We start from the raw sequence: 55,008 nt of genomic DNA on the forward strand, positions 1-55,008 counted from the left end.
TGTGGCAGATGATGCTGCTGACCGCCCTGTGCGGCACCGGCACCGCCTTCTTCAACCCCGCGGCCGAGGGCATGCTGCTGTCCACGGTCTCCGGGGAGAACTCCAACCGGGCCTTCGCGCTCTTCCGCATGGCGATGAACGGCGCGGGCATCGGCGGCGCCGCCCTGGGCGGGGCGATGATCGCCGCGATGGGCCCGGGCTGGGTCCTGGCCGTGGACGCGGCCGCCTTCGCCGTCGCGGGCCTGCTGCGCGCGTTCCTCGACGTGAGCCACGTTCCCGGCCGGGCCCCCGGCGGCGGCCTGCTGGCCGACCTGCGCGAGGGCTGGACGGAGGTCCGGACCCGCCCCTGGCTGTGGAGCATCGTGCTCCAGTTCTCCGTCGTCGTCGCCGTCGTGGGAGCCGCGGAGGCGGTCTACGGTCCGCTGGTCGCCCGGGACGAACTGGGCGGGGCGGCTCCCTGGGGCGTGGCCCTCGCCTTCTTCGGGGTCGGCACCATCGCCGGGGCCGTCCTGATGATGGTGTGGAAGCCGCGCCGGCTGCTGCTGATCGGCACGCTGTGCGTGTTCCCGCTGGCGCTGCCGTCGGCGGGCCTCGCCGTGCCGCTGCCCGTGTGGGGGCTGTGCTCGGTGATGTTCGTCAGCGGAGCCGCGATCGAGGTCTTCGGGGTGAGCTGGATGACCACGATGCACCAGGAGATCCCGGAGGAGAAGTTCTCCCGGGTCTCCGCCTACGACTGGTTCGGCTCCCTGTCGATGCTCCCGCTGGCCACCGCCCTGGCCGGCCCGGCCGAATCGGCCTTCGGCCGCACCCAGGCCCTGTGGGGCTGCGCGGCCCTGGTCGTCCTGGCCACGGCCCTGGTCCTCCTGATCCCGGACGTCCGCCACATGACCCGCAAAACCAAACCCACCCCCCTCCCCAATCCCCCAACCCCCCACTCCACCCCAGCCACCCCTTCCACCCCAGCCACCCCCTCCAACCCCGCCGCACCCTCCAGCCCCGCCGGCGTTTGAGGCGCGGGGCCGGGGGCGGAGCCCCGATCTTTCACCGCGCCGCACCATCCAGCCCGGCCGGCACAATCCAGCCCCGCCGGCGTTTGAGGCGCGCGGTCCGGGGCGGAGCCCCGATCTTTGAGCCCCGCCGGCGATTGAGGCGCGGGGCGCGCGGCCGAGCCCCGGCACGGCGGCGGCACACGGCTAGCCCAGCGAGAACGCCCCCTCCGGCGGAGCCGGAGACGGAGCCGCGTCCGCGTCAGCCACCGGTGCCGCGCCCTTCATGAACCGGACCAGCCCGTCCCCGTACTCCACCCGCGCCGGAAACACGTCACCCGCACACCGCCGCGCCAGCTCCGCCACCGGAACCCCCGCATCGGAGGCCAGGAGCAGCGCGTTCCCGAACCGCCGCCCCCGCAGCACCCCCGGCTCCGCGACCAGCGCCAACTCCCCGAACGCCTCCGCGAAGTTCGCCAGTTGTGCCCGCAGGAAGTCGAACGGCGCCCCGTCGGCCAGGTTCGCCGCGTACAGCCCGCCGGGCCGCAGCACCCGCGCCGCCGCCCGCGCGTACTCCACCGAGGTCAGCTGCGCCGGCACCCGCGAGCCGCCGAAGACGTCGGCCACCACCACGTCCGCGCTCGCGGCCGGCGCCGCCTCCAGCCAGGCCCGGGCATCGGCGGTGTGCACGGTGATTCCGGACCCCTCCGGCAGCGGCAGGTGTTCGGCGACCAGCTCGACCAGGCCCGCGTCGAACTCGACGACCGCCTGCCGGGACCCCGCCCGGGTCGCGGCCGCGTAGCGGGGCAGGGTGAGCGCACCGCCGCCCAGGTGCAGGAGGTCCAGTGCGCGCCCGGGCTCCGCCGCGCAGTCCAGGACGTGCGCGAGGCGGCGTACGTACTCGAATTCCAGGTGTTCCGGATCGTCCAGGTCCACATACGACTGCGGGGACCCGTCGACGGTCAGCAGCCAGGCCCGCTCCGCGTCCACGTCCGGCATCAGCTTGGCAGTGCCCTGGCCCACGTCCCGGACGACCGGGATCCGTTCATCGCTCACCCCACCATTGTCGGGCGGTCCGCAACGGCGCGGTCCGCCAGGGGGGCGCGATCGGGCCGGATCCGGCTCAGGCGGACCAGACCGCGGCCGCCTCCTCGGCGTGCCCGGCCGCCTGTGCCAGACCGGCCCGCGCCGCGGGGTCCCGGCGGGCGGGGTCGAGCACGTTGCGCCCGAAGGCCTTGCGGGCCTCCGCCGACGGGCTGATCACCATGACCCGCGCCCCCGCTTCCCGCAGCCGTGCGGCCTGCGCGGCCGGCGAGGGGACGAGCCCGGAGCCGAGCGAGATCGGCGCGATGATCACGACGCGGGCGTACCCGGCGGCGAGGTCGGCGTTGGTGGCGGAGCGGACGCCTCCGTCGATGAACCGCCGTCCGCCGACCGTCACCGGCGGCCACACCCCCGGCACGGCGCAGCTCGCCGAGACCGCGTCCACGAGCCCCGCGCCGCTCTCCCGGTCGAAGTCGGCCGGTTCGCCGGTGAGCGCGTCCACGGCGGTGACGACGAGCCGCCGCTCGGGCCATTCGTGCGAGACCAGCCGGGCCGCGAGCACCGCGCGCCGATCGGCCTCCGCCCCCGTGTCGGCGGCCAGGGCCATGGCGCCGACCCGCTGCCGGTAGACCGTCGCATTGCGGGAGCGGACCATCGCGACGGCGTACCGCGCGATCACCCCGGCCCCCAGCTTCGCGGCGATCTCCCCGGTGGCGTCGCCGAGCTGGCGCTCGTACAGCTCCTGCACGGACAGCTGCCCGCAGGTGAGCTGGGCGCCGACCACCGAGCCCGCCGACGTGCCGACGACGAGGTCGGCGGTGGTGAGGTCGACGCCTGCGCGGGCGAGCCCGTACAGGATTCCGCACTCCCAGCCCACGCCCGTCAGTCCCCCGCCGCCCAGCACGAGTGCCGTGTCGCCGCCCATTTCCGCCCGCCCCTCTGCTTCGCGCATGCCTGTGGTGACGGCAGTCTGGCGCAGCGGCACCGCCGTCACCACAGAGGGGTCCGTCTCAGGCCGGCCGGGTCACCCCAGCACGGCCGTCACGGTTCCCGCGCCGACCGTCCGCCCGCCCTCGCGGATCGCGAAGCCGAGCCCCGACTCCAGCGGGACGTCCCGTCCGAGCTCGACGGTCATGGTGACCGTCTGCCCCGGCCGGGCCACGCCGGCCTCGCCCAGGTCCACGTCGCCCACCACGTCGGCGGTGCGGATGTAGAACTGCGGCCGGTAGCCGGTGGCGACCGGAGTCGTACGGCCGCCCTCGCGCCCGGAGAGCACGTACACCTGCGCGGTGAAGCGCCGCTTGGGCGTCACGCTGCCGGGCGCGGCCACCACGTGCCCGCGGCGCACGCCGTCGCGCGGGATCCCGCGCAACAGCAGGGCGACGTTGTCCCCGGCCTCGGCGGACTCCATCGGCTTCCCGAAGGTCTCCAGTCCGGTGACGACCGTCTCGGCCGGCTCGCCGTCGCCGCCGAGCACCGCGACGCGGTCGCCGAGGCGGACGCTGCCGCGCTCGACGGCCCCGGTCACGACGGTCCCGCGCCCGGTGATGGTCAGCACGTTCTCCACCGGCAGCAGGAACGGCGCGTCCGTGTACCGCACCGGAGTCGGCACGTACGTGTCCACCGCGTCCAGCAGCGCCTCGATCGCCCCGGTCCACCGTGGGTCGCCCTCCAGCGCCCCGAGCCCGGAGACCCGTACGACCGGCGCGGCGTCCCCGCCGTAGCCGTGCGCGGTGAGCAGCTCGCGGACCTCCAGCTCGTCCAGGTCGGTCAGCTCGGGGTCCCCGGCGTCGGCCTTGTTCAGCGCGACGACGATGTGGTCGACGCCGACCTGCCGGGCGAGCAGCACGTGCTCGGCCGTTTGTGGCATGACCCCGTCGAGCGCGGAGACGACGAGGATCGCCCCGTCGAGCTGCGCCGCCCCGGTGACCATGTTCTTGATGTAGTCCGCGTGACCGGGCATGTCCACGTGGGCGTAGTGCCGGGTGTCGGTCTCGTACTCGACGTGCGTGAGGTTGATGGTGATGCCGCGCCGGGCCTCCTCGGGGGCCCGGTCGATGCGGTCGAAGGGCACGAAGGAGGCACCGCCGCGCTCGGCGAGGACCTTGGTGATGGCGGCGGTGAGGGTGGTCTTGCCGTGGTCGACGTGACCCATGGTGCCGATGTTGAGGTGCGGCTTGGTCCGCACGAAGGCCGTCTTGGCCATGATGTCTTTTCCCGTTGCTCGAAGCCTGGTCGGGACCCCTGAACCGAGCCGACCCTCCCCCTGCGGGGTCCGCCGGACGATCCGGGAAGGGTCAGCTTCGTGCGCCGTCGAATGCGGCGAAGGCCTCTGCGGGAAACGCGAATGCGGCAGCCTTCGGCGCGTCCGCGACTGCGGACGGCGCTGCGGGGAAGGCGAACCGGGACATGCCCCCGATCCTGCCGGACCGCCCCGGGCCCGTCGAATGATTTACCTGGTGAACCGGGCGAACCGGCGGGCCCTCAGAGGTTCTTGAGCGCCTCGCGCACGGACAGCGGGGCCAGGGAGCCGCGTTCGGCCTCGACGAAGGCGCGTACCGCGCCGGGGTCGGTCTTCGCGTACTCCCGCAGGGACCAGCCGATGGCCTTGCGCAGGAAGAAGTCCGGGTGGCCGGCCCGGCGGCGGCAGTAGGCGAAGAGGCGCCCGGTGTCGGTGGCGGCCTTGTAGCGGAGCTGGTGCAGCAGGGCGGCGCGGGCGAGCCAGAGGTCCTCGTCCTCGATCCACTCGTCCATCACCTCCGCCAGCTCCGGGTCCGCGGCCACCAGCGGGCCGACCGTGTGCGCGGCCAGCAGGTCGACGGTGTCCCACCAGGGGACGGTGACGATCAGGTGCCGGACCACCGGCAGGAAGCCGGAGGAGCACCGGGAGACGTGGCGGCGCAGGTAGTCCACCGCGAAGTAGTGGTACTCGCGCTCGGGGAGCCGCCAGCAGCGCAGCGCGAGCGCCGCGCAGTCCGCCTCCGACGGCGCGGGGGTGTCCCGGGTCACGGCCTTCGACAGTTCCCTGCGCAGCGGCGTCGGGATGCCGAGGAAGGGTGCGACGTCCTTCATGTACGCGGTCATCGCCGCGGCCCGCCCGGGGTCGGCGGCCGGGGCGTATGTGCTGGTCAGGCGGGACAGGAGGGTGTCCGCGAGGGGGCTGCGGGGAACCCTCGGGGGTCGTCGGCCGTTCGACAGCATGAGGCCCAGATTACGGCGCGACGCCGCATACGTCGGCTAGTCTCCCGGGATGTCCCTCCTCCTCGCGCCGTGGACCCGGCTGTCGCTGCTCGTCGTGCTGCTCGTCGCGGCCGGCGTGTGCGTGCTGCTGTTCGAGCCCCAGCGCCTGCTCTCGGAGGGCTGGCCCCCGGGCCTCCCGGTGGGCACGGCGGTCCTGCTGTTCGCAGCCGCGTACGGTGTGTGCGCGGCGGCCTTCGTGCCGCGCCCCCTGCTGAACCTGGCCGCGGGAGCCGTCTTCGGCACCCAGTTCGGCCTCGTCGCAGCGGTCGGCGGCACCGTCCTCGGCGCCGGGATCGCCTTCGGCCTCGGCCGGATCATGGGCCAGGAGGCTTTGCGCCCGTATCTGCGCGGCCGCTGGATCGAGGCGGCCGACGGCCAGCTCAGCCGGCACGGCTTCCGCTCGATGCTCGCCGTCCGGCTCTTTCCCGGCGTGCCCTTCGTGGTGGCCAACTACTGCGCGGCGGTGTCCCGCTGCGGCTGGGGCCCCTTCCTCCTCGCGACGGCGCTCGGCGTCGTGCCGAACACCACCGCGTACGTGATCGCCGGGGCCAGCGCCTCCTCCCCCGGTTCGCCCGCGTTCCTGGTCTCCTTCGGCTTCATCGTGGTCTCGGTGGTGGCGGCCGGAGCCGTCGCGTGGCGCAAGCGGCACCGTCTGGCACCCCCGCGTTCCCGGGATTCTGCGTATGAACTGACGCCCCAGCACCCCCCAGTGGTCAGTGGCACTTCGCACGGGCCCTAGCATCGGACCCGAACTGCCCGACGATCACAAGGACGAGCGCACCCCGACATGAGCTGGTTCGAATCCCTAATCCTCGGTCTCGTCCAGGGGCTTACGGAGTTCCTCCCGATCTCCTCCAGCGCCCACCTGCGGCTGACCGCGGCGTTCGCCGGCTGGCACGACCCAGGAGCGGCCTTCACCGCGATCACGCAGATCGGCACCGAGGCCGCCGTCCTGATCTATTTCCGCAAGGACATCGCGCGGATCATCTCCACCTGGTTCCGGTCCCTGTACACGAAGGCCCTGCGCTCCGAGCAGGACGCCAAGATGGGCTGGCTGGTGATCGTCGGCTCGATTCCGATCGGCGTCCTCGGTCTGGTCTTCAAGGACGCGATCGTGGGCCCGGCCCGCGACCTGCGGCTGACGGCGACCACCCTGATCGTGATGGGCATCGTGCTCGGCGTCGCCGACCGGCTGGCCGCACGCGACGAGGAGGGCGGCCGGCACCGCGCCATCCGCGAGCGCAAGACGCTCAAGGAGCTCGGCGTCAAGGACGGCCTGATCTTCGGTGCCTGCCAGGCGATGGCCCTGATCCCGGGCGTCTCCCGGTCCGGCGCGACGATCTCCGGCGGTCTGCTGCTGGGCTTCACCCGCGAGGCCGCGGCGCGGTACTCCTTCCTCCTCGCCATCCCTGCCGTACTGGCCTCGGGAGCGTTCGAGATCAAGGACGTGGTGGAGAACCCGGGCCACATCTCCTGGGGTCCGACGATCTTCGCGACGGTCATCGCCTTCTTCGTGGGCTACGCCGTGATCGCGTGGTTCATGAAGTTCATCTCGACCAAGAGCTTCATGCCCTTCGTGATCTACCGGATCCTCCTGGGCATCCTCCTGTTCGTGCTGATCGGCACGGACGTGCTGAGCCCGCACGCGGGTGAGTCCGGCTCCTAGCAGGACCCGCTCCACCACGTTCGCGTGAACCGGAAGCCGCTCGGGAACGTTCCCGGGCGGCTTCCGCGTCGTTGTGCCTGAAGAGACCTGAAGAGACCGGAAGGCAAGCAAGCAGGGGGTGTCCCATGGGTCGAGTGGTGCTGGAGCGTTTTCCGGCCGGAAGTCCGCGGGGGAGCTGGCCCGCCGAGGAGTACGCGGCGCAGCGCATGCGGGAGGGGGTGCCGGCCGAGGTGGTCATGGACCTGGACAGCGACGCGTTCCTCGTCGTGGTCCGCCAGCGGGAGGCCCGTTCCGGTCACTGAGCGCCCGCCGGACGATCAGGTCCGCGCACGCCCCTTGGCCTCGCGCCCGCGCAGCCCCACACTGACCCGATGACTCAGCGTGTGGATCTCGCGACGGTAATGGACCGGCTGGCGATCGACGAAGTGGTCACGGGCTACGCGGTGGCCGTCGACGACGGCGACTGGGCCGCCTACCGCGCCCTCTTCACCGCCTCCGGGCGCGTCGACTACAGCTCGGCGGGCGGGATCGAGGGTTCGGTGGGCGAGGTCGCGGACTGGCTCGCGGAGACCATGAAGCTCTTCCCCGTACGCCAGCACCTGATCGTCAACCGGCTGGTCCGGCTGGAGGACCTGGGCGGTTCGCCCGGCGACAGCGCCGAGGTGCGGGCGGACTTCCTCAACCCGATGCGGCTGGCGGGGCCGGAGTCCGATCCGGCGGTCACCGCTCCCAACTTCGTCGCCGCCGGACGCTACGCCTTCGTGCTGGCCCGCACCCGTGACGGCTGGCGGCTCACCCGCGTCACCGTGCACGAGACGTGGCGGCACATGTCCGCCTGAGCCTGCCCGGCCCTGGACTGACAGACTGGAAGCGGAGGCGCGCCATGGTCGCGATGCGGTACGAGTGGATGCGTCGATGGCGCGCGCCCGCCGCGGTCGCCGCCGGAGCGCTGCCCGCCCTCGCCTTCCCCGCGCCCGCGCTCTGGTGGTTCGCCTACGTCGCCCTCGTGCCCTGGATGCTGCTGCTGAGGTCGGCCCCCACCGGCCGGCGGGCAGCCCTGGAGGGCTGGCTCGGCGGCGCGGGATTCATCGTGGCCGTCCACCACTGGCTGCTGCCCAGCCTGCACGTCTTCCTGATTCCGGTGGCCGCGCTGCTGGGATTGCTCTGGATCCCGTGGGCCCTCCTGGTGCGGGAGCTGCTCGGCGGGGTCCCCTCGGCCGTCCGGGCGCTGTCCGCGCTGGTCCTCGTACCGGCGGGATGGCTGCTGTCGGAGCTGGTCCGGTCCTGGCAGGGGCTGGGCGGGCCGTGGGGGCTGCTGGGGGCGAGTCAGTGGCAGGTGCCGCCCGCGCTGCGGCTGGCCTCCGTGGGCGGGGTGTGGCTGGTCAGTCTGCTGGTGGTGGCGGTGAACTGCGCCCTGGTGCTGCTGCTGGCGGTGCCGGGTGCGCGGATCCCGGCGGTGGCGGGGGTGACGGGGTGCGCGGTGCTGACGGCGGTGGTGTGGGTGTGGGCGGCGGGCCCCACGGAGTCCGGGCGGCTGCGCGTGGCCGTCGTACAGCCGGGCCCGGTGCCGGACGGCCCGGACAGCGTGGAGCGGCGGTTCGCGGCCGGTGAGCGGCTGACCCGGCCGCTGGCCGGGCAGCGCGTCGACCTCGTGGTGTGGGGCGAGAGCAGCGTCGGCGAGGACCTGACGGCCCGCCCGGACCTGGCCCGGCGGCTGGCCTCGCTGTCGGCGGAGGTCGGGGCCCCGCTGCTGGTGAACGTGGACGCGCGGCGGGCGGACCGGCCGGGCATCCACAAGAGCGCGGTCCTCGTGGGCCCCGGGGGGCCCACCGGCGACCGGTACGACAAGATGCGGCTCGTCCCCTTCGGGGAGTACGTACCGGCCCGGGCGCTGCTCGGCTGGGCCACCTCGGTCGGAAAGGCGGCCGGTGAGGACCGGGTGCCCGGCGCGGCCCCGGTGGTCATGGACCTGCCCGCGCGGCCGGACGGGGCCGGCGCCCCCACCGGTGTCCGTCTCGGCCCGCTGGTCTGCTTCGAGTCGGCCTTCCCCGACATGAGCCGGCGCCTGACCCTCGACGGGGCCTCGCTGCTCATCGCCCAGTCGGCGACCTCCACCTTCCAGGAAAGCTGGGCCCCGGCCCAGCACGCCTCGCTGGCGGCCCTGCGCGCCGCCGAGAACGGCCGCCCGATGGTGCACGCCACCCTCACGGGCATCAGCGTCGTGTACGGCCCCTCCGGCGAGCGGATCGGCGCGGCGCTGCCGACCTCCGCGCGCACGGCGGCGGTGTACGAGGTCCCGCTCGCCCGGGGCACGACCCTCTACGGCCGCTTCGGGGACTGGCCGGTGGGGGCGGCCCTCGCCGTGCTCGCGGTGTACTGCGCGACGGCGGGCGTCCGTTCCCTCAGGAGGCCTGCTCCAGAGCCGACTCCACCACCTGCTCGCACAACCGGTGGGTGAGCAGCGCGTCCCGCGCGCTGAGGGTCTTGCCGGCCTCGACGGCCTCCAGGAAGTGGTCCACGACCTGCTCGATGCCGCGCTGGCGGGCGACGGACACCCAGTCTCCGCGGCGCCGGACGGTCGGCTGGCCCTTGTGGTCGATGACCTCGGCGAGGTTGACGACCTGCCGCTTGGTGTCCCGGCCGGAGACCTCCAGGATCTCCTCGGTGGAGCCGGACAGCCGGTTCATGATGCCGAGCGCGGTGAAGCCGTCGCCGGACAGCTGGAGCACCACCTGGTGCATCAGCCCCTCGCGCACCACGGCCCGCACGTCTACGCGATCGGTCTCGCCGGGCAGCAGGAAGCGCAGGGTGTCGACGACGTGGATGAAGTCGTCCAGGACCAGCGTGCGCGGGTCCTCGGGCAGCCCGACCCGGTTCTTCTGCATGATGATCAGCTCGCGCGGGTGGTCGGCGCACTGCGCGTAGCCGGGCGCGTAACGACGGTTGAAGCCGACGGCGAGCGAGACGCCCTGCTCCTCGGCCAGTTCCACCAGCCGCACCGAGTCCGCGAGCTCGTAGGCGAGCGGCTTGTCCACGTACGTCGGAACGCCGGCCCGCAGCAGCCGCGTGACGATCTCGAGGTGGGCCGTGGTCGAGGCGTGCACGAAGGCCGCGTCGAGCCCCTCGGCGAGCAGCGCGTCGAGGTCGGCGTGCCGGCGCGCGGCGGGGACGCGGTGGATCTCGCCGACCCGTTCCAGCGTGGCGGGGGTACGGGTCTGCAGGTGCAGCTCGAGGCCCGGGCGCGTGGTGAGGACGGGCAGGTACGCCTTCTGCGCGATGTCGCCGAGTCCGATGCAGCCGACCTTCACCAGGAGACCTCCAGGTTGATCCTTGTGGGACTCCAGCAGCTTAATCCCTGGTGGCAGGGGGCCGGTTCGCCGAGGATGTCCCTCATGACCACCAGTTCCGGATCACATCGCACCGAGCCCGCGACCACCGCCGACGAGCGGGACATGCTGGACGGCTGGCTCGACTACCACCGCGCGACCCTCGCCTGGAAGTGCGAGGGGCTCCAGGACGAGCAGCTGCGCCGCACCCCGCTCGCGCCCTCCGAGTTGAGCCTCCTGGGCCTCGTGCGGCACATGGCGGAGGTGGAGCGGTACTGGTTCCGGGAGATCATGCTCGGCGAGGACCTTCCCGAGCTGCACTGCACCGAGGACGATCCGGACGGCGATTTCCACTTCACCGACGACGCCACCTGGGCGGAGAACGAGCAGGTGTGGCAGACCGAGGTCGAACTGGCGCGCCAGGCCGCCTCGGGCCGCTCGCTGGACCTGCTGTCGCGGGCCGAGAGCCACCACCGCGGCGAGGTCTTCAGCCTGCGCTGGGTCTACACCCACATGATCGAGGAGTACGCGCGCCACAACGGCCACGCGGATCTGCTGCGCGAGCGGATAGACGGCGCCACGGGCGACTAGTACCTCGTTTCCGGATCGGGCCGGCCCGGCCCGGATCCGCCGGACACCCCGTACGCCGTCACCCGTGCGGGGTGAATATCCGCTCCGGGTTTTCGCAACGGGGTCCTCGCACAGCAGAGTTGCGCGGGTGCATCCAACCCGAACCACGACAACCCTGCTGCTCGGAGTCGCCTGTGCCGTCTCGGCCGCCTCCGGCTGTGTGAACGTGAGCCCCGGCCCCGTGCAGCCGGCGGCGGTCCCCGCCACCGGCAAGCCTTCCCGCCACGAGCCGCGCGGCGGGCCCGGGGCCGCCCACGTGGTCGTCCAGGCGCCCGCGCTGGAGGCGCTGGAGGCGGTCCCGGAGCGGCCCGCGCACCCGGTGGCCTCCGCGCCCGCCCGGCCGGCCGCCCGGCAGCCCGGTCAGGGCGCCTCCGGAGGGCCCGCACCGGACGTGCCGCCGGTCCCCGACATCCCCGAGCCCCGGAAGCCCTCCGAGCCCGTGTCGGGGCGTCCGGGCGGCCGTCCCGAGCATTCCCGGCGCGATGCCGAGGTGGAGCGGGAGCTGGTGCGGAAGCTGCCGGTGCGGCCGGCCGACGTGTGCGCGCTGGGCCGCCGGCACGGCCGCTGGCACCCGGACAGCCCGGAGGCCCGCATCTGCGCGGGCGTCCGCGAGGGCTGACCGCCGGAGCCCGTCCTCCGGGATCGGGCCGGGACGCGGCGCCCCTACGGGGACTGCTCGGGGAACGGCCGGGGGCCGGCCCCCGGTTCCGTGGCCAGGCGCCGCTCCAGCCGTGCGATGGCCTCCCGCACGCCGTTCCCGTACCCGTCGTCCGGGAGGGCGCCGGTGGCCGCCCTGGCCCGTGCCAGGTGGATCCGGGCGGCGTCCGGACGCTGCAGCTTCACGTAGTCGGCGGCCAGGCTGAGGTGCAGGGACGGGTAGAAGACCCGCATCGCGAGATGCGGCTCCCGCGGCGCCGTCCCCCCGTCCCCCGCCCCGGCGACGGGCCACTCGGCCAGGGCTTCGGCGGCGGTCAGGGCCCGCAGGTCCCAGGCCAGTTCGTCGGCGGGATCGTCCTGGGCGTCGGCCATGTAGTGGGCGAGGGTGCAGCGGTGGAGGTCGTCCCCCTCCTCGCCGATCTCCGACCAGATCGCGCCGAGCCGGTTGCGGGCCTCCTCGCGGTCCCCGGCGTGCAGCAGGATGACCGCCTGGCCGATCCTGGTCATGACGGCGTCCTCCGACGCCTCCTGCTGCTCCGTCACCGCGGCCTCCGGCTTGCTCCGCCAGACCTGCTCCGGGTCTGATCATCACGAAGCTAGCCGGAGGTGGCGGCAATGGCGCCGAGGCGCGGTGGGGCGTCAGCCGAGGTCCGGGATCCGCCAGTCGATCGGCTCATGGCCCTGGGCGGCGATGGCCTCGTTGATCTGCGTGAAGGGCCGGGACCCGAAGAACTTCTTGGCCGACAGCGGCGAGGGGTGGGCCCCCTTGACCACGACGTGCCGCTCCTCGTCGATCAGCGGGATCTTCTTCTGGGCGTAGGCGCCCCACAGGACGAAGACGGCCGGGTCGGGCCGCTCGGACACCGCGCGGATCACGGCGTCGGTGAACTTCTCCCAGCCCTTGCCCTTGTGCGAATTGGGCTCGGCCTCCCGGACGGTGAGGACCGCGTTGAGCAGCAGGACGCCCTGCTGGGCCCACGGCATCAGGTACCCGTTGTCCGGGACCGGCAGGCCGAGCTCCTCCTTCATCTCCTTGTAGATGTTGCGCAGCGACGGCGGGGTCTTGACCCCGGGCTGCACGGAGAAGCACAGGCCGTGACCCTGGCCGGCGCCGTGGTACGGGTCCTGGCCCAGGACGAGCACCTTCACCTGGTCGAAGGGAGTGGCCTCCAGGGCCGCGAACACCTGCTCGCGGGGCGGGTAGACCGGCCCGTTCGCCCGCTCCTTCTCGACGAACTCGGTGAGTTCCTTGAAGTAGGGCTGGTCCAGCTCCCCTCCGAGGACGGGGAGCCAGGACTCGGGCAGCATCTGGGTCACGGCGAAAACCTCCGGTACAAGTTCGTGCAACTGCTCCAGAACCTACCGGGGACCACTGACAACGCGTCGGCCGCCCGGGGCGGATGCCCCGGGCGGGGCCGCTACCAGCTGGTCTTGCGGTACAGCTCCCACATCTGCATGGCGGTCTGCGGGTCCAGCGCCCGCTCGGCGCCCGCGATGTCCTCCTGCGCGGCGACGTACAGCTTGCCCTGCCACAGGGGCAGCAGCCGGACGTCCTCGGCGAAGATCTGCTGTGCCTTCTCGAACTGCGCCACCCCGGCGGAGCGGTCGCCGTCGCGGCGGGACTTGGGCAGCAGGTCGGTCAGGATCTCCGTGGGCACGTACGGGGTACCGACCGCGTTCTCCTGGCCGACGAACGGCGCGATGAAGTTGTCCGGGTCCGGGAAGTCGGGGAACCAGCCTCGGCCGAAGACCGGGTACTCCTGGCCCTTGTAGCCCTCCTGGAAGGTCTTCCAGGGCTGGCTGCGCAGGGTGATCCGGAAGAGCTGGCTCTCGTCCAGCTGCCGCTTGAGCTCGGTGAACTCCTCGGCGGTGGAGGAGCCGTACCGGTCGGTGGTGTACCAGAAGGTCAGGTCGACCGGAGTCGGAACCCCGGCGTCCTTGAGGAGCTTCTTGGCCTTGGCGACGTCCGCGGCACCGTACTTGTCGTAGAACGGCGTCTTGTGGCCGACGACCCCCTTGGGAACCATCGAGTACAGCGGCTCCGCGGTGCCCTGGTAGACCTTGGAGACGAGCGTCCCGCGGTCGACGGTCTGGGCGATCGCCTGGCGGACCGCGAGCTTGTTGACGGCCGGGTCCTTGGGGTTGAAGACCAGGTAGCGGATCTCGGCGCCGACGTTCTCGACGACCTGGACGCCCTGGGCGTGCGCCGCGGGGGTCTGCAGGTCCGTGATCTCCGTGGCCGACAGGCCTCGGTAGGTGGCGTCGATCTCCTTGGCCTTCAGGGCCGAGACCATCTTCTGGGAGTCCTGGAAGTAGCGGATCGTCACCGCCTTGTTACGGCGGTTGGCGAAGCCCGCGTAGGTCCCGTTGTTGCCGAGGACGGCCTCGCTGCCCTCCTTGTACGACTCGAGCACGTACGGGCCGGAGCCGGTGATCTTGCCGTCCTGGCGCACCTTGTCGGCGGGGTAGTCCTTGGGCGCGACCAGCGAGGCGGCCGGCGAGCCGAGGACGTACGGGAAGGTGGCGTCCGAGGTGTTCAGGTGGAAGACGACCGTCAGGGCGTCCGGGGTCTCGATCTTGTCGAGGCTGCCGAAGAGGTCCTTCGGGCCGACCTTCGAGCCGATCGTCTTGATGCGGTCCAGGGAGTGCTTGACGGCCTTGGCGTCGAGCGGCTCGCCGTTGGAGAACTTCAGGCCCTTGCGCAGGGTGCACCGGTAGGCCTGGCTCGCGCCGTCCGTGAACTCGCAGTTCTGGGCGGCGTCGGGCTGGGGCTTGGTGGAGCCCGTGGGGAACGCCAGCAGCGTCTGGTAGACGTTCCGGTACAGCTCCCAGGAGCCGTCCCACGCCGCGGCGGGATCGAGGGTGCTCGGTGCGCTCGTGGTGCCGACGACGATCCGCTTGGCGTCGTCGTCGTGGTCCTCCGACAGCAGGCCGCATCCGGCGAGCAGGGATATGGACGCAAGGGCCGCAGTGATCTGCAGGCATCTGGTCCGGTTGAACACGTGCACGCTCCTCGATCAGCCAGGGGTGCGGCAGACCCTACCGCAGTGCCCCACGAATCCAATGGGGTGGTTTCGTGGGGCACTTGACCGGTTCCGTGCACATTCGATACACATTTGCCTCCCTTTCGGAGGCAAAAACGTCCGATTATCGGTTAGTGCACTCCAGCATTGAGGAACATCCCACCGTCGACGACCAGAGTTTGGCCCGTGATCCATTCCGCTTGTGCAGATGTAAGAAACGCGGCGGCCCCTCCGATGTCCTCCGGGTGCCCCAGCCGGCCGAGCGGATAAGCGGCCGCGGCCTCCTGCTCCCGGCCCTCGTAGAGCGCCTGCGCGAACTTGGTCTTGACCACCGCGGGGGCGATCGCGTTGACCCGGACACCCGGTGCCATCTCGTGGGCGAGCTGGAGGGTGAGGTTGACCATGGCGGCCTTGCTCATCCCGTACGCCCCGATGAAGGGCGAGGCGGAGACGCCGGCGATGGAGGCGATGTTCACGATCGCTCCGCCGTTGTCCTTCTGCCAGGCGTGCCAGGTCCGCTGGGCGAAGCCGAGCGCCGAGATCACATTGGTCTCGAAGACCTTGCGGGCGACCCCGAGGTCCAGGTCCGCGATCGGCCCGAAGACCGGATTGGTGCCGGCGTTGTTCACCAGGAAGTCGACGCGGCCGAAGGCCTCCATCGTGCGCTCGACGGCGACGGCCTGGTGGGCCTCGTCGTGCGCCTTGCCGGCGACCCCGATCACCCGGTCCGCACCGAGCCGCTCGACGGCCTCCTTGAGGGCATCCTCATTGCGCCCGGTGATGCAGATCCGGTCGCCGCGGGCGACCAGCGCCTCGGCGATGCCGTAACCGATGCCCCGGCTCGCCCCGGTGATCAGTGCGACCTTGCCGCTGTCGATACCGTCGTACGTCATGACGTGCGCCTGCCTCTCGTGATCTCTTCGCTCGTCAGTTGAGCGGGCCGCCGGCGACGTACATGACCTGGCCGGAGACGAAGCCGGCCGCCTCGCCGGTGAAGAACGCGATGGCGTTGGCGATGTCGTCCGGGCGGCCGACGCGCTGGACGGGGATCTGGGTGGCGGCCGCCGCCTGGAAGTCCTCGAAGCCCATGCCGACGCGGGCGGCCGTCTGGGCGGTCATCTCGGTGACGATGAAACCGGGGGCGACGGCGTTGGCGGTGACGCCGAACTTGCCGAGCTCGATGGCCAGGGTCTTGGTGAAGCCCTGCAGGCCGGCCTTGGCGGCGGAGTAGTTGACCTGGCCGCGGTTGCCGAGCGCCGAGCTGCTGGAAAGGTTCACGATGCGGCCGAACTTGGCGTCCACCATGTACTTCTGACAGGCCTTGGACATCAGGAAGGCACCGCGCAGGTGCACGTTCATGACGGTGTCCCAGTCGGTCTCGCTCATCTTGAACAGCAGGTTGTCGCGCAGCACGCCGGCGTTGTTGACCAGGATGGTCGGGGCGCCGAGCTCGCTCGCGACGCGCGCGACGGCGGCCTCCACCTGCGCGCCGTCGGAGACGTCGCAGCCGACCGCCAGGGCCTTGCCGCCGGCCGCCCTGATCGCCTCCACGGTGTCCTTGCAGGCCGCCTCGTCGAGGTCGAGTACGGCGACGGCCCGGCCCTCGGCGGCCAGGCGTACGGCGGTGGCCGCGCCGATGCCCCGGGCCGCCCCGGTCACGATCGCGACGCGCTGCTCGGTGGTGGACATGCTGGATCTCCTCGCCCTTGAGAGACGGCCGCCCAGAGGTGAGCAACCGCTTAGTAGCTTCAGCAGAGGAGACGCTAGGAGCCCTGGCACCCGGTGTCAACGGCGGCACCTCGAGACGCGCCACCGCTCAAGGCGCCGGGTGGCACATCCGGCAACTCCAGCCCCGCCGCACCACCCAGCCCCACCGCACCATCCAGCCTCGCCGCATCATCCAGCCCCGCCGGCGTTTGAGGCGCGGGGTCGGGGGCGGCGCCCCGATCTTCCAGCCTCGCCGGCGTTTGAGGCGTGGGGGTCCCCCCGGACGGAGTCTGGGGGAGGGTCCGGGGCAGCGCCCCGGCGACGGCGCCGCACCGCCCCACCGGCGGGACCAGCGACCAGCGGTCAGCGGACCAGCAGGTCGAGCAGCCTCTCCACCTCCACCGCCGGGTCGGCCGTCAGGCCGGTGTGCACCGGCCCCGGCTGCACCACCGTGCTCCGCGGCGCGATCAGCCACCGGAACCGCCGCCCGGCGTCGTCGCCCGCCGCCTGCCCGGCGGACTCCCCGCCCTCGCACACGCCCTCGACCCCGCGCAACGCGGCCCGCACCCCGGCCACATCGGCCTGGGGATCCAGCGCGAGCAGCTTCGCCTCGTCGAGGTGGGTGCGCGCGGCGACGTACGCGTGCGCCCGGCAGTAGACGATCACTCCGGCGTTGAAGCACTCACCGCGTTCCATCCGGGGCACCACACGCACCAGCGCGTACTCGAACACGTCCCGCTTGGTCACTCGTCGTCGCTCTTCTTCTTGTGGGGCAGGGGGGCGAGGCGTTCGGCCAGCCAGCCCGGCGGACCGGACCGCCGCTTGACCTCGGCCTCCATGGTGATCCTCTCGTGGATCGTGGCTGCGCGCGGCAGCAGCGCCTCCACGTAGGCGCGGCGCAGCGCGTCGGTGGAGTCGAAGCCCGGCTCGTCGACCAGCCACTCGTCGGGGACGTCGGCCGCGACCTCCGTCAGCAGTTCCTCGGTGACCAGCGGCGCGAGGGCGGCGGCCGCGGCCTCGATGTCCGGGCCCACGGGGGCCAGTACGTGGTCGGAGGCGTTGTAGGGCTTGGCGGCCGCGGCCTCGGCGGTGGGCCAGTTGTGGTGCCAGATCATGGTGGCGCCGTGGTCGATGAGCCACAGATCCCCGTGCCAGACCAGCATGTTCGGGTTGCGCCAGGACCGGTCGACGTTGTTGATGAGGGCGTCGAACCAGACCACGCGTCCCGCTTCGGCCGGGTCCACCTGGTAGGCGAGCGGGTCGAAGCCGATCGAGCCGGGCAGGTAGTCCATGCCGAGGTTGAGCCCGCCGCTGGCCTTGAGCAGCTCCTGGACCTCCTGGTCGGGCTCGCCGAGCCCGATGACGGGGTCGAGCTGCATCTGGACCAGGGTCGGAACGCGCAGCCCCAGCCGCTGGGCCAGGCGGCCGCAGATGACCTCGGCGACCAGGGTCTTGCGGCCCTGGCCGGCTCCGGTGAATTTCATGACGTATATGCCGAGGTCGTCGGCCTCGACGACACCGGGAAGCGAGCCCCCCTCGCGCAAGGGCGTGACATAGCGGGTCGCGGTGACTTCTGTCAACATCATCCAAGGCTACATGTCCCGCATTCCTGCACATCCATGGCGCCCCCAGGGAACCAGCTCATCCTGCGAGTTGGTTGGCCGTAATGCGGTGTGTGGCGGGCAGCGAAAGACCGGCGCCCACGGTCTGGCCGGTGCCGCTGATGACGAGCTTGCGGTCCGTCTCCTGTACCGAGGCGGCGCCGGGCAGTTCCGCAAGCTCCCGCTCGGCGGTCGACTGCGATGGCCTGAACGAGATGACGGTCGAACTCGCGGCCCGGCCGATCAGGCCAGGTGTCACGACGGGCCCGCGGGTCGGGCCCGTCGGTGAGCTCGTCGAGGACGACCACCTTGGGATTGCTCCAGCGCCTCCTGCACGGTGAGTTTGGCCTGACCTTCCCCCAAGAGTCGAGCAGCTTCTTCTACGAGGGCGAACGCTCGCTCACGGCTGAGGAGTTCGACGCCCCTTTCCGTCAGGGCTTGCCGACCCTCGCCCGCGCCGCCAGCCGCACCCTGGACTGGAGCTCCGGCAGCATCGAGGGCGCCGTCAACCGCATCAAGAAGATCAAGAGACAGCTCTACGGCCGAGCCGGCCGGGCATCACCCAGCACGGCGCGCCTGCCCGCGACGACCTCCGCAACGGACCGGCGGAGCGGGGGCGGGAGCGGTGGCGGGGGCGGACGGGCCGGCCCGATGGCCGGCCTCGGCCCGTGATCCATCCGGAGCTGCGGCGGCCTTGCCGGAGCATCACGCGAACCCGTCCCCTCACGGTCGAACACGGATGCCACCCCTGCCGTCATCGCTAACAGTCCTCGGTGGGCCCGGACCGGCCAGGAGTCTCGGGACTTCCAAGGGATCGGCACCACGGACATTCGTGGAGGTCGCTCGCCGAGCCCGCTGGAGGAGGCAGCGACAGGGAGAAACCCGACCTGTATTCGTCCTGAAGTGCCGGTATCGAGCTCATTTGCGTGCGGGGCGGGGTCGTTTCGCCGGCCGTGCCTGCTCCAGCCAGGCGGCGGATCGCCTGTATCAGCGCCGCCCGTACCGTGCACGCCCCCCGTTGGGCCGCTGCCCATAAAACACGAGCCGCTGGGTCACCGCAGGGTGGCATCCTCACGCAACCCTTCTCGCGGACTGTGTCCGGATGCTCCGGAGGCTCTCACAATGACAGGTCGATGATAGTTCTTTCAGTTCAGACACATCTCGACTTTCCCACGACGGCCAGGACGGAGTGCATCGAGCCGGAATGAGACCAGCCGCCACCGTTTCGACATAACCCATTTGGCGGCGAGGAGCAGCAATGTGCGAATTGCCAGGGTTTTCGCCCGCCCGCCAATGTGCGAATTGCCGGGGTTTCCACCCCACTCCGACGATGTACGAATTGCCGGGGTTTTTCAGTGATACCGGCCACCCTTTCCACTGGGTGTTCTTGATCAGGAGGGCGTGCCGAGTGGCCTGCCCGCGTGTGACATTGGATAGTGTTCCGACACGACTCGTCCGAGCTCTCCGGGCCACGGTTCGCGAGGGCACTGCAGCGGGGGCTGCAGGGCACTGGATGCACTCTCGCCGAGGCCTGTTCGGCGGCCTACCGCGGCCCAGAGCCTCACGTCCGGGGTGCCGGCATCACGCGCCTCGCCGGAACCCGGGACGCGACGAAGTCCGAGTCAACGCGACCACCCTTCGTCAGAACTGCAGCCGTTCAGCGGGTGGAGTCGGCCGCCAGCATGGGGCCGTTTGGCCGTAGGAAGGGTGGCCGACATGGCTCATGAACGACCCGGATACGGAGACGCCGACAGGCTCCTCCCCCGGCCACACCGCCACCGCGGCTTCCCGACAAGACAGCCGGGTGGCGTCTACGTGCAGGGATAGAACCTGCTTGAAGCGTCGTCGGCGCCTCAGCTCAAGGGCGTCCACGGCCCAGAGGCGGCCGATCCCCGAGGAGTTCAACGCGGTGAAAACTGTGCCCAGTGCGGTGGAAATCAGCACGATCCACAGGAGGATGCCTCCCACGGCTGGTCCTTTCGAAGGTTGAGGTTGCAAGGACCGCCCGGACCTGAGCCCCGGCGATCGACCGGCATAACGCACGGGCATATGCCTGGTTGCGCCCTGTCCTCCGATTGCAGCCATGCGCAGCAATCCACGTCCTTGGCATCTCGATCTATTTACCGATGATCAGTCGACTGCTGCGAGCGGCCGGCCCTCCCGGCCCCAAGTCAGGGGTCAAGGCGCTTCTTTGGGTCACGTGGCCGTCCGCGCAGCCACAAGCGCAGACGCATGCCTCCGTGCACGGGGGACTCCGCCGGGTGGGGCTCGGCACGCAGCAGGGCGGTCGTATGTGACGTACACGCGTTGCCGTCAGGCACCCCGGCAGAGAGGCGGAGCCGAAGCTCACCGTTTACCCGAGTCGAGGCGAGCCAAGGCGCGGCGCGGCGTGACGCGCGGCGGCGAGAGCAACGTTCCTGCTGTCCACGTGGTCCGCCTGTCGAACCGATAAGACAGGCCCACCACTTACTCATCGGCCACCATCACCCGGATGGCGCATACCCTGACCAACATCGACAGCGTTTATGGAATATGACAACAGCAAAGCTCCCCGTCTTCTTCCGCAGGACTGCGGAAGAAGACGGACAGGGAGGCAGTTTTCACTCCGGGGCGATCCGGATCGGTAAGTGGCTTTTCATTCCGGGTTCAGCCGACCGTGGCGTGACCCGGAACGCAACGCTGGAACACGAGAGTCTGGAAATCGATCTGAGCTACTCGTCCTCGATCTTTGAGGACTTCCTCCATACGATGAGCGTGATCCAGGTCGACTTCGGCAGGCGGTTGGGGAACACGGCAGCGTCCGCAACAGCTGCCGGCGAGTGCTCGGGTGGCAGCTCCCGTGCATGAGCCGTACGGGTACCCGGACATCCACGGCGTCCGCCCCCAGCAGGAGACCTCGGCTTTCTGGGGCGAGCCGGAGCACGTACAACACCCCTATCCCGGGCAACCTCCCGGCGGGCCGGGCGAGGCGCATCGGGCATGGGATCCGGTGGAGGAACTCGCCTGCCTTCTCCAGGAGAACGCCGTACCCGGGCAGCGGGAGCCCCTCACCCGAGGCGGCTTCGACGGCACCGGTGACACGGCCAGCACCATCGGCCTCATGGCAGGGCTGAAGCCCACCCCTCCCGGGCGTCCGCCCGCACGAGCCTCCAGGGGGCACCGCCGGAACCTGCCGAAATCGCCAGTCGTGACCCTGCTGCAAACGGGCAGTGTGTTCACCGCCGCGCTGGTGGGCGCCATCGCCGCTGTGGTGAGCATCCTCAGCGGCTTGGCCATCTGCGACACCCTGCGCCACAGCGCCGGACCCCACACGGCCCGCGACGTGGTCAGCTGGTGGCCCCTGCTGATCTACGGCCCCTGGATGGTCGCCTCCCTGTCCATCCTCAGATCGGCCTTGCACCAGCGCCGCGCGCTTCATTCCTGGTCCATCGTCTTGCTGTTCTCCACGCTGGCCACGCTTCTGTGCGTGGCCCAGGCACCCAGAACGATCGCCGCCGGGGCGGCGTCTGCCCTTCCTGCGGTCGCGGCGCTGTCCTGCTTCCAACAGCTGGTCCGCCAGATCACGCTCACGCGACCGCCTCGCCAGGCCGCTCCGCGGCACCGAAATCCGGCAGCCTCCGTGTCCGTTCCGCTCAGGCAGACGGCCACGGCCCGACGTGGCCCGGACGGTGTCCCTCCCGGCTTCCCCGTGGCAGACAGCAGGGAAGCCGGCTCTCCGTCCCACCGCCACGGATTCGGGTACGGCGCATGACGGTCGTACGCGTGCGACAGCGCCACGTGCGCAAGTCAGCGCGACGGCCCTCGCCTCGGGCGATGGAGTACAGCTGGGCGACAGTCTTGCCGTCGGCCAGAGCGATTCGCCGTCCAAGCGCGGGAGTGGGAATCCTGGGTGAGCGTCCCAGCGGGAACGGCGCTGTCGGACGACGACGCAAGAGGGCCGAGCAACCCATGGACGGCGACCGCGAAGGGCAAAGGCGGTAGCAGCCGCTAACTCCTCCCTGGCCAACCCGGTCCTTCCCACACGACAAAGGGGTGCTCGCCTGCACCTTTGAAACGAAGATCCAAACCGATAGTCACGGGCCGTGCACAGACTCAGCCCGTCGGTCTACCCACTCTTGCCGCGATGCGGCCTGCTCCGCACCCCGCAGCCCAGGTGCGTCCAGTCACTGCGGCACACCGAGCGACGTGCCGTAGGAAAAGGCCATGCCCAGGGGCGGCGCCGTCGGCATCCGCGGCCGGCCTGCTGCTCAGGTGATCAGCGGTGCGGCGGCCACGGGATGCGTGCGCAGGGCCGGCGCGCCGGCAGAGGACCACCCCCCGCTGAACCGCATGCACAACGCGCTCCGGCGCCTCACCTCCAGACCCACAGGAGAGCTCAGCAACATGTACGAATTGACCTACACGGAACGAGTCCAATACAAGCGGCGCCAGGACACCGCTTACCAGGCCGGCGAAGATGCTGTGACCAACCTTCAGGCGGCGCTCGCGCTCGCCAACCTGACGCTTCCCTCCCTGAGCAACGACGGGCCGGTGGCCGGCCACGGTTTCGTCCGGCTCGGAGGATGCAACGCGGCCTTCGCCAACCGGCTCGCCGAAGTCATCGCCGCAGGTGCCGACGCCCTGCAGTACCAACGGAAAGCCGGCAAGGTGGAACAGCATCAGGAAGGGCTGAAGCACCAGCGCACCGTCTACGGCGTCGAAGCCGACGGCTACCGGATCATGCGCGCCGAAGCCCAGGCCGCGCCGGACCACATCGCCACATTCCTCCTGGCCCTGCGCGACACCGGGCATCCAGCCCGCGTGGACCGAAGGTCGACGCGGGCGCACTGAGGCCCTACGAGCTGACGGGCACGGCGAGGCCTACCCGGTCGGCGGGCAGGACCAGTTCGGCGGCGGCCGGTTCGGCCCGGCCGGCCGCCTCCGGGAAGTCGGCGGCGCGCTCCTCGCGCCGCAAGCGAGTCCGGCGCACCGACTCACCTGGGCGTGTGCCCGGAATCCGGGGATCGAGGACCGGGCCGCCGCTCCCGTTCGTTTCGTTCAGCGCAGGGACACGAACTTGGCCGTGCTCGGTACCCCCTTCTCGTCCAGCAGGAAGAGCATGTAGTGCCCGGGCGGGGCGTCGTTGGCGGAGGGCGGGGCCTGAAGCCCGAGCGTGTTGCCCTGACGGTGGACGATCCGCAGTTCCAGGTGGCGCTGGCTGGTATTGACCGCGTGGGTCGCGGTGGTCGGCGCCAGCAGGACGGCCTTCTTGACCTTGCCGGGGGTCGAAGTCGTCGCCCTGAAGCGGGAGTCGTAGCCGACAGGGCCGCTCGGCACGTGGTCGAGCTTGGGCCGGGAGCCCTGGTGGAGGTAGGCGGGCTCGAAGATCTCGATGCTGCCGTTCATGTCGTCATCGATCTTCGGGTCGTTGGCGAGCTGCTGGAGTTCGTCGCCGGTGACCATGATCCGGCCGTCGGGAAGGACGACCGCGTTGGAGTGGTAACCGCGCGGCAGCCGCTGCACGGGGCCGAGCCGCCAGTCCCCGAGCGCGTTGCGGGTCTCGATCTGGCGGTACTTGAGCTCGGACTTGGGGTTGTAGTCGCCGTTTCCGTAGTCCCGGATGCCGTAGGCGCCGTTGACCGTCAGCAGGCTGGCGTCCGGGAGGAGGAGGGTGTTGTCCTGGGTCCGGCCGAAGGCGCGCGGCTGCTTCTTCTCCCACACCCCGTCCGCGAGCTGGTAGGTGTTGGGGTCGTCGCGGTCACCGCCGAGGATCAGTACGGAGTTCGGACCGCGGAATCCGGCGGGCAGCGCCACCGCCGAGCCGTAGCCGCGGTGGACGCCGTCCGGGCGGGCGGGAAGGTCCGTACGCGTCTCCGCGACCGGGTCGAAGGCCCACTGCCGGGTGGCGTGGCGGCCCAGGCCGTACACCTTGCCGTCGCGCAGGGTGAACAGGTGCGGGTAGTCGCTGTCCTCGCCGAACGGCGCGTCGACGCGAAGGGTGTCGGTGGGGACGTCTCGCGGGATCAGATTCTTCTCGAAGGGCACCGGGTGGCTCTTCGCCGGGAACCGCTCGACGACCGAGGTGGAGGTGCCCCACCCCTGTTCGGTGTGCCCGGACATGATGAGCAGGCGCCCGTCCGGGGCGGTGGCGACGGACGGGTACCAGCGACCCACCGCCATGTCCTTGTTGACCGCCCACGACTCGGTCCACGGGTCGAAGACGAGGGACAGCTTCGCTCCGGCGCCTCCGCCGTAGCCGAGGTTCCCGCCGAAGACGCCGAGCATGCCGTTGGGCAGGAAGGCGTGCCCGGCGCAGAAGAAGGGAGCCGGGCGCTTCACGTTCGTGCCGTCCGGCACGACGAGCTCGGGCGGGGTGACCTTTTTGAACGCCTCGGGGCCGGTCCCCTTCGCCGGATCCCAGAGAAAGGCGCGGCCGGCGTTTTCCGGCCCGAGCGTGTTGGTCGGCGCCGGCTCCTCCGTGGGGTCGGTCTCGACACGCTCGAAGGAGAACAGCAGCACCTTGCCGGTGGGCAGCATGGCGACGTGGGCGGCGAAGTCGGGCGACTGGAAGTACTCCGCGAACTGCCCGTACGCCTTGGGGTGGAACTTCGAGTTCGCCAGCTCCTGGGACCTGGTCAGATCGCTCAGGCTCTCGATGCGCGCGAGCTGGGAATATCCACCCAGCGCCTGGGCCGCCGCGCGGATCTTGGCATGCTCCTGAGCATGCCCGGCCCCCAGCGCCGCGGCTTCGTCGGGATGGCTGTCCCCGTCGTGGGCGGTGGCGGGAACGGCGGCGACGAAGAGGGCGGTGGCCGCGAGCGCGGAGAGCGATGCGGCGAATCTCTTGGGGCGGTGCCTGCGTGACATGTGGCTCCTCACCTGTGAGCACGTGCGGACAGGCGTGGAGCCTGCCGTGAGTGATGATCACCCACAGCGACAGATGTATGACGATATGCACACATCGCGCTTGCCGAAACCGCGCCTCCGAGGCAGGGCCGTCGGTGTCGCACCCGAGCGTCAGCCTGCCCGAACCCCCCTCCCCCACCCCCGGCACGGTCCCCCGCACGGCCGTCACTCTTCGTAGACCAACACGCCGACCGCGCGCCGGACCGAACGGACCCGCTCCCTCGTGGTGGCCGGCACCTCGCATGCCGTGTACGTGGCCTGGGCCCGCAGGGCACGGCACAGCCGGCGGAAGGCCTTGCCCTGGATGTCGAGCGCCGAATCCTGGGACCGTTGCACTGCGTCCTGAGCAGGGTCCGCCCGGGCTACGAGGATCAGTACTCGGGGGCCCACTGCTCAAGGAGGGCCTCGGCCGTGGTGATGGACGCCACGAGTGCCAGGGAGTTGCGGATCACCTCGGCGGTGCAGGAGGCGGGCACCCCGGCGATGGCGTCGGCGGGGACCACGACCTGGTAGCCGAGGTTCACGGCGTCGAACACGGTGTTGGGGATGGCGATGTTGGAGGAGACCCCCGTGACGACGAGGGTGCGGATGCCGAGGTTGCGCAGCAGGGGGTCGAGATCGGTGCCGGCCATCGGGGAGAGCCCGTGCAGCCGGCGGACCACCAGGTCCTGCCCGGCGACGACGATGGGGGCGGCGACCTCCACCGCCCGGCTCCCGGTCAGCTGGCGCACGGGCAGCTTCCCCGCGGCCCGGAACAGCCGGGCGTTGGTGTTCGCACCGAGCCCGTCGGGCCGCCGCTCGGCGACGGCGTGCAGCACCTGTACGCCGGCCCCGCGCGCGGCGTCGACCAGCGCGGCCACGCGCCCCAGCATCCCCGAGTCCCGGGCCTCCTTGGCGAGCTCGGGCAGCGCGCTCTCCTCCCCCACGACACCGTTCTGGCACTCGACGGTGAGCAGCGCGGTGGTGGCGGGATCGAGATCGGGCATGGCTCCCCCTGGCGTGGCGACGGAAGAGCCCTCATGATTCCTGACACACAGTCAGATGTGAAGGGGTGCAGGACGGATGGACGAGTCACGAACCGGAACCTCGCAGCGGCGGGGCCGGCGCATCATGATGAGCGACGCGGAAGTGGACACCTTCCTGCGCGAGCAGAAGACCTGCCGGGTGGCGACGGTCTCCCCCGACGGGCGCCCGCACGTGGGCGCCCTGTGGTTCGCCTGGGACGGCGGCTCGCTGTGGCTGTACTCGATCACGCGCAGCCGCCGCTGGTCCGACCTGCGCAAGGACCCGCGGATCTCGGTGGTCGTGGACTCGGGCGAGTCGTACGACGAACTGCGCGGGGTGGAGCTGTCCGGCAGCGCCGTCTTCGTGGGCGAGGCCCCGCGCACCGGCGAGCCGTGCCCCGAACTGGCGGAGGCCGAGCGGATCTTCCCGGTCAAGAACTTCGGCATCGAGGAGATGCCGCACGACGGGCGGCACGCCTGGATCCGCCTGACCCCCGACTCGATCGTCTCCTGGGACTTCCGCAAGCTGTAGGCCGTGGAGCCGGGCGGACTACTGCAGTCCGGCGGCCGCCTCCCGCAGGGCGTCGACCGCGGCCCGGATCGAGGGCCGCCGGTCCGCGTCCGCGCGCCAGACGGCGTACACGTGGCGGCGTACGGCGTCACAGACCGGCAGCAGCCGCACCCCAGGCGGCACCGGGCCGCGCCCCAGCCTCGGCGCCACGCACACACCGAGTCCGGCCTCCACGAAGGCCAGCTGGGTGTGGTGCTCCTCGGCGATGTGGGCGATGCGCGGCTCGACGCCCGTACCGCGCAGATTGAAGACCAGCCACTCGTGGCAGAACTGCCCCTCGTTCCAGGAGATCCAGTCGTCGTCGGCGAAGTCGGCGAGCGAGATCCTGCTCCGGTCGGCCAGCGGGTGACCGACCGGGACCGCGATGTCGACGGAGTCGTCCAGCAGGTGGGTCCGGGTGAGCTCGGCGGGCACCGGCATCCGCTTGTTGTGCCAGTCGATGGCCAGCGCCAGGTCGAGGTCCCCGCGCACGACGGCGGCCATGCTGTCCTCGGGCTCCTGCTCGCGCACCCGTGCCCGCACGTCCGGGTGCCCGGCGCGCAGCGCGGACAGGGCCTGCGGCAGCAGCCCGCGCATGGCGGTCGGGAAGGCGCCGATCCGCAGCTCGCCGACGGCGCATCCGCGCTGGGCCTCGACGTCGGCCTGGGCGAGCTCCACCTGGGAGATGATCCGGGCCGCGTGATCGGCGAGCAGCCGCCCGGCGTCGGTGAGCCGGACCCCGCGCCCGTTCCTGGCCAGCAGCGGCTGGCCGACCTCGCGCTCCAGCTTGGCCATCTGCTGGGACACGGCGGAAGTGGTGACGTGGAGGCCGTCGGCCGCGCCGCTGACCGAGCCGTGGCGGGCGAGGGCATCGAGGGTGCGCAGGCGCTCCAGGTTCAACATGTAAGCAATGCTACGCCGTGGACTGGAGAAACTCTCGCTTGTCCTACGAGGTTGATACGAGCACAGTAAAGGTCATGAGCGCACCGACAGCCCCGCGGCCCACCCTCTCCACCACCGCGGCCACCACCGCCGCCGGCTGGCGCGCCAGGCTCCTCGACTGGCGCGTCCGGTTCGCGATCCTCTCGGTCGTCTGGGGCTTCAGCTTCCTCCTGATCAAGGTCGGCACGGAGGCGTACGCACCCTTCCAAGTGGCCCTGGGCCGGGTCCTGTTCGGCGCGCTCGCCCTCCTCGCGGTACTGCTGGTCCGCCGCGAGAGGCTTCCCCGCGGGCTGCGCACCTGGGGCCACCTCAGCGTGGCCGCGCTCCTGCTCAACACCGCCCCGTTCTCCCTCTTCGCGTACGCGGAGCTGAGCATCCCCTCCAGCCTGGCCGGCATCTGCAACGCGACCTCCCCGCTGTGGGGCATGGCGCTGTCGATGGTCGCCCTGTCCGAGGACCGCCCCACGCGCCGCCGTTTCGCGGGCCTGGGCCTGGGCTTCCTCGGCGTCCTGATCGTCCTCGGCGCCTGGCAGGGCTTCGCCGGCGTCGACGCCGGGGGCACCGCGCTCGCCCTGCTGGCCGCGCTCTGCTACCCCATCGGCTGGATCTACGTCCGCCGCACGCTGGCCGGCACCCCGGGCTCCCCGGTGGCCCTGACCGGCGGCCAGCTCATCGTCTCCACGCTCCAGCTCTCGCTGGTCAGCGCCCTCTTCACCACGGCGCCGGCCTCGTTCCCGCTCTGGCCGACCCTCTCCGTGATCGCCCTGGGCGCCCTCGGCACGGGCATGGCCCTGCAGATGCAGTACGGCCTGGTGACGGAGGTCGGCCCGACCACCGCCCAGATGGTCACCTACTTCATCCCGGTCATCGCCACGGCGGCGGGCGTCCTGGTCCTCGGTGAGCAGCTGCACTGGAACACCCCGGTCGGCGCCGCGGTCGTCCTGGCCGGAGCCGCCCTCAGCCAGACCCGCCCCGGGCCACGGAAGCCCGTCTGACCGCCTCCTCCAGTCCTGTCGGCAGGACCAAACCGAGGACGGCTCCGGCGGGTCCGGGTGTGCAGGGCCGGCCCCAGGACATCTCCGCCGGGGACGGGTGTGTGCAGGGGCGCTCCCCGCAGGGCGTCGAACACAAGGTGCCCCGGCCCGCCGACCCCCCGACACGTTCGACGCCCGAGGAGACGCACCGGAACACACCCGGCCCAAGCCGCACCGCCGAAGCCGGCCCGCCCCGGCCGGCAAGGCCACCGGCGGGCCGCCATTCCAGCCGTGCGGCGGTCAGTCGTTCCGCCCGCCCGCGACCCCCGTGCGGACCGCCGCGGCCACGGCGTCCGCCAGGCCCGGCACCTCCGAGACCTCCAGCTGCGACACGGTCAGCCGTACTCCCGGTCCCGCCTCGACCCGGAAGATCGCTCCGGCGGCCACCGCCCATCCCGCGGCGAGCAGCCTCGTGACCACCACCGTCTCGTCGGCCACCGGCACCCACACGTTCAGCCCGCTCCGCCCGTGCGCCCGCACCCCCCGCTCCCGCAGGGCCTCGACCAAGGCGTCCCGCCGCTCCCCGTACGCGCGGGCCACCACCGCGCGGTCCACGGCTTCCGAGGCCCACAGCTCCACCACCGCGTGCTGGAGCAGCCGGCTCACCCAGCCCGGGCCCAGCCGCTGGCGCCCCCGCACGCGGTCCAGGGTCACCGCGTCTCCCGTGAGCACGGCGAGCCGCAGGTCGGGCCCGTAGGCCTTCGCCGTGGACCGGATCAGCGCCCAGTGCCTGGTCACCCCGCCCAGCGGGTGCAACGGCAGGTCGACGTCGACGATCCCGTGGCCGTGGTCGTCCTCGATCAGCAGCACCCCGGGGTGGCGCGCCAGCAGCTCCCGCAGCTCCCCCGCCCGCGCCGCGCTCACCGCGGCGCCGGTCGGGTTCTGTGCCCGCGAGGTCACCACCAGTGCCCGGGCCCCGGCGGCCAGCGCCCGGGCGACCGCGTCGGCCCGCGGCCCGTCGTCGTCCACCGCCACCGGAAGCACCCGCAGGCCCAGCGCCGGGACGAGGTCGAGCGAGCCTCCCCAGCCCGGGTCCTCGACCGCCACCGCGTCCCCCGGCCTCAGGTGGGCGACGAGCACCCGTTCGATCGCGTCCAGCGCTCCCGAGGTCACCGCCACCGGGCCGGGCGGCACGGCGTCCGCATCGAAGTCCGCCCGGGCGAGCCGGGCCAGGTCCGGCGCGACCGGGTCCGCTCCGTAGAGGGCCGGGGCCTGCGCGTACCGCCGGGCCGCGGCCGCCAGTGCCCCGTCCAGGGCGGGGAGCAGCGACACGTCCGGATTGCCCTCCGCGAGGTCGCGCACTCCCGCCGGCACCGCCATCCGCAGCGCGTCCCGGGGGGTGCTGGAGGGCCGGGGCCGCACCCTGCTTCCGCGTCGCCCGTCGGTTTCGATGACCCCGCGCTCGCGCAGTGTCCTGTAGGCAGCCGCCACGGTGTTGGGGTTGACGCCCAGTTCGCCCGCCAGCTCCCGCATCGGGGGCAGCAGCGATCCGGGCGGCAGCGCACCCGATGCCACGCCCGCCTCGACGCTCGCCGCGATATCCGCTGTGCCGCGCCCTGTGATCCGATACTCTACTAGCACAAACCCAAGTATGCACTAGTGCAATGGAGTCGGCATCATGACCGCCACGCCCGCCACGGAGACGACGACCGAGAGCACCAAGAGCACCGGGACGACCGGCACGTACGAGCCCACCGACCGCACGGTCCCCACCCGTTCCCGCGACCGGGCGCGCTACGACCGCGAGACGGTGCACTCGATACTCGACGAGGCCTACATCTGCCACCTCGGCTTCGTCCGCGACGGCGCGCCCGTGGTCCTGCCCACGCTGTTCGCCCGGGTCGGCGAATCGATCTACGTGCACGGCTCGACCGGATCCCGCCCGCTGCTCGCGGCCGGCCAGGCCGATCCGGGCCTGGCCGTCTGCGTGACCGTGACCCACGTCGACGGTCTCGTGCTGGCCCGCTCGGCCTTCCACCACTCGCTCAACTACCGCTCGGTGGTCGTGCACGGCACCGCCTACCAGGTCACCGACGAGGCGGAGCGCCGGATGGCCCTGGACGCCCTGGTCGACTCCGCCGTGCCGGGCCGCTCCGCCGACATCCGGCCCGCCAACGCCAGGGAACTCGCCGCCACGGCGGTGATCCGCGTGGATCTGACCGAGGTGTCCGCGAAGCTGCGTACCGGCCCGAGCAACGACGACGCCGAGGACCTGGACCTGCCCTACTGGGCGGGCGTGGTCCCGGTCGCCCCCGCGTTCGGAACCCCGGAGCCCGCCGCGGACCTGGCCCCCGGCATCACCGTTCCGGACTACATCACGGCGCTCTGAGGACTCCGCCGGACGGCGGTGGGCACGGCTTCCGCCGGACGGCGCGACTCCGCCACGATCAGGGCGCCCACCGCCGTCAGCAGCAGTACGGTGCCCAGCACCACGGCGGCGGTCAGCCGCTCCCCGAGGAGCAGGACGGCGATCACCGCGGCGCTCACCGGCTCGATCAGCATGATCACCGAGACGGTGGCGGCCCGTACGGCGGCGGCTCCCGTGAAATAGAGCGCGTACGCCAGCGCCGTCGGCACGGTGGCCACGTACACGAGCAGCCAGAGCACCCGGCCGAGATCAGCAGTGTGCGGCAGCAGCCCCTCCATCGCAGCCAGGGGGAGCAGGCACACCGTGCCCACCGCGACCGACCACGCGGTGGTCACCAGCGGGTCCCCGCCGGTGCCGCGCTGCCCGAGCCGGCGGGCCCGCAGGGTCATCCCCGCGTAGCCGGCGGCGGACAGCAAGGCCCAGCCGACGCCGACCGGCCGCACCTCGCCGCCCCCGCTGCCCAGCACCAGGACGGCCAGCCCCGCCAGCGCCCCGACGACGGCGGCCACGCCACCGCGGCCGAGCCGCTCGCCCATCCAGTGGCGTGCCCCGAGCGCGATGAGCACGGGCCCGGCGCCGAGCGTGACCACGGTGCCCACGGCGAGGCCGGTCTCGCGCACGGCGGCGAAGTACGCGGCCTGGAAGAGGGTGAACAGCAGTCCGGTCCCGATAAGCGAGCCCACCGAGGGCCGCGTCCGTCCCGGCCCGGTACGGGACCCCCGTACGGCGAGCACCCCGAGCAGCACCACGAGCCCGCCCGCGCACCGCCAGAACGACAGGGCGAGCGGGCCGAGGTCACTGGCCAGGAAGAGGAGTGAGGCCGCCGCTCCGGCGGTGCCCCAGGCGGCTCCGGCGACGACGAGGTACAGCAGACTGCGCCCGGCAGCGGGCGAATGGTTCGACACGAGAGCTCTCCGCGCATGCGTGAAGGATGAAGGAAGCAGGTCATCGCTTCGCGGGCAGCGCGAACCCGCCCGGGAACTCCCCGGGCCGGGTCATGATCGTGGAGGCGCCGCCCGCGCTAGGCGGCGGGAGGCGGAAGCACGGTCGAATGCATGATCGCCACCCTAGGCCGTCGTGGTCTCGCGGTCCAGCAGGGCCGGACCGCCCGCGGCGGGCGGGACCGGGGGGACCGGCGGGGCCGGCCGGGAGGACTGGGCTATGAAGGCCCCGCCCAGCACCAGCGCGCCGCCGACGATCTGCCAGGTCGAGAGGTACTCGCCGAGCAGGATCCAGGCCAGCACGGTGGCGACGACCGCCTCCAGGAAGGCCACCACGCCCGCGACCTGCGGCGAGAGCCTGCGCACCGAGACCACACCGGTCAGATACGCGAAGACGGTCGCGACCAGCACCACCCAGGCGAGCAGCACCGGCGCGGGCATCATCGTGCCGCCCATGGAGGCCTGGCCGCCCAGCACCTGCCAGTCGATCTCCCACGGCCGGGCGATCACCGTCATCACCAGGGCGCCGACGAGCATGCCGTACGCGATCACCCCGAGCGGGTCGGGGGCGTCCTCCCCGTCGGAGCCCTGGTCGGCGAAGACGAAGTAGAAGGCCTGGCAACAGGCCGCAGCGAGGCCGAAGAGCACGCCGAGCGGGTCCAGGCTCAGCCCGGACCAGATCTCGACCACGCAGGCCAGGCCCACGACGGCCACCGCCGCGCCGGCGGCCGCGCCCCGCGTCACGGGCTTGCGCTGCACGAAGCGGATGTAGCCGAGCAGCAGCGCGGGGCCCAGGTACTCCAGCAGCAGGGCCACGCCGACCGGGATCCGGGACAGGGAGGCGAAGTAGAAGGCCTGCACACCCGCGACGGCGATCAGCCCGAAGCCGACCAGCAGCAGGGGCTTGCGCAGCACGAGGTCACGGTGGCGCCAGGCCAGCGGGGACAGCACGAGCGCTGCCCCGGCCACCCTGAGCCAGACCATGTGGAGCGGGTCCAGACCCGCCTCGATCAGCGGCTTCGCCGCAACACCGGAACCACCGAACGCGAACGCCGAGACGAGGGCGAGGCCCAGTCCGGCGTTTTTCCCGGACGCTTGCATTCCGCCATCATGACAGGGTCGGTCAGCACCGTCACGCCCATGACACCTGTTGAGACGGAGTCGATATCACGCCCCTCCGGACCCCACCGTTTCTGACAGGTCGTCAGTATTGAATGTTCCGCCCGCCAGGGCTACCTTCCGCCGCACGTACCCGACGAGAAGGGGTGGTCGCATGGCTGAAGTCACCGCGGAATCACGCATCGAGGCGCCCGCCGCGAAGCTCTGGTCCCAGCTCACGGACTGGGATGCGTACGGCCAGTGGAGCATGACCCACACGAACTTCCCGAAGGGCGGACCGGAGACCCTCGCGGTCGGGTCCACCTTCGCCGAGAACATGAAGATGATGGGCTTCCCGGCCGAGGTCGTCTGGACCGTCTCGGAGCTGGAGGACGAGCGCCTCTTCGCCATCACCGGCAAGGGCCCGATGGGCGTGGCCGTCCTCACCCGGTACACCCTGACCCCGGACGGCGGGGCCACCACGGTCCGCATCGACGGCGAGTTCACCGGGGCCGCCGTCTCGCTGATGGCGGGCAAGCTCAAGGACTCGGCCACCGCCGCGCTGAACGAGTCGCTGCGCAAGCTGGCCGCCCTGGTGGTCTGACCGCCCGCCTCCCACCCCCGTACACGACGGCGCGCCCCGCGAGAGGACTCGCGGGGCGCGCTGCGCGGGAGCAAGGGCCTTCCGGCCCTCAGTGCTCGTCGGCCAGGATCAGGTACAGCTTCTTGCGGGCGTCGTTGATGACCCCGAGCGCCTTCTCGCGCTGCTCGGGCGAGCCGGTCTTGAAGACCTGCCCGAAGGCCTCCATCAGGCCGATCCCGGCCGTCCGGACCTCGTGCATCGCCTCGAAGTCGAAGCCGCGCCCGGCGTCGGCCCACGGCGCGTCCGGGCCCGACTCGGCCTCGGTCCGGCCGGCGTCGGTGAGCGTGAACAGCTTCTTGCCGCCCTCGCTCTCGCTCGTGATGAGCCCCTCGTCCTCGAGCAGCTGCAGGGTCGGATAGACCGAGCCCGGGCTGGGCTTCCAGGCCCCGCCACTACGCTCGCCGATCTCCTGGATCATCTCGTAGCCGTGCATCGGCCGGTCGGCGAGCAGCGCCAGGATCGAGGCGCGCACGTCGCCGCGCCGGGCCCGGCCACCCCGCCCACCGCGCCCGCCCCGGCCTCCGAAGGGCCCGCCTCCGAAGGGCGGCCCGAACGGCCCGAAGGCGGCGCGCAGCCCCCTGAACTCCTCCCGACGGTCCGGCCCGCAGTGGCCGTGACCCCGTCCGTGCTCATGTCCGTGGTCGTGCTGTCCATGTGAACGCATGACTGCGCTCCTTTCGTCACGTTGTCGTTCTTCATGTCATCGGTCATCCGATGGATCAACTATCACTGATCCATCGCGATGCGTCAACGATATATCGGAAACTCGTCAGCGACAGGTGATCCGATGGCACACCTTGGGGTGGATTGGCGACCGAACTTTCGGGCGAAGGGCGTGCGGGTGTGTGCTGTGCTGGGCCGCGAACATGCCCAAACAACCCGCAAAGGGGACATCCGTGCGCCTTCAGGGACGCGCCAGGAAGTGGCTCGCCGCCGCGGCCGCCGCCGCACTGCTGCTCGTAGTGCCGGGCCCGGCCACCGCCGACGGCCCCCGGCGACTGGCCGGCGACTACCTCAACCTGCACCAGTGCGTGTACTCGTCCTTCCGCGTCATCGACTACTTCACGACCGTGGTCCCGAGCCGCGACGGCCGGTTCACGACCGGAACCGCCACGTCCGCCGCCTCCGACCAGACCCGGTCCTGCGGCGGCGGGGACGGGAACTTCGAGCCCCACCACCCGTGGGCTGCCGTCCAGGCTCTCGACCTGAGCTCCGGGCGCTACCTGAACCTGCACCAGTGCGTCTACTACTCCGACGGCCAGCGGGACCACCTGACCACCGTGATCTCGCTCGGGGGCGGGGAGTTCTCCGCCGGGACGAACGTCTCCGACACGCCCGACACGGCCCCGGACTGCGGCCCCGGCCGCGGCCTCTACGACCTCGTCCCCCTGCTGTCGGACGTCAAGGTCCTGGACCTGTCCGCCGGGCGCTACGTGAACCTCCAGCAGTGCGTGTACTACTACGGCGCCGGCGGCTTCGACGACCACTTCACCACGGTGGTGCCGACCCGCCGCGACGGCCGGTTCACGACCGGCACGAAGGTCTCGAACACCGCCGACACGGCCCCGACCTGCGGCCGCGGTGACGGGAACTTCAACCTCATCCCCCTGCTGTCGGGCACGAAGGCCCTCTCCCGGACCTGAACCGGCCCGCCCCGGGGCGCCGGCCGCTCCGGGGCGCCGGCCCAGTCCAGTCACCCCGGATTGGCCTTTGTCGGTGATCAAGGAACCGCCCTACCGTCGGTGCATGCGCATCCGAATCGTCGACGCCTTCACCGACCGGCCCTTCCACGGGAACCCCGCCGGAGTCCTGCTCCTCGACACCGCCTTCCCGCCGGACTCCTGGCTCCAGCAGGTCGCTTCCGAGGTCAACCTCTCCGAGACCGCCTTCGCCCACCCCCTGCCGCCCGGCGGGGACGCCGACTGGGCGCTGCGCTGGTTCACCCCGGCCGCCGAGGTCGACATGTGCGGCCACGCCACGCTCGCCACGGCGCACGTCCTGGCGTCCGCAGGCCTCGCCACCGGCCGGATCCGCTTCACCGCGCGCTGCGGGATCCTCACGGCCGAGGCCGCCGAGGACGGCACGATCACCATGGACTTCCCGACGTCTTCCCTGACCCCGGTCCCCGCGCCGGCCGCCTTGGACCACGCGCTCGGCGGGGCGCCGATCCTCTCCGTGCACGACACCGCCGCGCACATCGGCGACCTCCTGATCGAGCTCGCCGACGAGAAGACCGTCCGCGAGCTGACGCCGGACCACTCCGCCCTGCGCGCCTTCGCCAAGCGCGGGGTGATCGTCACCGCGGCCGCCGAGGATCCCTCCCTCGGGTACGACTTCGTCTCGCGGGGCTTCTTCCCGGCCTTCGGGATCGACGAGGACCCGGTCACCGGCAGCGCCCACACCGCGCTCGCCCCCTTCTGGGCCGAGCGCCTGGGCCGTACCGAGCTGACCGGCCTCCAGGGCGGCGCCCGCCGCGGTCTCGTACGGGTGACGCTGGCGGGCGACCGTACGCTGCTGACCGGCCGGGCCGTCACCGTCGTCGACGGAGAGCTGATCGCGTCCCCGCCCGGGGCCGGACAGGCGGGGTGACCAGGGGGAACGGACCCGGTCGCCGGGCCGGGCCGCCCGGGTCAGCCGGCGGAACCACCCCCGCCACCCTCCACGTTCCCCTTCGCTCGCCCCTTCGCGCGCATCTTCGCATCCGCCTTCGCGCGCGCGGCACTCCGCCGTTTCCGCTCGTGCTCCATCCAGGCGGCCGAGTCGATCCGCTTGTGGTAGACCTGCTCCGGCTCCGCCGCGCCCAGGTGCACCGTCCACACCCACAGGACGGCCGACACGACGAAGAAGACGCCCGCCATCAGCAGATAGGAGGCGATTTCCTCGGACTCGGAGGTGCCTTCCTCGTGCGCGAAACCGGGTACGCCGACGACGAGCGCGTTCACCCACCACGCGAGCGCCCCGTTGAACAGGACGAGGGAGATCCAGTACACGATGCGCATGCTCTTCGCCGGGCCGCTCGCCTCCCCCAGCAGCAGGAGGCGCCTCAGCGAGACCGGACCCGTCCGGTGGCGGCCGCCCGTGTCCGCCTTGGCGCGGCGCACCGACGCGTAGCACTCGTCCAGCCAGCGCCCCGGCTCCGGATCCGGGGCCGGGGAGTCGGTCGGCGCCAGCTCCTTGGCCTGGATCCAGCCGTTGAGGAACTGGACCTCCAGCTGGGCCTTCTCCAGTCGCCTGCGGTAGTGGTGGTCCGAACTGCGTGCCTCGCGGCGGTCCCGGATGAGGAGGCTGGCCCCGCCCACCAGGCCGCTGACGACGGGCACGAAAAACGGCGCGAACGGAATCAGAGAGTCCACAACAGCCACCGGGCGCGCCTCCTCACTCCCCTCCAGCCTCGCACCGGTTCGGCCTCCGCCCCCGCCCGGCAGGGCCGATCGGGTGCCCCGCCGCATCAGGGCGTGGGCAGCCAGCCCACCTTGCCCGCGAGCAGGGCGTAGCCGCCGAAGGCCACGATGTCGAGCAGCGCGTGCGCGACGACGAGCGGTCCCACCCGCCCCCAGCGGCGGTAGGCCAGGACGAAGACCACGCCCATCATCATGTTGCCGATGAAGCCGCCGATGCCCTGGTAGAGGTGGTAGGAACCGCGCAGCGCCGAGCTGGCCAGCAGCGCGGCCGTCGGCGACCAGCCCAGCTGGTCGAGCCGGCGCAGCAGGTAGGCCAGCACGATGACCTCCTCCACCACGGCGTTCTGCAGCGCGGAGAGGATCAGTACGGGGAACTTCCACCACACGTCGGGCAGCGCCTCCGGCACCACCGTGAGGTTGAACCCGGCGGCCCGCGCCCCCAGGTAGAAGGCGAGCCCCGCGCTCCCGATCCCCGCGGCGACGAGCGCGCCCCGGGCCAGGTCCCCCAGGGGCCGGGTGCGGTCGAAGCCCAGCACGCGCAGCCCGGGGGCGCCCTCGCGGGTCAGCAGGTGCGCCACCAGCAGGACGGGGACCAGCGCGCTCGCGATGCCGAACAGCTGCCACGCCAGGTCCAGCCAGGGCCGGCCCGGGGCCAGCGAGGCGTTGAGCGTGGCGGCCTGGTCCTTCAGGCCGCCCGGCTTGGTCAGCGAGCCGATGAAGCTGATGAGCGCCGAGACCCCGCTCGCCCCCAGCGAGAGCGCGAGGACGAGCAGCGTCTCGTTGCGCAGGAGACCCCGCCGCCCGTCCTCGTCCAGCTTCACGAACACCGGCTCCGGCTCCGCCCGCACGCCCGACTCCCGTCCTGCCATCCCGTTTGCGACCACCCCATACTGCCTCCTCGGGACACTGGGAGGATCACTGCGGGGGGAGACAACGGGATCAACGGGAGCAACGGGCCCGCCGGACGGCTCCGGTCACGCGCGCACCGGTCGCGCCCCGGCTCCGGTCGCGCCCCGGCTCCGGCCACGCGCCGGCTCAGCGCGCCGCCGGCACCGAGGCGCTCACCTCCTCCCCCGGTCCCACGGGCCAGGTGTGCACGGGGTCGCCCTTGTGCATCAGCTCGCTGTACCTCCGGGTGGTCGCGGCCAGCGCCTCGTCCCGCTCCAGCCCGGCCGCCAGGGCCCGGTGGTAGGTGTCCACCTGCCAGGTCGCCCCGTTGACCCGCCGCCGGCAGCGCTCCTCGATGATGCCGAGGTAGTGGTCCCGGTCCGCCGGCTCGATGCCCCAGGCGTCCAGCCCCGCCGCCGCCATCGGCAGCAGCTCGTCCAGGACCAGCCGTACGGCGGGCACGCTCGCCAGTCCCCCGCCCCGGCCCCGGCGCGGCCACCGCAGCCGCGCGTCGATCCCGTACCGGCAGGCCGCGTCGAAGTTCGCCTCCGCCTCGGCGAACGGCAGCCGGGTCCACACCGGGCGCGGCTCGTCGGCGAGGGTGCGGACGAGCCCGTAGTAGAAGGCGGCGTTGGCGACGACGTCGGCGACCGTCGGCCCGGCCGGCAGCACCCGGTTCTCGACCCGCAGGTGCGGCACCCCGTCCGCGACCCCGTACACGGGCCGGTTCCATCGGTAGACGGTCCCGTTGTGCAGGACCAGCTCCTGCAGCGCCGGCACCCCGCCCTCGGCGAGCACCCGCAGCGGCTCCTCCTCGTCGCAGATCGGCAACAGGGCGGGGAAGTAGCGGACGTTCTCGGCGAAGAGCTCGTACGCCGAGTCCACCCACCGCTCCCCGAACCAGGTGCGCGGCCGCACCCCCTGCGCCTGGAGCTCGGGCGGCCGGGTGTCGGTGGCCTGGGTGAACAGCGGCGGCCGCGACTCCCGCCACAGCTCGCGCCCGAACAGGAAGGGCGAGTTGGCGCCGACGGCTATCTGCGCGGCGGCCACCACCTGCGCCGCGTTCCACACGGCCGGGAACCGGGCCGGCGTCACCTGCAGGTGCAGTTGTACGGAGGTGCAGGCGGCCTCCGGCACGATCGACCCGGAGGTCCAGATCAGCCGCTCGACGCCGTCGATGTCGAGCGTGAAGTCCTCCCCGCGCATCATCAGGATCTGCTCGTTGAGCAGCGAGTACCGGTCCACCGCCGACAGGTTCGCGGTGACCAGGTCGGAACGGGAGATCGTCGGCAGAATGCCGATCATCACCACACCGGCGTCGATCTCCGTGGCCTTCCTGTGGGCATAGCCCAGCCCCGCGCTGAGTTCCTCGGCGAGCTGGTCGAATACCCGGCCGCCGAGCCGGTGCGGCAGGACGTTCACCTCCAGATTGAACATTCCCAGTTCGGTCTGGAAATCCGGACTCGCTATCCGCTCCAGCACCTGGGCATTCACCATTCTCGGCAACCCGTCGGCGCCCGCGAGATTCAGCTCGATCTCCAGTCCCATCATGTTCTTGGGGCGATCGAACCTCTTCTCCGCCAGGAGTCGCTCCAGCCCCTCCAGACACTCGTGAAGCTTCCTTCGATACCGCTGCCGATCGGACAGGTCGAATCCGCCCGCCACGACCTTCTCCCCCATCGAAGCGTCCCTCCTCGAGTGGGCCCGGCCCCCGGAGACCCGGGCGCGCATTACGGTCGATGATGCCCCGCCTCCGTGATCCATAACGCGGTGGGGGCGTGCGTGGCGAGGAGCGCGCGCCGGTTTGGCCGAAGGGCGCTTCGGCACATTCACCTGGCAAGTCGCTTCGCGCAAATTCCTCTTCGACTTTGCACGCGCCGCAAAACCGATGCTTTCCAGCCGAGCCCCCGTCCGGTAACCTCCGAGGTCAGCGCGGCACGTTCGCGCACATCCGGCATGAATGCCATGTCAGCGGGACCGGTAAGCGCCTTGTCGGCAATAGGCGGGACAGCTAGCCGAAACGCTGCGTGAACACATGTCGTATAAACTCCGCAATCGAGGCAGAGAGTTGACGCGCGGCCATTGCCCCTCGGCCCCCCTCTGGCCCCAGAATGCGACAGCGCCGTCCGCACCTGCCCCCGTTCCACAGGTCTCCCAAGTGAGAGGCGACCCACCATGCCGCTGCATGTCCCTCCGGCTCCCGCGCCCGCCCTGCGCAGCGTCCTCGCGGCACTCGGTTCTCCCACCGCCGTCCACGAGGCGCACACCCCGGCCCTGCGCGCGATCCAGGGCCCACTGACCGCCGAACTCCCCCTGCCGGTGCACGTCCTCGACCGGCTGGGCATGTCCACCCTCGCGGCCGGCGGCAGGCCGCCCCGCACACGGCTCACGGGCTGGCGGTTCCTGATCCGCAGCGGGGACCGCCACGTCGCGGCGGCCGACACCCGCCTGACCGCAGACGGCTGGACCTTCTCGCACTTCTTCGAAGGGCCGTACGTCGCCGCCACCGAACGCGCGCTGCGCCAGGCGGAATCCCTCGGTACGAACTACCAGCCGCGGCTGCTGTCCGTACCGGAGCTCTACATGCTGACCCTGTGGCTGCACGGGGCGGTGGGCGCCGACGCCTCCGCCGGGCTGCCCGCCGGCGAGGACCTGCTGGTGCCGCTGGCCCCGGCCCCGCCCGGCATCGCCGCGTACCGGCCGCATCCGGTCTCCGAGCTGCTGCCCGTGCTCACCCATCGCCTGACCCCCGCCACGGCACCCCTCCCTCCGTCGCTGGCCGCGCCCGCCGCCTGACCCAAGTAACCCATTCGGCCTAGTCCGCTCGGGTCATCTGCGAACCATCCGAAATGACAGGGGAGTTGGCCTGAACCGCCCGCACGAGTGATGCGTCATCAATCTGTGAGGACAGCTGCGGGGAAATACCTGCGAAGCGGCTGTCGTGGGGGAAGACTGATGACACGCTCCCCGCGGGTGCGGGGATGACCCAGGGGGACGGCCATGAATCACGCATCGAGCCGTAGCACGCAGACCACACCGCAGCGAAAGAACGCATCCATGTGCCAGCACCAGCCAGCCTGCCCGTCAGCCGAATCCGCCGACCGGGAGGCCGCTCGCCCGGTGGCCAACCACCCGGAGCAGGGCTGGAGCCTGCTGTGCAATGGCGTCCTGCTCTTCGAGGACACCGGTGAACTGCTGCCGGACGGCCAGATCATCGCCCCGCACCGCCCGCTCGCGGCGGCCTAGGCGCTGAGAACGGCCCGGCCGACGCACGCCATGACGAAGGGGCCGGTCCGGGAGATTCTCCCGGGCCGGCCCCTTCGTCATGTCACGTCACCGCTCGGTGTCAGTGGTCGTACTCGTCCAGCGGCGGGCAGGAGCAGACCAGGTTGCGGTCGCCGAAGGCGCCGTCGATGCGGCGCACCGGCGGCCAGTACTTCTCGGCGGCCGTGACACCGCCCGGGAAGACGGCCTCGTCGCGGGTGTACGGGTGGTTCCACTCGCCGCCCAGTGCCGCCGCGGTGTGCGGGGAGTTGGCCAGCGGGTTGTCGTCCGCCGGCCACTCGCCGCCCGCGACCCGCTCGATCTCGCCGCGGATGGCGATCATGGCGTCGCAGAAGCGGTCGATCTCGGCGAGGTCCTCGGACTCCGTCGGCTCGATCATCAGCGTGCCGGCGACCGGGAAGGACATCGTCGGGGCGTGGAAGCCGTAGTCGATCAGACGCTTGGCGATGTCGTCCACGCTCACGCCCGTGGACTTCGACAGCGGGCGCAGGTCGATGATGCACTCGTGCGCGACCAGGTTGCCCGGGCCGGTGTAGAGCACCGGGTAGTGCGGCTCCAGGCGCTTGGCGATGTAGTTGGCACCGAGCACCGCCACCTGGGTGGCGCGCTTGAGGCCCTCGCCGCCCATCAGGCGCACGTACGACCACGAGATCGGCAGGATACCGGCCGAGCCCCACGGGGCGGCCGAGATCGGGCCGACGCCCGTCTCCGGGCCGGCGGTCGGCTGGAGCGGGTGGTTCGGCAGGTACGGGGCCAGGTGCGCCCGGACACCGACCGGGCCGACGCCCGGACCGCCGCCGCCGTGCGGGATGCAGAAGGTCTTGTGCAGGTTCAGGTGCGAGACGTCGCCCCCGAAGTGACCCGGCTTGGCGAGGCCCACCAGGGCGTTCAGGTTGGCGCCGTCGACGTAGACCTGGCCGCCGGCCTCGTGCACCTGGGCGCAGATGTCGGCGACGTGCTCCTCGAACACACCGTGCGTGGAGGGGTACGTGATCATCAGCACGGCGAGCTCGTCGCGGTACTGCTCGATCTTGGCGCGCAGGTCGGCCGCGTCCACCTCGCCGTCGTCGGCGGTCTTGACGACGACGACCTTCATGCCGGCCATCACGGCGCTGGCGGCGTTGGTGCCGTGCGCGGAGGACGGGATGAGGCAGATGGTGCGCTGCTCGTCACCGTTCGCACGGTGGTAGGCGCGCACGGCCAGCAGGCCGGCGAGCTCGCCCTGGGAGCCGGCGTTGGGCTGGATGGACACCTTGTCGTAGCCGGTGACCTCGCAGAGACGTTCCTCCAGCTCGGTGATGAGCGTGAGGTAACCCTCGGCCTGCTCCACCGGGGCGAAGGGGTGCAGCTGGCCGAATTCGGGCCAGGTGACCGACTCCATCTCGGTGGTCGCGTTGAGCTTCATGGTGCAGGAGCCCAGCGGGATCATGCCGCGGTCCAGCGCGTAGTCCTTGTCCGAGAGCTTGCGCAGGTAGCGCAGCATCGCGGTCTCGGAGCGGTGCTGGTGGAAGACCGGGTGCGTCAGGTAGTCGTCCGCGCGCAGCAGGCCCTCGGGCAGGGTGTCGTCCGTGGTCGCGTCGAGCGCCTCGATGTCCGCGGTGACGCCGAAGGCCGCCCAGACGGCCTCGACGTCGGCGCGCAGGGTGGTCTCGTCGCAGGCGAGGGAGACGTGGTCGGCGTCGACCTGGTGCAGGTTGATGCCGCCCTCGCGGGCGGCGGCGACGACCTCGGCCGCGCGGCCCGGCACGCGGGCGGTGACCGTGTCGAAGTACGAGCCGTGCACGATCTCGACCCCGCCGGCCGTCAGGCCCGCGGCGATCAGGGCCGCGTAGCGGTGGGTCCGGCGGGCGATCGTCCGCAGGCCGTCCGGGCCGTGGTAGACGGCGTACATGGCGGCCATGACGGCGAGCAGCACCTGCGCGGTACAGATGTTGCTGGTGGCCTTCTCGCGGCGGATGTGCTGCTCGCGGGTCTGCAGGGCCAGGCGGTACGCCTTGTTGCCGTCCGCGTCCACCGAAACGCCGACGAGGCGGCCGGGCAGCGAACGGGCGTGCTTGTCCTGGACGGCCATGTAGCCGGCGTGCGGTCCGCCGAAGCCCATCGGGACGCCGAAGCGCTGGGTGGTGCCGACGGCGATGTCCGCGCCCAGCGCGCCCGGGGAGGTCAGCAGGGTCAGTGCGAGCAGGTCGGCGGCGACGGCGACGATGGCGCCGAGCTCGTGCGCCTGGTCGATGACCGGCTTGATGTCGCGGACGGCACCGGAGGCGCCCGGGTACTGGATCAGCACGCCGTAGACACCGCGCTCGGCGACCTCGGCCGGGATGCCCTCGGACAGGTCGGCGACGACGACCTCGATGCCGATCGGCTCGGCGCGGGTCTCGATCACGGCGATGGTCTGCGGCAGCGCGTCGGCGTCGACGAGGAAGACGTTCCCCTTGGCCTTGCCCACGCGGCGGGCCAGCGTCATGGCCTCGGCGGCCGCGGTGCCCTCGTCGAGGAGGGAGGCGCCCGAGGTCGGCAGCCCGGTGAGCTCGGCGACGACGGTCTGGAAGTTCAGGAGCGCTTCGAGGCGGCCCTGCGAGATCTCCGGCTGGTACGGGGTGTACGCCGTGTACCAGGCCGGGTTCTCCATGACGTTGCGGAGGATCACCGGGGGCGTGAAGGTCCCGTAGTAGCCGAGACCGATCATGGAGGACAGGACCTGGTTGCGGTCGGCGAGCGAGCGCAGCTCGGCGAGCACCTCGGCCTCGGTCCGCGCCTCGGGCAGGTCGAGCGCCTCGGCGGTCTTGATCACATCCGGTACCGCGGCGGCGGTCAGTTCGTCCAGGGAGCCGTAGCCCACATGGGCGAGCATCTTCGCCTGCGCCTCGGCATCCGGACCGATGTGGCGCTGTTCGAAGGGGATGCCTCGCTCCAGCTGGGAGAGCGGAATGCGGTTGGCGGTCATGTACGGAGGCCTCCTGGTCGTATGACCTGCGAGGGGCACCACGGCGCGGGCACCCGGACGGCCTCCCCCTCTGTCATCTGCACCTGAGAGTTTCACCGGAGTCACGGGGGTCGCCCGAGCCCTCCGGCTTTCACCGTCGGTGAGGAGTGGGACCGGCACTGCGCGCCCGGTACCCGCCCCTGCTTTCCAGAGTGGCCTCGTCCGTGCGGTACGTATGCCTGAGAGATTCCGGGGAGGATTTGCTCCTTCGGCGCCTCCGTCTTGCTCACTCGGAGGACTCTCCCGCACAGGGTCGACAGCCATCACCCAGCCTACCAGCGAGGATCTGGGGCCTCCCCGAGTGGCCTCCGCTGCAGTTATGCACTTCTGTAGTCATTACGGAGGAGTTGCGACCATTTGGAGGGACCGTGCAGACCGACATCGATCCGCGCAGCCTGATCGGCCGCAAGGCGTTCGACCGCAATGGCACCAAGATCGGCACCGTGGACGAGGTCTACCTCGACGATGCCACGGGCGTCCCGGAATGGGCTGCCGTCCGTACGGGCCTGTTCAGCCGGGACGCCTTCGTCCCGCTGGAGCCGAGCGAGATGGTGGGCGACACCCTGCGGGTGCCCTTCGAGCGCTCCCTCATCAGGGACGCCCCCGACTTCGGCGTCGGCCGCCACCTCTCCCCCGAACAGGAGCTGCAGCTCTACCACCACTACGGCCTGGACACGACCCTGCCCACGGACTTCTCGCGCGACTTCGGCCGCCTGGCGAACGACGAGGGCTGAGCGCCGCGGGACTGCGGGCCTTGGCGGGCGACACCCTCCCGGATCATGCCGGGCCGGCGGCTCCCGGCTCCCCCTCCCCCACCAGCGGCAGCGGATCGGACGGCTCCAGCTCGGGGTCGTCCACCCGGAAGGTCCGCACCCGGCCCGGCTCCGATCCCGGCTGCTCGAACCGTACGGTCACCCGCCCGACCCCGCTGCCCTGCACCCACCCGGGCCCGTACACCGCGTGCCGTACGTCACTCCCGGCCGGCCAGCGCCGCTCGGGAGCCGGCTCCGGCTCCCCCGGAGGCCCGTCGGCCGCCGGCGCCCCGGAACCCTCAGAGGCCCCCACAGACCCGCCTGCGGCTCCGCTCTCACCGCTCCCGCCGGAGACAGCCGTCCCGGCCTCCTCACCCGCCCCGTCCGGCTCAGAGGCAGCCGACTGAGCGAACAGGTCCTCCTGCGTGTAGTCCGCGAGCCCGGTCACCCCCACCCCCAGCAGCCGCACCCCTCCCGTGGTGTCCACGCCCTCCAGCAGCCGCGCCGCGGCCTCCCGCACCACCGCGGGGTCGTCCGTGGGCCCGCGCAGCGTCTCGGACCGCGTCAGCGTGGAGAAGTCGTACCGCCGCACCTTCAGCACGATCGTCCGCCCGGAGTGCCCCGAGCCGCGCAGCCGCTGCACACACCGGTCGGCGAGCCGCTGCACCTCGTTCCGGATCCGTACCCGGTCGTGCAGGTCCACATCGAAGGTGTCCTCGACCGACACCGACTTCGCGTCCCGCTCCGCGACCACCGGCCGGTCGTCCAGCCCCAGCGCCATCCGGTACAGGCCCACGCCGTGCGCCCGCCCGAGCATCCGGACCAGCTCGTCCTCCCCGGCCTCCGCCAGCTCCCCCACCGTGGTGATCCCGGCGCGGCGCAGGTGCTCCCCCGTGGCCGGCCCCACCCCGGGCAGCGTCCGTACGGACATCGGCGCGAGCAGCTCGCGCTCGGTTCCCGGCTCGATCAGCAGCAGCCCGGCCGGCTTGGCCTCCTCGGACGCCACCTTGGCCAGCATCTTCGACCCGGCGAGCCCCACCGACCCGCTGAGCCCCGTGGCGGCCCTGATGTCGGCCCGCAGCCGCTCACCCGTCGAGCGGGCGGTCCGCGAGTCGAAGGCCACCCCGCCCGCCTCCAGGTCCACGAAGGCCTCGTCCAGGCTGAGCGGCTCCACGAGCGGCGACAGCTCGCGCAGCAGGGCCATCACCACGTCGCTGACCTGCCGGTAGAGACTGAAGCGCGGGATCAGGTAGGCGCCGTTCGGGCAGAGCCGCCGCGCCTGCGCCGTCGGCATCGCGGAGTGCACCCCGAACCGCCTGGCCTCGTACGAAGCCGTGGCCACGACCCCGCGCGGCCCCAGCCCACCGACGATGACGGCCTTGCCCCGCAGACTGGGCTTCGACGCCTGCTCCACGGAGGCGTAGAAGGCGTCCATGTCCAGATGCAGAATGGTCGGCGCGGCTCTCACAGCACCGATGCTGCCCTACGGCACTGACATTTCTCCGGCCCGGATCAGACGGCGCGGTTGCGGCGGGCTGCCAGCTCGTCCGTCGGGTTGTGCCCGACCAGGGTCTCGCCGGTGTCCACCCGTTCCCCGTGCAGCTGCGAGAGCGCGCTCTCGACATCGCGCCACACCACGCCCACGGCGATGCCGAAGACGCCCTGCCCACCCTGGAGCAGGCTCACGACCTGGTCGGGAGAGGTGCACTCGTACACGGTGGCGCCGTCGCTCATCAGCGTCATCCGATCGAGGTCCGAGAACCCGCGGTCACGCAGGTGCTGGACCGCCGTGCGGATGTTCTGCAGCGCCACCCCGGTGTCCAGGAAGCGCTTGACGATCTTGAGGACCACGACGTCGCGGAAGCTGTAGAGGCGCTGGGTGCCCGAACCGTACGCGGGGCGCACGCTCGGCTCCACCAGTCCGGTCCGCGCCCAGTAGTCCAGCTGCCGGTACGTGATGCCGGCCGCGGCACACGCCGTCGGCCCGCGGTATCCGATCTGCTCGGGCGCCGGGTCGCCGCTCACCGGTCCGACCGGCGTCGACTCCGGCTGACGGCGCGCGGACCCGACCGCGCCACCGTGCAGCGGGTACGGCCCAGCGTCACTCCGTACGGGGGTGCCCCCGGTCGTACCGTCGCCCGTGATCCTCACGCCGACCCTCCGTCCTTGACCTGCCACCTTGAAGGTAGGCAGTCACCAGGGGTGCGTCAACGATCGCCACACTCGGCACGCCGAGTGATAATCACCCTGAGAGTGGTTTCCCGTATCCCGTTATGGGGAAAGGCTAATCGAATGGGCTGAAAGATCCCCGCGGATCGCGCGGACGGCGCGGCCCACACCTCACTGCGGGCCGGTGCCGAAGTCCTCGGGCGAGATCTGGTCGAGGAACTCGCGGAACTTCTCCACCTCGTCCTCCTGCTCGTCCGGAATGGCGATTCCGGCGTCGTCGAGCACGCCGTCACTGCCGTAGATCGGCGTCCCCGTCCGCAGGGCCAGCGCTATGGCATCGGACGGCCGCGCGCTCACCTCGACCCCGCTGGCGAAGACGAGCTCCGCGTAGAAGACGCCCTCCCGCAGATCCGTGATCCGGACCTCGGTGAGCTCCTCGCCGATCGCCTCCAGCACGTCCTTGAACAGGTCGTGCGTCAGCGGCCGGGCAGGGGCCATCCCCTGCTGCGCGAAGGCAATGGCGGTCGCCTCCCCTGGACCGATCCAGATGGGGAGGTACCGGTCGCCTCCCACTTCACGCAGGAGCACGATCGGTTGGTTGGAGGGCATTTCCACCCGGACACCCACAACGTCGAGCTCGTTCACACAGCAACCCTAGGACCTGCCCGGCAGGTTTGGGTAGTCGGGGCTCCACTCCGACCAGCGCGGTCACCGCAACCGGACTCCCAGAGCGGTCTGCACGAGGGCCTCGTGGAGCCGTACGGACAGCCCCGCCAGCTCCTTCAGCGTGGCCTCCGCATGGGCCCTGGTCTGCGGGTTGCGGTGCCGGCGCAGCGGTGCCACGACCTGCTCCACCAGGCCCGCCTCCCGGTCGGCTGCAGCTTTCATCGCGCGCAGGTGCCGCGGCTCCAGCCCGAAGCGCCCCAGATCGGCCACCAGCCGGGCCACCGTGACCGCCTCGGCGTCGAAACCACCGCCCGGCGCCTCGGCCAGCAGCCCGTACGACTCCCACTCGACCAGCTGGGCCTCGTCCACGTCGGCGGCGGCCAGCAGCTCCGCCCGGCCCACCCGGGCCACGGTGGGCCGCTCCCGCCCGACCTCGCCGTACACGGCCGCCGGGCTGGTGGGATCGTCGGCATCCCCGTGCGCGGTGGGCGCCGGGATGCGGATCTGCTCACCGCGGGCGAGCGCGTCCAGCTGCTCGCGGATGACCTTCAGCGGCAGGTAGTGGTCGCGCTGCAGACGCAGGATGCGGGCGAGGCGCTCCACATCCTCGGTGCTGAACTTGCGGTATCCCGAAGGGGTGCGCCGGGGCTCGACGAGCCCCTCCGCCTCCAGAAAACGGATCTTCGAGATGGTGACCTCGGGGAACTCGTCACGCAGCGTGGTGAGCACCGTGCCGATGCTCACCAGCCGCCCGGCCGAGCCGGCGGTGCCGTTTCCGGCACCCCCTGTCGGGTTGCGCAGCATGGGACCTTCCCTGGGAAGCCCCGGACGGAGTCCGGGGGCGGGGGTCCCCCCGGACGGAGTCCGGAAGGGGTCAGATGCCCCGCAGGCTCGCGTAGAAGACCAGCCGGTACTTTCCGATCTGCACCTCGTCGCCGTTGTGCAGGGCGACGGAGTCGATCGGTTCCCGGTTCACGTACGTGCCGTTGAGGCTGCCCACGTCGGAGACGGTGAAGCCGCCGTCCTGGCCCCGGCGGAAGTCGACATGGCGCCGGGAGACGGTGACGTCGTCCAGGAAGATGTCGCTCTGCGGGTGCCGGCCGGCCGTGGTCAGCTCGCCGTCCAGCAGGAAGCGGCTACCGGAGTTGGGACCGCGCCGCACGATGAGCAGGGCGGAACCGGGCGGCAGCGCTTCCACCGCGGCCTGGGCCTCGGGGGAAAGCGAGGACGACACGTGCGTTTGTCCCGACACCTCGGCCTCGTAGGCCTCCAGGCCCGAGATCGAGATGGTGGACGTGGTCTCCGAGGCGCGCTCCGGCGTCAGACCCGGCCGCAGCGGCGCCCCGCAGTTGGAGCAGAACCGGCTGGCCGCATCGCTGCGGTGTCCGCACCTGCTGCAAATCTGCTCGGCCGACATGGACGGCTCCTCGCGCCGCGGCTGCCCCGCGGAGGCATTGGTGGCGTACGGGTCGGGGGCAAACCCTCCACCCGCAGTTGAGGTTGATGGTTCACCGAAACCTATGCCTCCGGTACCGGCAGGGTCAACGGACGACGCGCCGTGGCCGCCCGGAACATCACCCGGGCCGGCCACCTCGTCGCGGAAGAGCGGCCGGTCGCCCTGCGCTTCCGCGTCCCCATGCCCCGCACGGTGCCGTGCCGAACCGCTGTCCTCGCGGTTCTTCTTGCCGAACAACTTCTCAAACAACTTCACGGGCGATTCCCCTTGACCGAAACAGACCCGCCCGTGGGGCAGGACGAACTCCGAATGCAGACACCTGCCGACCCGGACATTCTCACAACGTCCGTAACCACCAGACAGTTTCCACCACGCACCGCGACTTCAGTGCGCCGACCCCCCGCAGGCATCCGCCCGCGTGAGCCGCTCCACCTTCCACTCCAGTTCCTCACGATGACGACCGAGCGTAGTCAGGCTGCTTCGCAGCCCGCAAGGCATCCACAACGATCTTCGCCGACCGTGTGACGGCGACGGTCGCCTGCTCCTTCTCCAGCGTCTGGACGACACCACCGGGAATGTTGAGCGCGGGCTCCAGATCCTGGGGCTTGCCGATCACCTTGAACTCGTAGGGCTGTGTGATCTTCTTACCGTCGATCGCGACCCCGCCGTTCTCGTCGGAGAAGTACGAGCCGGCCACGATGCGCACACCGTTGATCTGGATCGCCTCGGCCCCGGCCGCCCGCAGCTCCTGAAGGGTGTCCAGCAGCTGGTCGGACTGCACCTGGCCCGTGGGGTCGGTGATCTTCAGCGTGATGCCCGGCCCCTGCGCTGCCACCGTACCGGCCAGGATCCCGAGTTGACGCTCCTTCTCCACGGTCTGCTTGCGGGCCTCCTCGGCCTGGTTGGAGCTGCTCTCCAGCTCCCTGCGCTGATCCTCCAGCGCCTGCTTCTCCTCTTCCAGGCGCTTGGTCCGCCCGTCGAGCTCGTCCAGGATCCGTACGAGGTCCTCCTGGCGCGCCCCGCGCAGCGCGCTGGAGTCGCTGTTCGACCGGACCTGGATGGCCAGCCCCAGCCCCAGGACGAACAGCAGCAGTGCGACGATCAGTTGGGCCCGGCTCACCCGCGGCGGCCACAGTCCGGCCGCGAGCCGCTGCCGGCCGGTCTCCTCGGGCTGATCAGCGGCCTGCGCGGGCTGATCAGCGGCCTGCGCGGGCTCCTGCGCAGGCTGCTGCGCGGGCTGCTGGGCGGGCTGCGCCGGTACGTCCTTCGGCGGCTGCCCTTCGGGCCCCGGACCCGACTCCTCGGGACTGTCGTTCGTACTCATCGGCCTCACGCCCGGAACACGTGCCGGCGGATGGCCGCGGCGTTGGAGAAGATGCGGATGCCGAGGACCACGACCACGCCCGTGGACAGCTGCGAGCCGACGCCGAGCTTGTCACCGAGGAAGACGATCAGCGCCGCCACCACCACGTTCGACAGGAACGACACCACGAAGACCTTGTCCACGAAGATCCCGTCCAGCATCGCGCGCAGACCGCCGAACACCGCGTCCAGCGCCGCCACGACGGCGATCGGCAGATATGGCTCCACCACGGCCGGTACCTCGGGCCGGACCAGAAGTCCGACCACCACTCCGGCCAAGAGGCCCAGTACCGCGATCACGATGCACCCTTCTGCTGCTCTACCGGTGTAGCCGTACGTACGGTCAGACTCGACGCGGCCGGCAGCCGCACCTCGTCCGCGGCGGACAGGGTGTAGCGGATCCCGTAGCTCTCCTGCAGCACGTGCAGGTACTGGCCGTCCGCGGAATCCTGGAAGGCCGTGCCCAGCCGCTTCTTGTCCCCCACCGCCAGCACCTCGTACGGCGGCACCAGAGGCCTGTTGTCGACCAGTATCGCGTCACCCGCGGCCCTGATCGCCGACAGCTCCGTGAGCCGCTGCCCGTTGATGGAGACGGCCTCCGCCCCGGACTGCCACAGCCCGTTGACGATCTTCTGCATGTCGCGGTCGCGGAGTCGGCCGGTGTCCGAGAAACCGGAGCTCTCACGCGGTTTGCCACCGCCTCCGGAGGAGGCGCCCTTGGCATCGTCCACGACCAGCTTGATCCCGGGCCCGCGGACCTCCGTGGCACCGGCCAGCAGCGCCACGAGCTCGCCCTGGCCCCCGCCGGGCTGCTTCAGCGCCGCGCGCTGGCGGGCCGCGACATCGGTCCTCAGGCTGTCGATCTGCCGCTCCAGGCCGTCCGCGCGCTCATCGGCCCGCTGCACCCGGTCGATCAGCTCGTGACGCTCCTTGGCCAGCACCGGAGCGGCTATCCGCGCCTCGGCCGCACCGAGCGTGACGACAACGGCGGTGATCATGAGTCCGGCGGCGAGCCCCAGTTTGGCCTTGAGGTTGCGGGGCAGACCCGCCGTTCCCTCCGCCTCGCGCCGGGCCGCGGCCTCCGCGTAGCCCTCGTCGAGGCTGTGGTCCATCACGTGCGTCAGCAGCGACATGGAAGCGTCCGGGCGCGGGGGCGCAGGAGACGCCGGAGTCCGGTTGTGGGGCGGCTGCGACATGCCGCACATCGTCGCATGTCGGCGCCGTACACACCCAATGCGCCCATCCGGTGGACCGGAGCGGGACTCCCGCACCCGGCCCACCGGACCCTGCCCTACGTCGTCACGCAGCGACGCGTTGCGTCGTCACACGGTGACCGGCGCTCAGTGCCCGGCCCCGTCCACCACGGCCGCCCACTCGTCGAGCAGGGCCTGCGCGGAGGCGTCGTCGGGGCCTTCGGCCCACAGGTGGGTGACCGCCTCCGCCGGGTCGGGCAGGACCAGCGCCCACCGTCCGTCGGCCTCGACCACCCGTACCCCGTCGGTGGTGTCCACCTGCCGGTCGCCGGCGGCCTCCACGACCCGCCGCATGACGAGCCCCTTCACCGCCCACGGCGTCGGAACGTCCCGCTTGAGCACGTGGGCCCGCGGAATCCGGGCGTCGATCTGGCTCAGCGTGAGCTGCGTGCGCGCCACCAGGCCGAGCAGCTGCACGAAGGCCGCCGAACCGTCGAAGACGCTGCTGAACTCCGGAACGATGAAGCCGCCCCGGCCGTCCCCGCCGAAGATGGTGTTCTCCGCGCGCCCCACCCGGGTCAGGTCGTCGGGCGACGTCGTCGTCCACTCCACCTGCGTGCCGTGGTACGCCGCCACCTGCTCGGCGACCCGTGTCGTGGTCACCGGCAGCGCGACCTTGCCGCTGCGCTTCTCCGCGGCCACCAGGTCGAGCATGACCAGCAGCGCGCGGTCGTCCTCGATGATCCGTCCGCGCTCGTCCACGAGCGAGATCCGCTCGCCGACCGGGTCGAAACGGACCCCGAAGGCCGCCCGCGCGGAGGCGACGATCTCCCCGAGCCGCACCAGCCCGGCCCGCCGGGACTCGCTCGTCTCCGTCGGCCTGGACTCGTCGAGCCCGGGATTGATCGTCAGGGCGTCCACGCCGAGCCGTCCCAGGAGGCTCGGCAGCACGAGCCCGGCGCTGCCGTTGGAGGCGTCCACGACCACCTTGAGCCCGGCATCGCCGATCCCGGTGGTGTCCACCCGCCGCAGCAGCGAGCCCGTGTAGGCGTCGAAGACGCTGCCGGGGAACTGCAGGTCGCCGATCTCGCCGGGGAACGCCCGCCGGTACTCCTGGCGTGCGTACACGCGGTCCAGCTTGCGCTGCTGCTGGAGCGAGAGGTCGGCGCCGCGCTCGTCCAGGAACATGATGTCGACCGAGTCCGGCACACCCGGCGAGGTCCGCAGGACGATCCCGCCGGCGGTGCCGCGTGCGGTCTGCTGCCGGGCCACCGGCAGCGGTACGTTCTCCAGGTCGCGTACGTTGATCGCGCTGGCCTGCAGGGCCGAGATCACGGCCCGCTTGAGCGCTCTCGCGCCTCGGGAGTGGTCACGGGCCGTGGTGACCGTCGCCCCCTTCTTCAGGGTCGTCGCGTAGGCGCCGGCGAGCCGGACCACGAGCTCGGGGGTGATCTCGACGTTCAGGATCCCGGAGACTCCCCGCGCGCCGAACAGATGGGCCTGCCCGCGGGACTCCCAGATGACGGACGTGTTGACGAAGGCGCCGGCCTCGATCGTCTTGAAGGGATAGACCCGCACGTTCCCCTGAACGATCGATTCCTCACCGACGAGGCACTCGTCACCGATGACGGCGCCGTCCTCGATACGCGCGGAACGCATGATGTCGGTGTTCTTGCCGATGACACAGCCGCGGAGATTGCTGTGGGGCCCGATGTAGACGTTGTCGTGGACGACGGCCCGGTGCAGGAAGGCCCCGCTCTTCACGACGACGTTCGACCCGATGACGGTGTGCTCGCGGATCTCGACACCGGCCTCGATCTTGGCGTAGTCCCCGATGTACAGGGGCCCGCGCAGCACCGCGTCCGGGCTCACCTCGGCCCCTTCGGCGATCCACACCCCGGGCGAGATCTCGAAGCCGTCCATCTCGATCTCGACCTTGCCCTCGAGCACGTCGGCCTGTGCCTTGACGTAGCTCTCGTGCGTGCCCACGTCCTCCCAGTAGCCCTCGGCCACATAGCCGTAGATCGGCCGGCCTTCCTTCATCAGCTGCGGGAAGACATCGCCGGACCAGTCGACGGAGACGTCCGGGTCCACGTAATTGAAGACCTCGGGCTCCATGACGTAGATGCCGGTGTTGACGGTGTCGGAGAAGACCTGGCCCCAGGTCGGCTTCTCCAGGAAGCGCTCGACCTTGCCCTCCTCGTCCACGATCGTGATGCCGAATTCCAGCGGGTTCGGCACCCGGGTCAGGCACACCGTGACGAGTGCGCCCTTCTCCTTGTGGAAGCGGATCAGATCGGTGAGGTCGAAGTCGGTGAGCGCATCGCCGGAAATGACGACGAAGGCGTCATCCTTCAAGGCTTCCTCGGCATTCTTCACACTGCCGGCGGTGCCGAGTGGCTTCTCCTCGTTGGCATAGGTGAGCTCCATTCCGAGCTCTTCGCCATCCCCGAAGTAGTTCTTGACGAGCGACGCCAGGAACTGCACGGTGACCACGGTCTCGCTGAGCCCATGGCGCTTGAGCAGCCTGAGCACGTGCTCCATGATCGGCCGGTTGGCCACCGGCAGGAGCGGCTTGGGCATGCTCGAGGTCATGGGACGAAGACGCGTACCTTCGCCACCGGCCATCACGACGGCCTTCATGTCGGAAGAATCCTCCTTGAGAGATGACAGTCGTGCCGACTCTCACCCGTCTCGGTCGGTGACTCCGCGACTCTTCCGCGTCATCCGGCGCCGGTCGGGCTCAATCGGCCGTGGCGTCAGCCTTCACGAGACGGCGGACTTGAACCACGTAAAGGATTCCTGCCCACCAATAGAGGGTTGTACCCCATCCCGCGAACGCCCATCCGAAAACTGACCCCAACCAGGCCAACCAACCCGTGCCATCACTGAGCAGCAGCAAGGGAAACGCGTACATCAGGTTGAAGGTCGCCGCCTTGCCCAGGAAGTTGACCTGCGGCGGCGGATAGCCGTGGCGACGCAGGATCCACACCATGACCAGCAACATCAGCTCACGCAGGAGCAGTGCTCCGGTGAGCCACAGCGGCAGCAGCTCGCGATAGGTCAGACCGAAGAGCGTCGACAGGATGTAGAGGCGGTCCGCAGCCGGATCGAGCAGCCGGCCGAGCTTGCTGATCTGATTCCAGCGCCGCGCGAGCTTCCCGTCGAGGTAGTCGCTGATCCCGCTGAGCATGAGGACGGCCAGGGCCCATCCGTCGTACTCCGCAAGGATCAGCCACAGGAACAAGGGCACGCCGGCGAGGCGAGCCATGCTCAGGATGTTCGGAATGGTGAAAATTCGGTCAGTCTGAACCCGAGTCTCCTGGACCTCCACCCGGGGGCCTCCACTGTGACTGTAGAAAACGGTCGTTCGATGCCCCCTGACCCTACAGGAGACCGCACACGTGTCCTGAACGCAGAAAAGCCCCGCACCGAACCCCGAAAGGTTTGGTGCGGGGCTTCCCGCAATGATTGTTCGGCGGCGTCCTACTCTCCCACAGGGTCC

57 protein-coding genes and 1 riboswitch (1 of these 58 only partly in view) are annotated in these 55,008 nt (G+C 71.3%); of the genes, 21 read left to right on the forward strand and 36 right to left on the reverse strand.

The genetic code is table 11. The features are described 5' to 3' along the window. Positions 1-1,010: the 3' portion of an MFS transporter gene (locus ACIPYQ_RS30190; RefSeq protein WP_401256995.1), read on the forward strand. The gene continues 346 nt to the left of window position 1, outside the view; 1,010 of the gene's 1,356 nt are visible here — the last part of the coding sequence; the start codon falls outside the window, past its left edge; it ends in the stop codon at positions 1,008-1,010. A gap of 183 nt (positions 1,011-1,193) precedes the next feature. Here the strand turns inward: ACIPYQ_RS30190 and ACIPYQ_RS30195 are convergent, their stop codons facing one another. From ACIPYQ_RS30195 to ACIPYQ_RS30210, 4 genes are all read right to left on the reverse strand, one after another. Then, entirely contained in the window at positions 1,194-1,985 is a 792-nt protein-coding gene (locus tag ACIPYQ_RS30195) for a fused MFS/spermidine synthase (protein ID WP_361757669.1), read from the reverse strand. Positions 1,986-2,109: 124 nt separating this feature from the next. Next, positions 2,110-2,982 carry a patatin-like phospholipase family protein gene (locus ACIPYQ_RS30200; protein ID WP_401256997.1) on the reverse strand — a complete coding sequence of 291 codons (873 nt, stop codon included), beginning with the start codon at positions 2,980-2,982 and terminating at the stop codon, positions 2,110-2,112. A 72-nt stretch (positions 2,983-3,054) separates the two neighbouring features. Beyond that, positions 3,055-4,236 carry an elongation factor Tu gene (gene tuf, locus ACIPYQ_RS30205; RefSeq protein ID WP_401256999.1) on the reverse strand — a complete coding sequence of 394 codons (1,182 nt, stop codon included), beginning with the start codon at positions 4,234-4,236 and terminating at the stop codon, positions 3,055-3,057. A gap of 278 nt (positions 4,237-4,514) precedes the next feature. Continuing rightward, entirely contained in the window at positions 4,515-5,231 is a 717-nt protein-coding gene (locus tag ACIPYQ_RS30210) for a DNA alkylation repair protein (protein WP_401257001.1), read from the reverse strand. A 49-nt stretch (positions 5,232-5,280) separates the two neighbouring features. Here ACIPYQ_RS30210 and ACIPYQ_RS30215 point away from each other — a divergent pair, with 49 nt between their 5' ends. The 5 genes from ACIPYQ_RS30215 to lnt all read left to right on the forward strand — a co-directional run bounded on the left by ACIPYQ_RS30215 (position 5,281) and on the right by lnt (position 9,394). Then, positions 5,281-6,009, forward strand: coding sequence for a VTT domain-containing protein (locus ACIPYQ_RS30215; RefSeq protein ID WP_361757605.1), 729 nt, complete (start codon positions 5,281-5,283; stop codon positions 6,007-6,009). Between the two features lie 48 nt (positions 6,010-6,057). Further along, positions 6,058-6,936, forward strand: coding sequence for an undecaprenyl-diphosphate phosphatase (locus tag ACIPYQ_RS30220; protein WP_361757608.1), 879 nt, complete (start codon positions 6,058-6,060; stop codon positions 6,934-6,936). Between the two features lie 125 nt (positions 6,937-7,061). Next, entirely contained in the window at positions 7,062-7,238 is a 177-nt protein-coding gene (locus tag ACIPYQ_RS30225) for a hypothetical protein (protein WP_319729209.1), read from the forward strand. Between the two features lie 69 nt (positions 7,239-7,307). Further along, entirely contained in the window at positions 7,308-7,775 is a 468-nt protein-coding gene (locus ACIPYQ_RS30230; protein ID WP_401257004.1) for a nuclear transport factor 2 family protein, read from the forward strand. Between the two features lie 44 nt (positions 7,776-7,819). Continuing rightward, positions 7,820-9,394: an apolipoprotein N-acyltransferase gene (lnt, locus tag ACIPYQ_RS30235; RefSeq protein ID WP_401257006.1), complete on the forward strand. Its 1,575-nt coding sequence runs from the start codon at positions 7,820-7,822 to the stop codon at positions 9,392-9,394. On the opposite strand, the gene ACIPYQ_RS30240 is transcribed toward lnt, so the two are convergent. Further along, positions 9,339-10,244: a Gfo/Idh/MocA family protein gene (locus ACIPYQ_RS30240; protein ID WP_401257008.1), complete on the reverse strand. Its 906-nt coding sequence runs from the start codon at positions 10,242-10,244 to the stop codon at positions 9,339-9,341. The two genes, lnt and ACIPYQ_RS30240, sit on opposite strands and share 56 nt — an antisense overlap. Before the next feature lie 84 nt (positions 10,245-10,328). On the opposite strand from ACIPYQ_RS30240, the gene ACIPYQ_RS30245 reads away from it, so the two are divergent. Both ACIPYQ_RS30245 and ACIPYQ_RS30250 read left to right on the forward strand, forming a co-directional pair. Beyond that, positions 10,329-10,853: a DinB family protein gene (locus tag ACIPYQ_RS30245; protein WP_361757621.1), complete on the forward strand. Its 525-nt coding sequence runs from the start codon at positions 10,329-10,331 to the stop codon at positions 10,851-10,853. A 127-nt stretch (positions 10,854-10,980) separates the two neighbouring features. After that, the gene (locus ACIPYQ_RS30250; RefSeq protein ID WP_401257010.1) at positions 10,981-11,511 is read left to right on the forward strand and encodes a hypothetical protein; all 531 of its coding nucleotides are present in this window, start codon (positions 10,981-10,983) and stop codon (positions 11,509-11,511) included. A gap of 44 nt (positions 11,512-11,555) precedes the next feature. Here the strand turns inward: ACIPYQ_RS30250 and ACIPYQ_RS30255 are convergent, their stop codons facing one another. The 8 genes from ACIPYQ_RS30255 to ACIPYQ_RS30290 all read right to left on the reverse strand — a co-directional run bounded on the left by ACIPYQ_RS30255 (position 11,556) and on the right by ACIPYQ_RS30290 (position 18,139). After that, complete coding sequence (locus tag ACIPYQ_RS30255; protein ID WP_401257012.1) at positions 11,556-12,092, reverse strand: hypothetical protein; 537 nt, start codon at positions 12,090-12,092, stop codon at positions 11,556-11,558. A gap of 96 nt (positions 12,093-12,188) precedes the next feature. After that, positions 12,189-12,857, reverse strand: a complete 669-nt coding sequence (locus ACIPYQ_RS30260) for a uracil-DNA glycosylase (protein ID WP_351303116.1) — start codon at positions 12,855-12,857, stop codon at positions 12,189-12,191. A 110-nt stretch (positions 12,858-12,967) separates the two neighbouring features. Continuing rightward, the gene (locus ACIPYQ_RS30265; protein WP_401257014.1) at positions 12,968-14,551 is read right to left on the reverse strand and encodes an ABC transporter substrate-binding protein; all 1,584 of its coding nucleotides are present in this window, start codon (positions 14,549-14,551) and stop codon (positions 12,968-12,970) included. A gap of 152 nt (positions 14,552-14,703) precedes the next feature. Next, positions 14,704-15,465, reverse strand: coding sequence for an SDR family oxidoreductase (locus tag ACIPYQ_RS30270; RefSeq protein ID WP_401257016.1), 762 nt, complete (start codon positions 15,463-15,465; stop codon positions 14,704-14,706). Between the two features lie 34 nt (positions 15,466-15,499). Further along, positions 15,500-16,261, reverse strand: a complete 762-nt coding sequence (gene fabG, locus ACIPYQ_RS30275) for a 3-oxoacyl-ACP reductase FabG (RefSeq protein ID WP_401257018.1) — start codon at positions 16,259-16,261, stop codon at positions 15,500-15,502. Positions 16,262-16,642: 381 nt separating this feature from the next. Further along, entirely contained in the window at positions 16,643-17,026 is a 384-nt protein-coding gene (locus ACIPYQ_RS30280) for a DUF3037 domain-containing protein (RefSeq protein WP_361757639.1), read from the reverse strand. Beyond that, positions 17,023-17,862 carry a HipA family kinase gene (locus ACIPYQ_RS30285; RefSeq protein ID WP_401257020.1) on the reverse strand — a complete coding sequence of 280 codons (840 nt, stop codon included), beginning with the start codon at positions 17,860-17,862 and terminating at the stop codon, positions 17,023-17,025. The genes ACIPYQ_RS30280 and ACIPYQ_RS30285 overlap by 4 nt, the downstream gene beginning before the upstream one ends. A 58-nt stretch (positions 17,863-17,920) precedes the next feature. After that, positions 17,921-18,139, reverse strand: a complete 219-nt coding sequence (locus ACIPYQ_RS30290; protein ID WP_401257022.1) for a hypothetical protein — start codon at positions 18,137-18,139, stop codon at positions 17,921-17,923. Positions 18,140-18,189: 50 nt separating this feature from the next. Here ACIPYQ_RS30290 and ACIPYQ_RS30295 point away from each other — a divergent pair, with 50 nt between their 5' ends. The 4 genes from ACIPYQ_RS30295 (at position 18,190) to ACIPYQ_RS30310 (ending at position 22,710) form a co-directional block, all read left to right on the forward strand. After that, entirely contained in the window at positions 18,190-18,552 is a 363-nt protein-coding gene (locus tag ACIPYQ_RS30295; RefSeq protein ID WP_401257024.1) for a hypothetical protein, read from the forward strand. Between the two features lie 1,860 nt (positions 18,553-20,412). Further along, on the forward strand, positions 20,413-20,727 hold the full coding sequence (locus ACIPYQ_RS30300) for a hypothetical protein (RefSeq protein WP_401257026.1): 315 nt from the start codon (positions 20,413-20,415) through the stop codon (positions 20,725-20,727). 340 nt (positions 20,728-21,067) lie between these two features. Next, the gene (locus ACIPYQ_RS30305; RefSeq protein WP_401257028.1) at positions 21,068-21,631 is read left to right on the forward strand and encodes a hypothetical protein; all 564 of its coding nucleotides are present in this window, start codon (positions 21,068-21,070) and stop codon (positions 21,629-21,631) included. Positions 21,632-22,263: 632 nt separating this feature from the next. After that, positions 22,264-22,710 carry a hypothetical protein gene (locus ACIPYQ_RS30310; protein WP_362237741.1) on the forward strand — a complete coding sequence of 149 codons (447 nt, stop codon included), beginning with the start codon at positions 22,264-22,266 and terminating at the stop codon, positions 22,708-22,710. 4 nt (positions 22,711-22,714) lie between these two features. Here ACIPYQ_RS30310 and ACIPYQ_RS30315 read toward each other — a convergent pair whose 3' ends face one another. The 4 genes from ACIPYQ_RS30315 to ACIPYQ_RS30330 all read right to left on the reverse strand — a co-directional run bounded on the left by ACIPYQ_RS30315 (position 22,715) and on the right by ACIPYQ_RS30330 (position 25,751). Beyond that, positions 22,715-22,849: a hypothetical protein gene (locus ACIPYQ_RS30315; RefSeq protein WP_401257030.1), complete on the reverse strand. Its 135-nt coding sequence runs from the start codon at positions 22,847-22,849 to the stop codon at positions 22,715-22,717. Positions 22,850-22,917: 68 nt separating this feature from the next. After that, positions 22,918-24,726: a galactose oxidase-like domain-containing protein gene (locus ACIPYQ_RS30320; RefSeq protein WP_401257032.1), complete on the reverse strand. Its 1,809-nt coding sequence runs from the start codon at positions 24,724-24,726 to the stop codon at positions 22,918-22,920. A 204-nt stretch (positions 24,727-24,930) separates the two neighbouring features. Continuing rightward, positions 24,931-25,101: a hypothetical protein gene (locus ACIPYQ_RS30325; RefSeq protein WP_401257034.1), complete on the reverse strand. Its 171-nt coding sequence runs from the start codon at positions 25,099-25,101 to the stop codon at positions 24,931-24,933. A 35-nt stretch (positions 25,102-25,136) separates the two neighbouring features. After that, a complete protein-coding gene (locus tag ACIPYQ_RS30330; RefSeq protein ID WP_401257036.1) occupies positions 25,137-25,751 on the reverse strand; it encodes a cysteine hydrolase in 615 nt (204 codons plus the stop codon). A gap of 76 nt (positions 25,752-25,827) precedes the next feature. On the opposite strand from ACIPYQ_RS30330, the gene ACIPYQ_RS30335 reads away from it, so the two are divergent. Next, a complete protein-coding gene (locus ACIPYQ_RS30335) occupies positions 25,828-26,301 on the forward strand; it encodes a pyridoxamine 5'-phosphate oxidase family protein (protein WP_401257038.1) in 474 nt (157 codons plus the stop codon). An 18-nt stretch (positions 26,302-26,319) separates the two neighbouring features. Here the strand turns inward: ACIPYQ_RS30335 and ACIPYQ_RS30340 are convergent, their stop codons facing one another. After that, positions 26,320-27,222 carry a LysR family transcriptional regulator gene (locus ACIPYQ_RS30340; RefSeq protein ID WP_401257040.1) on the reverse strand — a complete coding sequence of 301 codons (903 nt, stop codon included), beginning with the start codon at positions 27,220-27,222 and terminating at the stop codon, positions 26,320-26,322. Between the two features lie 74 nt (positions 27,223-27,296). Here ACIPYQ_RS30340 and ACIPYQ_RS30345 point away from each other — a divergent pair, with 74 nt between their 5' ends. Continuing rightward, positions 27,297-28,256: a DMT family transporter gene (locus ACIPYQ_RS30345; protein WP_401257042.1), complete on the forward strand. Its 960-nt coding sequence runs from the start codon at positions 27,297-27,299 to the stop codon at positions 28,254-28,256. Between the two features lie 279 nt (positions 28,257-28,535). Here ACIPYQ_RS30345 and ACIPYQ_RS30350 read toward each other — a convergent pair whose 3' ends face one another. Continuing rightward, entirely contained in the window at positions 28,536-29,876 is a 1,341-nt protein-coding gene (locus ACIPYQ_RS30350; RefSeq protein WP_401257044.1) for an aminotransferase class I/II-fold pyridoxal phosphate-dependent enzyme, read from the reverse strand. Between the two features lie 37 nt (positions 29,877-29,913). On the opposite strand from ACIPYQ_RS30350, the gene ACIPYQ_RS30355 reads away from it, so the two are divergent. Continuing rightward, the gene (locus tag ACIPYQ_RS30355; RefSeq protein WP_401257046.1) at positions 29,914-30,624 is read left to right on the forward strand and encodes a pyridoxamine 5'-phosphate oxidase family protein; all 711 of its coding nucleotides are present in this window, start codon (positions 29,914-29,916) and stop codon (positions 30,622-30,624) included. Here ACIPYQ_RS30355 and ACIPYQ_RS30360 read toward each other — a convergent pair. Then, positions 30,606-31,568 carry a DMT family transporter gene (locus ACIPYQ_RS30360; RefSeq protein ID WP_401257048.1) on the reverse strand — a complete coding sequence of 321 codons (963 nt, stop codon included), beginning with the start codon at positions 31,566-31,568 and terminating at the stop codon, positions 30,606-30,608. The genes ACIPYQ_RS30355 and ACIPYQ_RS30360 overlap by 19 nt on opposite strands. 162 nt (positions 31,569-31,730) lie before the next feature. Beyond that, complete coding sequence (locus ACIPYQ_RS30365) at positions 31,731-32,705, reverse strand: EamA family transporter (protein WP_401257050.1); 975 nt, start codon at positions 32,703-32,705, stop codon at positions 31,731-31,733. Positions 32,706-32,877: 172 nt separating this feature from the next. On the opposite strand from ACIPYQ_RS30365, the gene ACIPYQ_RS30370 reads away from it, so the two are divergent. Next, positions 32,878-33,306, forward strand: a complete 429-nt coding sequence (locus ACIPYQ_RS30370) for an SRPBCC family protein (protein WP_401257052.1) — start codon at positions 32,878-32,880, stop codon at positions 33,304-33,306. Between the two features lie 88 nt (positions 33,307-33,394). Here the strand turns inward: ACIPYQ_RS30370 and ACIPYQ_RS30375 are convergent, their stop codons facing one another. Next, the gene (locus ACIPYQ_RS30375) at positions 33,395-34,009 is read right to left on the reverse strand and encodes a PadR family transcriptional regulator (RefSeq protein WP_361768399.1); all 615 of its coding nucleotides are present in this window, start codon (positions 34,007-34,009) and stop codon (positions 33,395-33,397) included. A 232-nt stretch (positions 34,010-34,241) separates the two neighbouring features. Here ACIPYQ_RS30375 and ACIPYQ_RS30380 point away from each other — a divergent pair, with 232 nt between their 5' ends. Continuing rightward, entirely contained in the window at positions 34,242-34,988 is a 747-nt protein-coding gene (locus tag ACIPYQ_RS30380) for a hypothetical protein (protein WP_401257055.1), read from the forward strand. 103 nt (positions 34,989-35,091) lie between these two features. Continuing rightward, complete coding sequence (locus ACIPYQ_RS30385; protein ID WP_401257056.1) at positions 35,092-35,934, forward strand: PhzF family phenazine biosynthesis protein; 843 nt, start codon at positions 35,092-35,094, stop codon at positions 35,932-35,934. A gap of 41 nt (positions 35,935-35,975) precedes the next feature. Here the strand turns inward: ACIPYQ_RS30385 and ACIPYQ_RS30390 are convergent, their stop codons facing one another. From ACIPYQ_RS30390 to ACIPYQ_RS30400, 3 genes are all read right to left on the reverse strand, one after another. Next, the gene (locus ACIPYQ_RS30390) at positions 35,976-36,707 is read right to left on the reverse strand and encodes a hypothetical protein (RefSeq protein ID WP_401257058.1); all 732 of its coding nucleotides are present in this window, start codon (positions 36,705-36,707) and stop codon (positions 35,976-35,978) included. 86 nt (positions 36,708-36,793) lie between these two features. After that, positions 36,794-37,615, reverse strand: coding sequence for a CPBP family intramembrane glutamic endopeptidase (locus tag ACIPYQ_RS30395; protein WP_401257103.1), 822 nt, complete (start codon positions 37,613-37,615; stop codon positions 36,794-36,796). A 166-nt stretch (positions 37,616-37,781) separates the two neighbouring features. Continuing rightward, positions 37,782-39,314 (reverse strand): glutamate--cysteine ligase, encoded by a 1,533-nt coding sequence (locus ACIPYQ_RS30400; RefSeq protein WP_401257060.1) that lies wholly within the window; start codon positions 39,312-39,314, stop codon positions 37,782-37,784. Between the two features lie 495 nt (positions 39,315-39,809). Here ACIPYQ_RS30400 and ACIPYQ_RS30405 point away from each other — a divergent pair, with 495 nt between their 5' ends. Both ACIPYQ_RS30405 and ACIPYQ_RS30410 read left to right on the forward strand, forming a co-directional pair. Further along, positions 39,810-40,430: a hypothetical protein gene (locus ACIPYQ_RS30405; protein WP_361768409.1), complete on the forward strand. Its 621-nt coding sequence runs from the start codon at positions 39,810-39,812 to the stop codon at positions 40,428-40,430. Between the two features lie 261 nt (positions 40,431-40,691). After that, on the forward strand, positions 40,692-40,880 hold the full coding sequence (locus ACIPYQ_RS30410; RefSeq protein WP_030009772.1) for a DUF5999 family protein: 189 nt from the start codon (positions 40,692-40,694) through the stop codon (positions 40,878-40,880). Positions 40,881-40,980: 100 nt separating this feature from the next. Here ACIPYQ_RS30410 and gcvP read toward each other — a convergent pair whose 3' ends face one another. After that, positions 40,981-43,866, reverse strand: coding sequence for an aminomethyl-transferring glycine dehydrogenase (gene gcvP, locus ACIPYQ_RS30415; RefSeq protein ID WP_361768411.1), 2,886 nt, complete (start codon positions 43,864-43,866; stop codon positions 40,981-40,983). A gap of 196 nt (positions 43,867-44,062) precedes the next feature. Beyond that, positions 44,063-44,161: riboswitch (glycine riboswitch) on the reverse strand. 112 nt (positions 44,162-44,273) lie between these two features. Between gcvP and ACIPYQ_RS30420 the strand changes: the two genes are divergently transcribed. Then, a complete protein-coding gene (locus ACIPYQ_RS30420) occupies positions 44,274-44,639 on the forward strand; it encodes a PRC-barrel domain-containing protein (RefSeq protein WP_401257063.1) in 366 nt (121 codons plus the stop codon). Between the two features lie 43 nt (positions 44,640-44,682). On the opposite strand, the gene ACIPYQ_RS30425 is transcribed toward ACIPYQ_RS30420, so the two are convergent. The 10 genes from ACIPYQ_RS30425 to ACIPYQ_RS30470 all read right to left on the reverse strand — a co-directional run bounded on the left by ACIPYQ_RS30425 (position 44,683) and on the right by ACIPYQ_RS30470 (position 54,837). Beyond that, entirely contained in the window at positions 44,683-46,125 is a 1,443-nt protein-coding gene (locus tag ACIPYQ_RS30425) for a DNA polymerase IV (protein WP_401257065.1), read from the reverse strand. 44 nt (positions 46,126-46,169) lie between these two features. After that, on the reverse strand, positions 46,170-46,808 hold the full coding sequence (locus ACIPYQ_RS30430) for a MerR family transcriptional regulator (protein WP_401257067.1): 639 nt from the start codon (positions 46,806-46,808) through the stop codon (positions 46,170-46,172). Between the two features lie 189 nt (positions 46,809-46,997). Next, positions 46,998-47,471 carry a bifunctional nuclease family protein gene (locus tag ACIPYQ_RS30435; protein ID WP_030009777.1) on the reverse strand — a complete coding sequence of 158 codons (474 nt, stop codon included), beginning with the start codon at positions 47,469-47,471 and terminating at the stop codon, positions 46,998-47,000. A gap of 63 nt (positions 47,472-47,534) precedes the next feature. Then, complete coding sequence (locus ACIPYQ_RS30440) at positions 47,535-48,296, reverse strand: MerR family transcriptional regulator (RefSeq protein WP_401257069.1); 762 nt, start codon at positions 48,294-48,296, stop codon at positions 47,535-47,537. 70 nt (positions 48,297-48,366) lie between these two features. Further along, entirely contained in the window at positions 48,367-49,311 is a 945-nt protein-coding gene (locus tag ACIPYQ_RS30445) for an FHA domain-containing protein (protein WP_401257105.1), read from the reverse strand. 85 nt (positions 49,312-49,396) lie between these two features. Then, positions 49,397-50,272, reverse strand: a complete 876-nt coding sequence (locus ACIPYQ_RS30450) for a DUF881 domain-containing protein (protein WP_401257071.1) — start codon at positions 50,270-50,272, stop codon at positions 49,397-49,399. A gap of 5 nt (positions 50,273-50,277) precedes the next feature. Next, positions 50,278-50,610 (reverse strand): small basic family protein, encoded by a 333-nt coding sequence (locus ACIPYQ_RS30455; protein WP_007262894.1) that lies wholly within the window; start codon positions 50,608-50,610, stop codon positions 50,278-50,280. Then, entirely contained in the window at positions 50,607-51,515 is a 909-nt protein-coding gene (locus ACIPYQ_RS30460) for a DUF881 domain-containing protein (protein ID WP_361768420.1), read from the reverse strand. Before ACIPYQ_RS30460 ends, ACIPYQ_RS30455 begins: the two co-directional genes overlap by 4 nt. A 135-nt stretch (positions 51,516-51,650) precedes the next feature. Continuing rightward, on the reverse strand, positions 51,651-54,146 hold the full coding sequence (locus ACIPYQ_RS30465) for a mannose-1-phosphate guanyltransferase (RefSeq protein WP_361768422.1): 2,496 nt from the start codon (positions 54,144-54,146) through the stop codon (positions 51,651-51,653). Between the two features lie 100 nt (positions 54,147-54,246). Then, entirely contained in the window at positions 54,247-54,837 is a 591-nt protein-coding gene (locus tag ACIPYQ_RS30470; protein WP_327412764.1) for a CDP-alcohol phosphatidyltransferase family protein, read from the reverse strand. Between the last annotated feature and the right edge of the window lie 171 nt (positions 54,838-55,008).

It is taken from the genome of Streptomyces sp. NPDC090045 (assembly GCF_044747975.1).
Lineage (GTDB): Bacteria > Actinomycetota > Actinomycetes > Streptomycetales > Streptomycetaceae > Streptomyces.

Excerpts from the sequence above, each read along its gene's own strand:
- ACIPYQ_RS30405 (WP_361768409.1), top strand. The coding sequence starts at position 39,810 with ATGCCGCTGCATGTCCCTCCGGCTCCCGCGCCCGCCCTGCGCAGCGTC.
- ACIPYQ_RS30385 (WP_401257056.1), top strand. The coding sequence starts at position 35,092 with ATGCGCATCCGAATCGTCGACGCCTTCACCGACCGGCCCTTCCACGGG.
- ACIPYQ_RS30220 (WP_361757608.1), top strand. The coding sequence starts at position 6,058 with ATGAGCTGGTTCGAATCCCTAATCCTCGGTCTCGTCCAGGGGCTTACG.
- ACIPYQ_RS30225 (WP_319729209.1), top strand. The coding sequence starts at position 7,062 with ATGGGTCGAGTGGTGCTGGAGCGTTTTCCGGCCGGAAGTCCGCGGGGG.
- fabG (WP_401257018.1), bottom strand. The coding sequence starts at position 16,261 with ATGTCCACCACCGAGCAGCGCGTCGCGATCGTGACCGGGGCGGCCCGG.
- ACIPYQ_RS30345 (WP_401257042.1), top strand. The coding sequence starts at position 27,297 with ATGAGCGCACCGACAGCCCCGCGGCCCACCCTCTCCACCACCGCGGCC.
- tuf (WP_401256999.1), bottom strand. The coding sequence starts at position 4,236 with ATGGCCAAGACGGCCTTCGTGCGGACCAAGCCGCACCTCAACATCGGC.
- ACIPYQ_RS30195 (WP_361757669.1), bottom strand. The coding sequence starts at position 1,985 with ATGCCGGACGTGGACGCGGAGCGGGCCTGGCTGCTGACCGTCGACGGG.
- lnt (WP_401257006.1), top strand. The coding sequence starts at position 7,820 with ATGGTCGCGATGCGGTACGAGTGGATGCGTCGATGGCGCGCGCCCGCC.
- ACIPYQ_RS30355 (WP_401257046.1), top strand. The coding sequence starts at position 29,914 with ATGACCGCCACGCCCGCCACGGAGACGACGACCGAGAGCACCAAGAGC.
- ACIPYQ_RS30245 (WP_361757621.1), top strand. The coding sequence starts at position 10,329 with ATGACCACCAGTTCCGGATCACATCGCACCGAGCCCGCGACCACCGCC.
- ACIPYQ_RS30465 (WP_361768422.1), bottom strand. The coding sequence starts at position 54,146 with ATGAAGGCCGTCGTGATGGCCGGTGGCGAAGGTACGCGTCTTCGTCCC.
- ACIPYQ_RS30440 (WP_401257069.1), bottom strand. The coding sequence starts at position 48,296 with ATGCTGCGCAACCCGACAGGGGGTGCCGGAAACGGCACCGCCGGCTCG.
- ACIPYQ_RS30215 (WP_361757605.1), top strand. The coding sequence starts at position 5,281 with ATGTCCCTCCTCCTCGCGCCGTGGACCCGGCTGTCGCTGCTCGTCGTG.
- ACIPYQ_RS30335 (WP_401257038.1), top strand. The coding sequence starts at position 25,828 with ATGGACGAGTCACGAACCGGAACCTCGCAGCGGCGGGGCCGGCGCATC.
- ACIPYQ_RS30395 (WP_401257103.1), bottom strand. The coding sequence starts at position 37,615 with ATGGCAGGACGGGAGTCGGGCGTGCGGGCGGAGCCGGAGCCGGTGTTC.
- ACIPYQ_RS30370 (WP_401257052.1), top strand. The coding sequence starts at position 32,878 with ATGGCTGAAGTCACCGCGGAATCACGCATCGAGGCGCCCGCCGCGAAG.
- ACIPYQ_RS30200 (WP_401256997.1), bottom strand. The coding sequence starts at position 2,982 with ATGCGCGAAGCAGAGGGGCGGGCGGAAATGGGCGGCGACACGGCACTC.
- ACIPYQ_RS30330 (WP_401257036.1), bottom strand. The coding sequence starts at position 25,751 with ATGCCCGATCTCGATCCCGCCACCACCGCGCTGCTCACCGTCGAGTGC.
- ACIPYQ_RS30340 (WP_401257040.1), bottom strand. The coding sequence starts at position 27,222 with ATGTTGAACCTGGAGCGCCTGCGCACCCTCGATGCCCTCGCCCGCCAC.
- ACIPYQ_RS30400 (WP_401257060.1), bottom strand. The coding sequence starts at position 39,314 with ATGGGGGAGAAGGTCGTGGCGGGCGGATTCGACCTGTCCGATCGGCAG.
- ACIPYQ_RS30365 (WP_401257050.1), bottom strand. The coding sequence starts at position 32,705 with ATGCAAGCGTCCGGGAAAAACGCCGGACTGGGCCTCGCCCTCGTCTCG.
- gcvP (WP_361768411.1), bottom strand. The coding sequence starts at position 43,866 with ATGACCGCCAACCGCATTCCGCTCTCCCAGCTGGAGCGAGGCATCCCC.
- ACIPYQ_RS30320 (WP_401257032.1), bottom strand. The coding sequence starts at position 24,726 with ATGTCACGCAGGCACCGCCCCAAGAGATTCGCCGCATCGCTCTCCGCG.
- ACIPYQ_RS30410 (WP_030009772.1), top strand. The coding sequence starts at position 40,692 with ATGTGCCAGCACCAGCCAGCCTGCCCGTCAGCCGAATCCGCCGACCGG.
- ACIPYQ_RS30210 (WP_401257001.1), bottom strand. The coding sequence starts at position 5,231 with ATGCTGTCGAACGGCCGACGACCCCCGAGGGTTCCCCGCAGCCCCCTC.
- ACIPYQ_RS30300 (WP_401257026.1), top strand. The coding sequence starts at position 20,413 with ATGACAACAGCAAAGCTCCCCGTCTTCTTCCGCAGGACTGCGGAAGAA.
- ACIPYQ_RS30310 (WP_362237741.1), top strand. The coding sequence starts at position 22,264 with ATGTACGAATTGACCTACACGGAACGAGTCCAATACAAGCGGCGCCAG.
- ACIPYQ_RS30460 (WP_361768420.1), bottom strand. The coding sequence starts at position 51,515 with ATGTGCGGCATGTCGCAGCCGCCCCACAACCGGACTCCGGCGTCTCCT.
- ACIPYQ_RS30450 (WP_401257071.1), bottom strand. The coding sequence starts at position 50,272 with ATGAGTACGAACGACAGTCCCGAGGAGTCGGGTCCGGGGCCCGAAGGG.
- ACIPYQ_RS30230 (WP_401257004.1), top strand. The coding sequence starts at position 7,308 with ATGACTCAGCGTGTGGATCTCGCGACGGTAATGGACCGGCTGGCGATC.
- ACIPYQ_RS30260 (WP_351303116.1), bottom strand. The coding sequence starts at position 12,857 with ATGCTGCCCGAGTCCTGGCTCCCCGTCCTCGGAGGGGAGCTGGACCAG.
- ACIPYQ_RS30285 (WP_401257020.1), bottom strand. The coding sequence starts at position 17,862 with ATGTTGACAGAAGTCACCGCGACCCGCTATGTCACGCCCTTGCGCGAG.
- ACIPYQ_RS30375 (WP_361768399.1), bottom strand. The coding sequence starts at position 34,009 with ATGCGTTCACATGGACAGCACGACCACGGACATGAGCACGGACGGGGT.
- ACIPYQ_RS30270 (WP_401257016.1), bottom strand. The coding sequence starts at position 15,465 with ATGACGTACGACGGTATCGACAGCGGCAAGGTCGCACTGATCACCGGG.